The organism is Micromonospora noduli (assembly GCF_003264365.1).
GTDB classification, from domain to species: Bacteria; Actinomycetota; Actinomycetes; order Mycobacteriales; family Micromonosporaceae; genus Micromonospora; species Micromonospora noduli.
In genome coordinates this window covers 1-57,671 of sequence record NZ_PYAK01000017.1, presented here as the reverse complement: position 1 = coordinate 57,671, position 57,671 = coordinate 1, and the positions used below count along the sequence as shown (strand labels likewise).

Genomic DNA, 57,671 nt, shown 5'->3' with positions numbered 1-57,671 from the left:
CCCTCGGGCTGCGGTTCGAGCTGCACCGGCCCGACCCGCTGCCCGTCCGGGCCGGTGGCGGTGAGGACCAACCGCACCACCTGCTCCAGCCGGCGGCCATCGGCGTAGGTGGCCTGGATGGTGACGCCCTGAGCCCCGTCGCCGGCCACAGTGAGCTTGAGCTTGTCGGCCTGCGCCGCTGGGGCGGCCTGAGCGGCCTGCGCCGCCGGGGCGGCGGCGGACAGGGTCAGGGCCAGTCCGACGAACACGGCGGCCAGCACCTTGCGGATACCCGTCACGGACATCTCCTCCCTACCGATGAGGGAGGCCCCTCCCCGACGCCGCAGCGCCGGAGAGGGGCCTCGTCGGATCAGAGCTGGCGACCGGGTGCCAGCCGGGTGGCATCGCCACCGAGCCGCCCGGTGCCCTTGACCGAGTCGCCGCCGTTCGCCTTGACCCCGGCCTTGCTGGCCGCGCCGCCGAGCCGAACGATCATGGCGTCGGCGTCCCGGATCAGGACGTCCCGGACCTCCGCCTCGGGCACCAGCGTGGCGTCGCTGGCGAGCGTCCGGAACGCGGTCAGCTGCCGGACGGCAGCCTTGTCGTCGCCGGCCGCCTCGGACGCGCGAACAGCGTCGAGCTTGTTCGACAGCTGCTTGTGCGCCTTGGTCGAGAGCCGCCCCGTCGCCTTGAACCGGTCCAGCAGACTCTGCATGTCCCGGAACGAGGTGGTGACGAAGAACCGGACCGTCGAGGTGGTCTTGTTGCCCGCCTTGTCGGTCGCGGTAACGGTCAGCTCGTGCAGGCCGAGCGACAGGTCGTACATGGCCTGCAGAGTGCCACTGGTGTACGCCTGGCCGTCGAGCTGACCGACCACGCTCGCGATGCCCGAGGTCGGGTCAACGGCCTGCCAGGCCACCCGGACGTCCTGGCTGTCGCCGTAGAGCTGGCCGTCGGCCAGCCCGGACACCAGCAGCGTCGGCTTGGTGCCGTCGATGCGCAGCACCGCCGACTTCAGCGTCTCGACGTTGCCCGCCTTGTCCGCCGAGCGGAACAGCAGCTCGTGCTGCCCGTCACCGGTCACCTCGATCGGCGTCGAGTACGGCGCCCACGCACCACCGTCCAGCGACCACTCCACCGTCTTGACGCCGGAACCGGCATCGGTAGCGGCCAGCACGACCGGGATGGTCCCGTTGTGCCAACCGGCGTCGTTCGCCGGAGCGAACGTCGCCGAGGTCACCGGCGCGGTGGTGTCGATCTTGACCGAGACGGTCTTGGTCGCCTCCACGTTGCCGGCCTTGTCCGTCGAGCGGAACCGGAGCTCGTGCTCGCCGTCCCCGCTGACCGCCACCGGAGCGGTGTACGCCGTCCAGGTGGTGGCACCGTCCAGCTGGTACTCCGTACCGGCGAGCCCGCTACCGCCGGCCTCGTCGGCACCGGTGAGCGTGATCGTCACCGGCCCGGTGTGCCACCCGTCGGTCGGGGTGCCGGAAACCGCCGCGGTGGTCACCGGCGCCGTCTCGTCGGCCACCTTCGTGCTGAGCCGGAAGTAGTCGAACGAGGCGGTCTTCGACGCCGTCTGGTTGGCGCCGAGGGTGAACAGCCCGACCTTCGGGGTTGCCCCGACCGCGCTGTTGGTCAGCGCCGTCAACGCGGTCCAGGTCGTCCCGTCGGCCGAGTACGACGCGGTGAACGTGTCGCCCGTGCGGGCCAGCCGCAGGTGCCACACCGCCGAGGTCAGGTTGCCCGCCTCGGGCTGCGGGTTCTGGACCACCCCGGCGATCTCGCTGCGGAACTCGATCCGCCGCGTCACCGCCTGGCCGGCCTGGTTGTCCGCGATGAAGTCGAGCTTCAGGTAGTTGTCGTCGTCCGCCTGCACGAGCAGACCGGCCTGCTGGTACTGCTCGTTCAGCAGGCTGCCGTCGACCTTCGTCTCCAGGGTCCAGTCGCCGGACGGCGCGGTCTGGAGGATGAAGTTCTTCGGCCCGGTGTTGTCGGTGCCGTAAATGTCACCGTTGGGCACGTCGATCCGCAGCGCGCCATCGGTGACCCGGTAACCGCTCGGGTCCTCCCGCGTCACGGCGTCCCACCGGCACTTGTCCAACGTGCTGCCGGTGAACTCGTCCGACGGGTCGACCGGGCCGGCCGGAGCGTCCGGCGTGACCTGGAACGAGTCGAACGCGGCGTCGACAACCGGCGCCTCGGTGCCTCCGTTGAGCGCGAAGACCCCGATCCGCGGGTTGGTGATGCCGGCGAGCGCGGCCGAACGGCCGACCGGGGTGAAGGTCTGCCCGTCGCCCGAGGCGGACGCGGTCAGGTTCGTCCCGTCGCTGGTGATCCGCAGGTACACGGTGTCACCCGCCGGTGCGGCGGCGCTGTCGGCGGCCTCGTTGCGAGGAGTGGCCGCCGTCTCCCGGATGAACTCCACCCGCCGGCTGCCGTTGTACAGCAGGTCCAGCTTGGCGTAGTTGTCGTCGTCGCCGTACACCAGGACGCCGGCCTGCTGGTAGTTGGCCGTCACCGGCAGGGTGACCTTGGTGGTCATCTCCCACGCGCCGGTCGGGGCCGCCTGGAGCACCAGGTTGGTGGCGTCGTTGCGAGCGCCGTAGAGGTCACCCACGCCAGTGGGCAGCCGCAGCGCGCCGCCACTGAGCGAGTAGAGCTGGTTCTCCCGGACGATGCTGGTCCAGCGCTCCTTGTCGAGGCTGTTGCCGTTGAAGTCGTCCGAACGCGCCCCGAAGCAGGACGTGTCCGGCGCGTCGACCCGCACCGGCACCGTGGCGTACGACTTGGCGCCCTTGCTGTCGGTCACCGTGAGGGTGGCCGTGAAGGTGCCCGGGCTGGTGTAGGTGTGGCTGGCGTCCAGTGTGGTCGCCGAGCCCCCGTCACCGAAGTCCCAGGCGTACGTCAACGGGGTGTCGCCCTCGGCGTCGGTGGCCGTGCCGTCGAAGGCGACGGTGACCGGTGCGGTGCCGGTGGCCGGGGTGGCAGTGGCGCTGACCACCGGCGGCCCGTTCTCGGTGACACCGCGGCCGACGAAGTCCATCCAGTTGACGTTGAACAGCGAACCCGTTCCGCCGTTCGGATCGCGGGCCACGAAGTACAGCGAGCCGCTCGCGGCGCCGGTGACCGGTGCGCTCACGTCCGTGTACGTCTGCCACGCGCCGGTCGACGGTACGACGGCCGTGGCGACCACCGGTCCGTCAACCGCACCCGCGCGAACCTCGATCCGACCGCCGGCGGCGGCGGAGGCTGCCCGGAAGCGGATCTCGGTGATGTTGGTCAGGTCCGCCGGAGCGACCGACCACCAGTCACCGTCCTCGATGAACGCGATGCTCTGGCCGCCACCGGCGGTGTCGGCGCCGGCCTCCCGCTGCACGCCGGGGTCGCCACCGCCGGTGCTCACCGGGGCACGCCCGGTGGCGGTGAAGTACTCGGCCTGCTTCTGCTTCGGCTGGAGAACCTCGATCTGCCGACCGGTCAGGGCACCGGCACCGCCGGCACCACCCTCGTCGGTGTAGGTCGCCTCGAAGACCGCGAAGACGTTCGCCTCGGCGCCGTGCCCGGAGGCGAGCGACGTCTGGACGGTGCCGGTGCAGCCGGTGTGCTGCTCCAGCGGGTGGGCGTGCTCGTCGTGACCGAGCAGCACCTGAAGCTGCACCCGGTCACAGTCGATCTGCCCGTCCTCGGGGTCGGTCACCTTGATCGAGTAGCGGACCTGGTCACCCCAGTTGAAGAAGCCGCCGTCCGGTGGGAACTCGATGGAGACCGTCGGCGCGGTGTTGCCCACGGTGACCGGCACGTTGGCCACCGCGGTCCGGCCCTTGGGGTTGGTGACGGTGAGCTGGGCGGTGTAGTTGCCCGCCGTGGCGTACGTGTGAGTCGGGTTGGCCTCGGTCGAGGTCTGCCCGTCGCCGAACGTCCAGGCGTAGGTGAGCGTGCCACCGTCCGGGTCCCGGGAGCCGGCGCTGGAGAAGGTCACCGTCAACGGCGCCGGACCCGAGGTCGGGTTGGCGGACGCCGCGGCGATCGGGGCGCGGTCACCGGCGGTGTAGTCGATCCGGTAGACGCCCGAGTTGTCGTTGTTGCCGCCGAAGCCGCTGCCCCACTCGATCAGGTACAGCGCCCCGTCCGGGCCGAACTCGAAGTCCATCGGCCGGACCATGCTCATGCCGGTGAGCAGCTGGTTGATGTCCACCAACGACTTGCCGTCGGGGGTCAGCTGCATGGTGTACATCTTGTTCTGGTTCCACTCGCCGAGCAGAGCCTTGCCGTCGTAGTACGCCGGCCACTTGCGGTTCGAGTTCAGGTCGGCGTCGTAGCGGTAGACCGGGCCGCCCATCGGGGCGCCGCCGCCGCCGATCTCCGGGTAACGCGCGTCACCGGCGTACCCGTAGTCGACGGTCGCCGGGACCACCGGCGGGAGGTTGGTCAGGCCCGTGTTGTTGGGCGAGTTGTTCACCGGCGCCGCGCAGTCGAACTTCGGACCGCTCGGGCCGGACGGGAACGTGTAGTCGTTGTACGCCTCATTCGTGCCCGTGCAGTACGGCCAGCCGTAGTTGCCCGGGGTGACGACGTTCCACTCGACCAGACCGCGGGGGCCCCGGTTCGGGTTGTCCGCGTTGGCGTCCGGTCCGTAGTCCGCGACGTACAGCGTGTTGGTCTTCGGGTCGGTGCCGATCCGGAACGGGTTGCGGAAGCCCATCGCGTAGATCTCGGGACGGGTCTTCTCGGTGCCCGCCGCGAAGAGGTTGCCCGCCGGAACGGTGTACGTCCCGTCGTCCTCCGGGTGGATCCGGATCACCTTGCCGCGCAGGTCGTTGGTGTTGGCGGAGGTGCGCTGCGCGTCGTAGTCCTGGCGACCCGACCGCTCGTCGAGCGGCGAGTACGAGTTCGACTCGAACGGGTTGGTGTTGTCACCGGTGGCCAGGTAGAGGTTGCCGTCGCCGTCGAAGGCCATGCTGCCGCCGGCGTGGCAGCAGGTGTTGCGCTGGGTGTCGACCCGTAGCACCTGCTTCTCGCTGGCCAGGTCGATGGTGTCGCCGGTCACCGTGAACCGGGACAGCAGGTTGCGGGTGACCCCGTCGTTCGGGGCGTAGTACAGGTACACCCACTTGTTGGTGGCGAAGTCCGGGTCGAGCCGGATGCCGATGAGGCCGTCCTCGTTACCGGTGAAGACGTCCAGGTCAACGGCGGTGACGGTGTTGCCGGTGTCCGGCTTCACGATCTGCACGCGACCGTCGCGCTCGATGTAGAAGACCCGCCCGTCGGGGGCGACGTCCAGCTCCATCGGGTTGCTGGTGTTGCTGTCCAGCGTGACCTTCTCGAAGTTCGAGGTCTTCGAGGCGCCGCAGTCGGCGTTCTCGACGCCGGCTGCGGTGCGGATGCCGCCGAGCAGGTGGGAGAGGAACTCGGGCTCGGCGTACGACTCCCGGGTGTGCCCGCCACCGGTGTACCAGGAGCGGCCACCGTCGTAGTCCTGACACCACGCGATCGGGTGGTCCGCACCCATCGCGCCGGCACCGGCGGTGTAGCTCTTCTCGTCCAGGCTGGCCAGCACGTGCACGTCCGGCCGGGGGTTGGTCTGGTAGTTGTACCACTCGTCGAACCGGGACCACCGGTCCGGCAACCCGGCCGTGGACGGGTGGGCGTGGTCCTCCACCTTGACTGTGGCCTGCTGGTTCTGCGGGTGGTTGGCGAAGTACGCGCCGACCAGGTCGCCGTACCAGGCCCAGCTGTACTCGGTGTCCGACGCGGCGTGGATGCCGACGTAGCCGCCACCGGCCTTCACGTACCGCTCGAACGCGGCCTGCTGGTCGGCGTTGAGCACGTCACCGGTGGTGGAGAGCCAGATCACGGCCTTGTACTTCGCCAGGTTGGCGTCGTTGAATGCGGCGCCGTCCTCGGAGTTGTCCACAGTGAATCCGTTGTCGACGCCGAGTTGCTGGATGGCGGCGATGCCGGTGGGGATGGAGTCGTGCCGGAAGCCGGCGGTCTTGGAGAAGACGAGGACGGAGAAGGGATCGGCCGCGGCCTTTGGCGCCTTCGGCGCCACCTGGCTGACCGGGGCTGCGGCTTTCGCATCCCGTGGGGGAACCTGGGCGGCCGCCTGCGCGGGCGCGCCGAACAGGGTGGTCGAGGCCATGGCCAGGGAGATCAGGGTTGCGGTGATGGGTAAGCGGGCACGACGAGAACGGGACACGCCGCCTCCTGTGTCGTAGTGACAGAGCTCGCGGGAGTCGGCTCGCCGAAGGCCGTCCCTGATGGAGCCGGTGGTCACACCGTGCCAGGGTGCCCCCACCGACATTTTGTCGAATCGCTGAACAAATTAATTCGGCTCGCTCGATGTCGGGCAAGATGCGGACGGGTAACGGTTCTGCAACGGGGGGCGACATTCCGAACAGGACCGTATGAAGTGCCCCATTGGATCTCGCTCGTTTTGGCGCGGCCCGCCCGGCCGGCCACCGCCGACCCCGTGCCTTGGCAGGCCGGCGGATCTGTCGTACGGTGACACGCAAGTAACCCACGGGAGCCCGGTGTACCGGGCTGAGAGGGGGGCTGACAGCCCCCGACCGTCGAACCTGATCCGGGTAATGCCGGCGCAGGGAGGAGCGTTGCCGTGCCGTCCCTGGGGCGATTGCATCTCATCACCGACACCCGAGAAGGTCGCGACCCACTCGCCGTGGTTCGCGCCGCCCTCACAGTGGCCCACGCCGACCTGGTGGTGCAGGTCCGGGTCGAGGATTCCGCCACCGACCGCGAGGCGTACGACCTGACCCGGCGGGTGCTCGCGCTCTGCGCGTCGTACCGGGCGACCTGCCTGGTCAACGACCGGTTGCACGTGGCGCTCGCGGTGGGCGCCGCCGGTGGGCACGTCGGTGCCGACGACCTGCCGGTCGCCGCCGCCCGTCGGGTGCTCGGCCCCACCGGTGTGCTGGGCGCCACCGCTCGCGCCCCGGGCCCGGCGCGCGAGGCCGTCGCGGCGGGCGCCAGCTACCTGGGCGTCGGGCCGTGTCACACCACCAGCACAAAGACCGGCCTGCCGGACCCCATCGGGCCCGCCGGGGTCCGCGCCGTCGTCGACGCCGTCGACGTTCCGGTCATCGCGATCGGCGGAGTGACCGCCGCCCGGGTGCCGGCGCTGCGGGCCGCCGGGGCGTACGGGGTGGCGGTGGTCGGTGCCGTCTCCGCCGCAGCCGACCCGGCACGGGCTACCGCCGAGCTGATCGAGGCCCTGACGTGCTGACCGGCCGGTCCCCGTCACCGCCGTCGAGCGACCGGGTCCGGCCGGACGTGGCAGTGGTGGGGGCGGGGCCGATCGGGCTGGCGATCGCCTGGCGCTGCGCCGCGCGTGGGCTGCGGGTGGTTGTGCACGATCCGGCGCCCGGCTCGGGGGCGTCGGCGGTGGCCGCCGGCATGCTCTCCCCGGTCGCCGAGGCGTACTTCGGTGAGCGGCAGCTGACCGGGTTGCTGCTGGCGTCCGCCGCCCGCTGGCCGGCGTTCGCCGCCGAGTTGACCGAGACGACCGGAGTCGAGATCGGCTACCGGACCGAGGGCACCCTGATGGTCGGGCTCACCGGCGACGACCTGGCCGAGGCGCGCCGGCTGTGGGCGTACCAGCAGGGGTTGGGCCTGCCCGTGACGCCGCTGCGCCCCAGCGAGCTGCGCGACAGCGAACCGGCGCTCGCCCCACGGGTGCGCGGTGGCGCGCTCGCGCCCACCGATCACCAGGTCGACCCCCGGCTGCTGGTGCCGGCGCTGCGCGCGGCCGCGCAGCGGGCCGGCGCGGTGCTCGTGCCGCAGCCGGTCCGGTTCCTGTCCGATGTGGATGCACCGGTCATTGTGGTCGCCGCCGGCTGCGGGGCCGCCGCGCTCACCGGCCTGCCCGTGCGGCCGGTGAAGGGCCAGATCCTCCGGCTCCGCGCGCCCGACGGCGTCGCGCCGGGCTTCCGGCACGTGATCCGGGGGTACGCCGACGGCGAGCACGTCTACCTGGTGCCCCGCGCCGACGGTGAGGTCGTGCTCGGCGCGACGGTCGAGGAGCGCTCGGACACCACTGTCACCGCCGGTGCTGTGCAACGGCTGCTGCGCGCCGGGGTCGACCTACTGCCCGAGCTGGCCGAGTACGACCTGGTCGAGGCGGTCGCCGGGCTGCGCCCGGGCACCCCGGACAACGCGCCGATCCTCGGGCCGCTGCCCGACCGACCGGACGTCCTGGCCGCCACCGGGCACCACCGGCACGGCATCGTGCTCACCCCGATCACCGCCGACCTGATCGCCGACCTGGTGCTCGGCGGCGTACCCGACCCGCTGCTCGCGCCCTTCCGGGCCGACCGCTTCGGCGGTGCCGCCGCGGCGGCCGCGTCGGGCGGACCTGAACCGACGACGGAGGGGGACCTGTGGAGTTGACGGTGAACGGGGCCGGGCGCAGCGTCGCCGCCGGCGCGTCCGTGGCGGACCTGGTCCGCGACATCGTGGCGCAGCCACGTGGGGTGGCGGTCGCGGTCAACGGCGAGGTGGTGCCCCGGACCGGCTGGCCGGCGCGGGCACTGCGCGACGGTGACCGGGTCGAGGTGCTCACCGCGGCGCAGGGCGGGTGAGCGCCGTGCCCTTCGAGCTGGGTGGGCAGACCTTCACCTCACGGCTGATCCTCGGCACCGGCGGTGCCGCGAACCTGCACGTCCTGGAGCAGGCGATCCGGGCTTCCGGCACCGAGCTGGTCACAGTGGCGTTGCGCCGGGTGGGCACGGCGCCGGGCTCCACGGGCGGGCTGCTGGAGCTGCTGGACCGGTGCGGCGTCCGCCTGCTGCCGAACACCGCCGGCTGTCACACCGCCACCGAGGCGGTGAAGGTGGCCCGGATGGCCCGGGACGCGTTCGACACCGACTGGGTCAAGCTGGAGGTGATCGGCGACGAGCGGACGCTGCTGCCCGACGGGGTGGAGCTGCTCCGCGCCGCCGAGGAGTTGGTCTCCGACGGCTTCACAGTGCTGCCGTACACCAGCGACGACCCCGTGCTCGCCCGCCGCCTCGCCGACGTGGGCTGCGCCGCGGTGATGCCGGCCGGATCCCCGATCGGTTCGGGGCTCGGCATCGGCAACCCGCACCACATTCGACTCATCCGGCAGGGTGTGGACGTGCCGGTGATCCTCGACGCCGGCATCGGCACCGCGTCCGACGCGGCGCTAGCCATGGAGCTGGGCTGTGACGGGGTACTGCTGGCGAGCGCTGTCACCCGGGCGGCCGACCCGGTGGCGATGGCCACCGCGATGCGGTACGCAGTCGAGGCGGGCCGACTGGCAGCCCAGGCCGGCCGGATCGAGCGCCGCTTCCACGCGCTCGCCTCCACCCCCGACGAGGGGAGACCCGAGCTGTGACCCCGCCGTCCGGGGTTGTCGTGTTGACCGACCGGCTCGTCGCGCGCAGCGGGCTCGACCGGGTGGTGGCGGGTGCCGTGGCCGGGGGAGTGCGCTGGGTGGTGCTGCGGGAGAAGGACCTGCCGCGCGCCGAACGCGTCGCCCTCGCCGCCGACCTGCGCGCGATCCTCGCCGACGTCGGCGGAACCCTCATCGTGGCCGGCCCCGACCCACTGGGCGGTGACGCCGTGCACCTGCCCGCCGCCGGCCCGTACCCGCCGCCGGCCCACGACCTGGTCGGCCGTTCCTGCCACCACCAGCCCGAGCTGGACCGCCTGACCACCGAGCACTACGCGACCATCTCCCCGGTCTGGCCCACAAAGACAAAACCGGGCTACGGCCCGCCCCTGGGACCGGACGGCCTGCGAAAGCTGGTCGAGGCCACCCCCGTGCCGCTGGTGGCCCTAGGTGGAGTCGAGACACCAGAACAGGTAACCGCCTGCGTCAAGGCGGGAGCCGTCGGGGTGGCGGTGCTCGGCGCACTCATGCGAGCCGAAGACCCCACCGAAGCAGCGGCGACTCTGACCAGCGCTTTCCACGAGGCGCTCACTCCTGTGCTGACCCAAACCCGGCGCGGGGTCACCCAGGTCTCCCCTGTGCTGACCCAAACCCGGCGCGGGGTCATCCAGGTCTCCACGTCAGGGCTGCGGCCGACCGTGCCCACGCAGGGATCAAGCCTGACCGCCCGGAGTGGGCACGGTCGGCCGCAGCCCCCAACCGCAACCAGGGAAGAACCATGACCCCGCGAACACTGCTCACCATCGCCGGCTCGGACTCCGGCGGCGGCGCAGGCATCCAGGCCGACCTCAAGGTCTTCGCCGCGCTGGGCGCGTACGGCACCAGCGTCCTCACGGCGGTCACCGCGCAGAACACCCGGGGTGTCGACGCGGTGCTGCCGCTGCCCCCGCGCACTGTCACCGAGCAGTTGGACAGCGTGCTCACCGATTTCACCGTCTGTGCGGTGAAGACGGGGATGCTCGGCACCCCGGCGATAGCGGACGTGGTGGCCGAGGCTGCCCGGGACGGCCGGCTGCCTCACCTCGTCGTCGACCCGGTGCTCGTCGCCACGAGCGGTCACCGGCTGGGCGTGGTGGGCGCTGTGGAGCGGCTGCTGCCGTACGCCACTGTGGCGACCCCGAACTGCGCGGAGGCCGCGGCGATAACCGGACGCCCGGTCGACGACGTGGCCGCGATGGTCGTGGCCGCCGAGGCCCTGGTGGCCGGCGGCCCGGAGTACGTGGTGGTCACCGGTGGTGACCTGGACGAGGGCGAGGCGGTCGACGTGCTGCACGGCGGCGGCGTCACCACAGTGTTGCGCGCACCCCGGGTGACCACCCGGCACACCCACGGCACCGGGTGCTCGTTCTCGGCGGCGATCGCGGTGCGGCTCGGTCTGGGCGATCCGGTGCCGGCCGCCGTGGGGGCCGCCAAGGAGTACGTGCTCCGTGCGCTGACCGGCGCGCGGGGCTGGGAGCTGGGCGCGGGACGCGGGCCGCTGAACCACTTCGGCTGGTCCGCTTGATCACCAGGGAGGCTGTCATGCACGCACGAGGCAAGGTGTACGTCGAGGGTTCGCGGCCGGATGTCCGGGTGCCGTTCGCGGAGGTGGGGCTGACCGGGGACCTGCCGCCGGTGCGGCTCTACGACACGTCCGGCCCTGGTTCGGACCCGGAGGTGGGGCTGCCGCCGCTGCGCGGGCCGTGGATCGCCGAGCGGGGTGACGTGGCCCCGGTGCGGGGTGCGGGCACGCCACTGGCCGGGGTGGACGGTCGTCGGCCCACCCAGCTCGCGTACGCGCGGGCCGGGGTGGTGACGCCGGAGATGGAGTTCGTGGCGATCCGGGAGAACGTCGAACCGGAACTCGTGCGGACCGAGATCGCCGCCGGTCGGGCGGTGCTCCCGCTCAACGTCAACCACCCGGAGTGCGAGCCGGCGATCATCGGCAAGGCGTTCCTGGTCAAGGTGAACGCCAACATCGGCACCTCGGCGGTCAGCTCGTCGGTCGCGGAGGAGGTGGAGAAGCTGACCTGGGCCACCCGCTGGGGCGCGGACACCGTGATGGACCTGTCCACGGGTAAGCGGATCCACGAGACCCGTGAGGCGATCGTGCGCAACTCGCCGGTGCCGATCGGGACGGTGCCGATCTACCAGGCGCTGGAGAAGGTCGGCGGCGACCCGGTGAAGTTGAGCTGGGAGGTGTTCCGGGAGACCGTGATCGAGCAGGCCGAGCAGGGCGTGGACTACATGACTGTGCACGCCGGTGTGCTCCTGCCGTACGTGCCGCTGGCCGTGGACCGGGTGACCGGGATCGTGTCCCGCGGCGGTTCGATCATGGCGGCGTGGTGCCTGGCGCACCACGAGGAGAACTTCCTCTACACCAACTTCGAGGAGTTGTGCGCGCTGCTCGCGCGCTACGACGTGACGTTCTCCCTCGGCGACGGGCTGCGTCCTGGGTCGATCGCCGACGCCAACGACGAGGCGCAGTTCGCCGAGCTGCGCACCCTCGGTGAGCTGACGAAGATCGCCTGGGCGTACGACGTCCAGGTGATGATCGAGGGGCCCGGTCACGTACCGATGCACAAGATCAAGGAGAACGTGGACCTTCAGCAGGAGTGGTGCCACGAGGCGCCCTTCTACACGCTCGGTCCGCTGACCACCGACATCGCGCCCGCGTACGACCACATCACCTCGGCGATCGGCGCCGCGATGATCGGCATGTTCGGCACCGCGATGCTCTGCTACGTCACGCCGAAGGAGCACCTCGGCCTGCCGGACCGGGACGACGTGAAGGCGGGCGTGATCGCGTACAAGATCGCGGCACACGCGGCGGACCTGGCCAAGGGTCACCCCGGCGCGCAGGCCTGGGACGACGCCCTGTCGAAGGCGCGGTTCGAGTTCCGCTGGGAGGATCAGTTCAACCTCTCGCTGGACCCGGAGACGGCGCGCTCGTATCACGACGCGACCCTGCCCGCGGAGCCGGCGAAGACCGCGCACTTCTGCTCGATGTGCGGCCCGAAGTTCTGCTCCATGAAGATCACCCAGGAGCTCAAGGAGTACGCGGCGCGCGGCATGAAGGACAAGTCGGAGGAGTTCGTCTCCGGCGGGAGTCGGGTCTACCTACCGCTCGCCTGACCCACCTGCGGGGTGATCGACTCGGGTTCATTGATGTCGGGGTGTCCGGCCGCGTGGGATAGCCCGGTATCAGTGAACCCGAGTCGATCAAGCGACCGGTCGGTACGTTCGGTGCGCTGTGTGGTGTGGGTCAGTCGCGGTGGTGTCGACCGGTGGAGCGCAACGACCGGCGGCCGTTCTCCTGTTCGGGCTCGTTGTCCGACACCGGCTTGCTCAGACCGGCGACCCAGTCGACGAATTCCTCATCCTGGGACGCCAGCGGCTCCGCTTCATCCGACGTCGTCGGGCTCTCCTCGTCGGCGCGGGACCGGTTACGGCGGAACAGCCCGCCGAGCCGGCCTCGCCGGGAGGGCTGCTCTGCCACCTTCGGCTGCGTCGGTTTTGCCGACGTGGTGTCGGTAGGCGCCACATCGCCGGTGGTGGTGCCGGTGGTGGTGCTGTCGGTGGTGGCGCTGGTTGCGGCGGCACCGGAGGGCGTGCCCAGCGTGCCCGGGAATTCCGGCCGGCCCGGGTGCTCCGCCGGAGCGGTCGTCTCGCCGGCTTCGGGTGGCGCTGTGCGTGCCGTCGAACTGTCCTGCGATCCCGCCGACCCGCGACGCCGAGAGGTGTCGAACGCGTTCCAGGTGCCGGCCCGGCTCAGGTCCGGCAACGGTGCCCGATGCCGCGGCCTGGGCGTCGGCCCGGTCGGCTCGTCGGGCCTGCTCGACCCCTCCGATGCCGTTGCCTCCGGCTCGGAGGCCTGCGGTGGCACCGTCCAGGTCGAGGTGACCGGCCAGGCCGACGGCGCGGGCGTCCACCGGTCCGTGTCCGGGTCACTGGCGGCGGTGACCCCAAACAACCCGGCGGTGGGAACGTCCTCGGCGGCGGGCTGCGCGCTGTCGGTGCCACGAGCCCCGGCGATTACGGAATCGCTGGTCGTGTCGGCAGGTGCTGCCTTGCTGCCCGTGCCGGCCGTCGGGACGCGCGGGGTGGCTTCCGCGCCAACCTGGCCGGCCGCGGTGGTCGGCGCCGCCGCCGCTGCTCGCGTCGCGCCGGTTGCGGCGGTCGGGGCTGGTGTTTCCCCCGTCCCGGTGGTCGGTGCTGGTGTCGCCCCGGTCCCGGTGGTCGGGCTCTGGGCGTCGTCGGTTGCCGTGGTCGAGGAGTCCGGGTTGACGGGCACCTGCGTCGCGCCGGTTCCGGCGGTCGTCGAGGCGGCGGGTGCTCGCTTCGAGCCGGTGGCGGGGGTGGCAGGTGCTCGCTTCGCGCCGGTAGCCGTGGTCCGGGCTGCTGCCGTGTCGGAGGCGGCAGCCGAGGCGACCTCGGCGGTCGAACTCGACCGCTCACCCAGGCTGCCCCGGCTGGGCGCCGGAGTGTCGGTGGCCGCGTCGGGGGCGATGCTGTCGGCGGACCTGCCCGGCCGGGTGCCCTTCGTGGCGCGGCCGGTGGTCGTCTCGCGAGTGGTCGTCTCGCGATTGGTCGGCTCGTTGGTGGTCGTCTCGCTGGTGGTTGCCGAACCGGCACGGGACGTGTCGTCAGCCGCGTCGGAGGCGGTGGCGTCCGAGTTGGCTTTCGACTTGCGGCCGCGTCGCGGCTTGATCGTCAGCGGCGCCTCGGGCGTGTCGTGGTCGGCCGTGCCCGCGCTGCTCGCCCCCGTGCTCGTGCCTGACCCCGTGCCCGTCGAGGCCGTGGCGGCGGGACTGGGAGCGTCCGTGCCAGTCGGTGCTGTGCTGGTCGCCTCGGTGGCGCTGCCCGTACTGGTCGGGGTCGTACTGGTCGCGGCTGCGCTGGTCCGGGCCGTGCCGGTCGCGGGGATGGGCGCGTCCGAGGTGGTCGGAGCGCTGGTCGCGGCCGCGCTGGTCGTGTCGGAACCGGGTGCACCCGTGCCGCCCGGGATGGCGGCGGACTTGCGGGCGGTGCGTCCACCGGTCGGCCTGCCGCTGGTCGCCGTGCTGCTGCTCGTGTCCGTCGCGGTGCTGCCGGTGGGCTCGTCGTCGACCGCTCGGCCGCCCGTCGGGGTCGCGGCGTCGGCGCGTCCGGCCGTGGTGGCGGTCGCGGTGGCGTCGGTGACGTTGCTGACGTCGGTGCTGGCCGAGGGCTCGGTCGTGGCCAGGACGTCATCGTGGCGCGGGGGCGTCTGCCCTGCGGCGGTGAACTCACCGGTCGGCGCGGTCACCCAGGCCGCGGGCTGAGTCGGAGCGGCGGGAGTCGGGGCGGGAGCCGCAGTGGCGGGAGCCGGACCGTGCTGTCCGCTCGCTGTGGTCTCCGGCCAGTCCCAGTGGGCCGGGACGGTGCGTACGGCATCGGGGTCGCCCGTCGCCCACGGACCCGCAACGACACCGACGGGCTTCGTGCCGGTGGCCAGCTCGGCGTTGGTCGTCTCCGTGTCGGTGCGCTCGGCGCTGTCCTGGTCGTTCGCCGCGCTGTCCCGGTCCTTCGCAGCGCCGGGCAGCGCCGGGCCGGCGGGCAGCGGGCGCAGGATGGCGGTGGGCTCGATCACCTGCGGATCGGCGGTACGGGTGCCCGTCGGCCAGCGCAGCAGCGCGGCGGCGGCCGCGCCGAGCGCTCCGGCGAGGATCGCGATCAACGAGCCGTAGTAGGGGGCGGCCTGGTAGCGGTCCACCGCGTCGCCCGGACCGGCGGTCAGGTAGGCGAACGCCACCAGCACCGGACCGGCCACCCCGGTGGCGGCGCTGACCAGTGGAGCCTGACCCCGCCAGCGAGCCAGCCCGGCGGTCGCCGCGCCGGCCAGCAGCGCAACGATGGGCAGCAGGAGCAGCGCCAGCCGCTGTGCGGCGGCGTTGTCGAGCCAGCTCGGCTCCAGTACGCCGAGCCGGACGGTCGGCAGTGGGCCGGCAGTGCCGAGCGACGGTAGGACGGAGATCAGCGCCAGCAGCCAGACCGCGCCGGCCACGGCCGACACGTTCCATCCCAGCTCGGGCCGGAACAGGACGGCGATCGCCGCGCCCGCCCCGATCACCGCACCGACCATGGCGCAGATGCCCACCGCCCAGACCGGGTCGACGGAGATCAGCTCCGCGGCGCGGGCGGGCTGCATGCAGAGCGGGGCGATGACGGTGGCGCCGAGCGCCGCCGCGCCGGCGACCGCCAACTGCCGGCCGGTGCTGACCGCCGGGGCGTCGCGGCGAGCGAGGCGTCCGGTCAGGACAGCGCCGGCGACGGCTGCGTTCGCGGCGAACCAGCCCACCCAGACGAGCTGGGCCGGCCACTGGTTGACGGTCGTACCGGTGAATGCGCCGGTCAGCCGGACGATGCCGAAACCGTACGCGACGCCGAGCTGGCCGGCTCCGGCCAGCACGCTCACCCCGAGCGCCGTGAGCAGCAGTCTGCCCCAGGTCCGAAAGGCCATGTCCGGCACGTTACGCACCTGGTACACCCGATCGCCACCGGCGCGCCGCGAGGCACGCCGGTGGCCATCGGCGTGCCTACTTGAGTTCGACCAGCCGGGCCAGGTAAGTCGTATCCCCGACATTGGTCAGCATGTGCACCGCGCCCGGGTCCCGGTAGACCACTCCGCCGGTGGGCTCGTCGGCGTCGATCCGGGTGCCGTCGATGGTCTGTACGACGTTCTTGGCGCCCTCGATCGCCACCACCAGGTAGGGGTGGTCGTGCCGGTGCAGCGGTTGCCGCTCGCCCGGCTCGAGGCGGATGTGCCAGACCCGGACCCGGTCGTTCTCGTACACGATCTCCTGACCCACCGGTCCGAGTTCGGTTCCGTCGATCACGTCGGTCATCGTGCTCCGTCCAGTTGGGGCAGCACCTCGGCGGCGATCAGCTCGAGGTGGTCGAGATCATCGAAGTCGATCAGGCGCAGGTGGACCCGGGTGGTGCCGATCGCGGCGAACTCACCGAGCCGCTGCGCGAGCTGCGCGGGGGAGCCGACCACCGGGTCCTCCGGTGGCAGAGCGCTCTTCTCGTGCAGGGGCGCGGCCCGACGCTGGGCCTCCGCGTCGGTCCGGCCGATGGCGACGACGATCCCGGCGGACAGCACCAACGGGGCGCGCCCGGACTCCGTCCGTCCGGTGCGCTCACACGTCTCGCGCACCCGGTCGTACGCCTCGGCGGTGGCGGCCACGGACTTGAACGGCATGTTGAACTCGTCGGCGTACCGGGCGGCCAGTTCGGGTGTGCGCTTGGGGCCACGCCCGCCCACGATGATCGGCGGCCCGGGCACCTGCACCGGCTTGGGCAGGGCGGGGGCGTCCACCAGCCGGTAGTGGTCGCCGGTGAAGCTGTACGTCTCGCCGGGCGGGGTTGCCCACAACCCGGTGATCACCTCAAGCTGTTCGGCCAGCCGGTCGAAGCGCTCGCCGACCGACGGGAACGGGATTCCGTACGAGGTGTGCTCGCGCTCGTACCAGCCGGCGCCGATGCCGAGGTCGACCCGGCCACCGCTCATCTGGTCGACCTGGGCGACCATCACCGCGAGGGGGCCGGGCAGGCGGAACGTGGCCGACGTCACCAGGGTGCCGAGTCGGATCCGCTCGGTTTCCCGGGCCAGCGCGGCGAGGGTCAGCCAGGCGTCAGTGGGGCCGGGCAGGCCCGGGTCGGCACCCATCGACTGGTAGTGGTCGGCGCGGAGGAAACCCTCGTAGCCGCAGGCCTCGACGAGCCGGGCGAACCGGAGCTGGGTGTCGTAGCTGGCGCCACGGTTCGGCTCGGTGAAGACCGACACCCGCATGGTCAGTGTCCTTCCGCGCCGGCGGTGGCCGGCTGTTCGCGTTCCATGAGCAGTTCGTGCAGGTCGGCGCTGACCTGGGCGACGTCGGCCAGGTGAGCGTTGCGGCCCAGGGTCCGGGGCCGGGGGATGGTCACGTCGACGACCTTGCGGATCCGGCCGGGGCGGGGGCTCAGCACGACCACCCGGTCGGCGAGCAGCACCGCCTCGTCGATCGAGTGGGTGACGAAGACGATGGTCGGCTTGTTCTCCATGTGCACCCGCTGAAGTTCACCGGAGAGTTCCTCGCGGGTGAGCGCGTCCAGCGCGGAGAACGGCTCGTCCATCAGCATCACCCGGGGCTCACCGATCAACGACCGGCACAGCGACACCCGCTGCTGCATGCCGCCGGAGAGCTCGTGGGGCAGCCGCTTCTCGAAGCCGGCCAACCCGGCCACGTCGAGCAGTTGCCGGGCCCGCTCCCGGTGCTTGGCGCGGCTCCAGCCGAAGATCTCCACGGGCAGCAGGACGTTGTCCAGCACGGTGCGCCAGGGCAGCAGCGCCGGCTTCTGGAACAGCATGGCGATGTCCTGGCGGGGGCGGGTGATCGGCGTACCGGCGACGGTGATTTCACCGGCGCTCAGTGGGAGCAGCCCGGCGATCAGCCGCAGCAGTGTGGACTTGCCGCAGCCGGAGCGGCCGAGCACGGCGACGAACTCCCCCTCGGCGACGTCGAGGTCGATGCCGCGCAGCGCCTCCACCCGGCCGGATCGGCCCTCGAAGGTACGGGACACCCCGGACAGTCGGATCATCTCCGGCGCACCTCCGCTGAGTGGACGGTCAGGAATCCGACAAAGGCTAGCCGCCCTGTCGAGGTATGGCACCGGCTGGGGTGGTCGTCAGGTTGTATCCGTTCCGCAACCCGATACGCCTGGCGTCGCAACTGTGGGTTTCTCGTACGCTGTGCCCGCGAAGAGTCCCCCCACGACGGCGGCGCCCGGCTTCCACCCCTCCCGCCGGCCCGTCACGACAACCCCCTCCGGTGGCCTGCCGGCCCCGGTCGGAAAGGACATGGTGCACTGATGAGAAGGCTGACCCGTACGGTCGCTACGGCCGCGCTGGCCACCGCCCTCGCCCTTGTCTCCGCCTGCAGCAGCGGGTCGGATTCGGCCGACGATGCCAAGGGCGGCGACGGCAAGACGCTGGAAAAGGTGACCTACCTCACCTCGTTCGGTAACTTCGGCCGTGACTCCTACGCCTGGGTGGCGAAGGACAAGGGCTTCTTCAAGGAAGCCGGCTTCGACGTCGAGATCAAGGCGGGTCAGGGCACCGGTGGCGTGATCCAGACCATCGTCGGCGGCCAGGCCGACTTCGGCCCGATCGACCTCACCGGCGGTCTGCTCCAGCTCGGCAACGGCCAGGCGAAGGACTTCACCGCGGTGGCCGCGATCCAGCAGCGCACCATGGCGGGCATCGCCACCGTCGAGGGCAAGAACATCAGCTCGCCGAAGGACCTGGAGGGCAAGAAGCTCGCCGACACCCCCGGGTCGGTGGTCCGCAACCTCTTCCCGACGTACGCCCGGCTCGCCGGTGTGGACGCGACCAAGGTGACCTGGGTCAACGGTGAGGCGCAGAACCTGATCGGCACGCTGGCCTCCGGCTCGGTGGACGGCATCGGTCAGTTCGTCGTCGGTCAGCCGACCATCGAGGCGGTGGCCAAGAAGAAGGCCGTCATGCTGCCGTACAGCAACGTGATGCAGGACCTCTACGGCAACGTGCTGATCACCTCCTCGAAGATCGCCAAGGAGAAGCCCGAGATGGTGAAGAAGTTCACCGCGGCGCTGCTCAAGGGCCTGGAGTACAGCCTGGCGAACTCCAAGGAGGCCGCCGACATCCTGAAGAAGAACGTCGACGCCACCAACCCGGTCTCCGCCGCCGCCGAGCTGGAGCTGATGGCCGCGTACGTCCGTTCCGGCAACACCGGCACCGCGATCGGCACCCTGGACAGCGGTCGGGTCGCCAAGAGCATCGCCATCCTGCAGGGCGCCGGCGCGCTGAAGCAGAACATCACCCCCGAGCAGATCATCGACTTCAGCCTCGCGCCGAAGGCCTGATCGTCCGGTCGTCATCAGGGGGTACGTCCCGCCGATCCCGGTGGGGCGTACCCCCGTCGCTCGTCGGCCCCCGGCGGGCCGTGGGATTTCGAGGAGGACAGAGATGACCGACGTCCGGTCAGCGGACCCGGCGGTGGCGGAGCCCCCGCCCCCGGGTGCCGGCCCCGAAGCGGGACGCACGGGTCGAGGTGCCGGTCTCCGGGCCGGGGCTGGCGCGGCGCTGCCCGCGGTCGGCATCCTGGTCGCGCTGGCGGCGTGGTGGCTGATCGCCCGGCTGGAACTGGTCCACCCTTTCGCCCTGCCGCCGCCCGGCGACGTGCTCAGCGCGTTCGTCGACAAGCCCGCTCGGATGCTGGAGCACACCTGGGACACCACGCTGGAGATCCTGATCGGGTTCGCCCTCTCGGTGGTCGCCGGTGTGCTGATCGGGCTCTCCCTGGCCAGCTCCCGCACTGTGGAGCGGATGTTCACGCCGCTGCTGGTCGCGGTGAACGCGGTACCGAAGATCACGCTGGGCCCGCTGCTGGTGGTGGCGCTCGGCTGGGGCCAGAAGCCGATCCTGACCATGGTGTTCCTGCTCTGCTTCTTCCCGATCGTGCTCTCCACCGCGACCGGGTTGACCACCACGCCGGCCGACCTGGCCGAACTGGTGCGGTCCTGGAACGCCTCCCGCTGGCAGGCGTTCCGCAAGGTGCGCTTCCCGGCCGCGCTGCCGCAGATCTTCGTCGGGCTCAAGGTGGCCATGCCACTGGCCGCGATCGGCGCGGTGATCGGTGAGTTCCAGGCCGGCGAGAGCGGCCTCGGCTACGTCATCACGCAGTACGCCGGCATCGGCGACGCCGCCACCGCCTGGGCGGCGATCATGCTGGTGGCACTGGTGAGCATCCTGCTCTACTCGGCGCTCCTGCTGATCGAGCGGTTCGCCCTCCCCTGGGTACGAGAAACCACCAGCAGCCGCTAACCCAACGAAGAGATCACAGAGCAGCACCGAAGACACAGATAAAGATCAACACCAAGAAACGCGCAGGGCCGGCCTCCCAGTGGGAGGCCGGCCCGTCTTGTCGACGCTGCTGGCGCGAAGGGTGTGGCCGACCGTGCCCGGCGGAGGGATCAAGCCTGACCGCCCGGAGCCGGGCACGGTCGGCCACACCCCCTGCCCGGCACACGGCGAAGAGCGCCGGGACGAAAGAACACAGCAGGCCCGAGCGTTTACCCCGCCAACCGCCAGCGACCATTGCGGGCGACCAGCGTGGTGAGCGCCTGCGGCATCAGGCCGCTGTGGTTGTCCGGCGTCATGCGGATCGGGCCGGAGAGGCCGTCCATCTGGGACGTCTCCAGCACGTCCCGGATGCCGTTGCGGTCCACCTTCCCGATCTCACCACCGGCGCGCAGTTCGGCGTCGGCGATCAGCTGGACGGCGTCCGCGGCGAACGACGAGGACCCGTTGTAGCCGCCGAAGCGGGCCGTGTAGTCCTGGAACCACTGCCGCCGCGCCGCCTTGGCCGGGGTGGTCGCGATCACGTCATCGATCACCATGGTCTGCGTGAAGATCAGCGTGGCCTTCTCGGTCGCCTTGGCCGCCGCGCCGAGGAAGAGGTCCCCGGCCGCTGCCGCGTCGAAGTAGATCGACCCACGGAAGATGGTCTGCTGGACGCTGGTCGCGGCCAGTGTCGCCTGCTCAGGCGGGGTCCAGAAGACCATCGCGTCGGGCTTGCCCGACGCGAGCTGCTGGACCTGCTGGCTGACGTCGGTGTCGGTGGTTTTGATCCGCTGCTGTCGGAGCGTGATCTTGGCCTTGTCCAGTTCGCTCTTGAGCGCGGTCGCGCCCTCCTGGCCGTAGTCGTCGTCGCTGACCAGCATCCCCACCTTACGGATGTTGTTGCGGCGCAGTTCGGTGGTCAGTGCGGCGGCGCTGTCCGCGGCGTTAGGGCCGAGCTTGAACACGTAGCGCCGTTCAGCGGCCGGCGCGGCGATCGCGCCGGAAGCGGCTAGCGCAATGGTGGGAATCCGCTTCTCGTTGATGGTCCCGACCGCTCCGACCGCGCATTCGTTGCAGCCGCCCATGATGATGGCGCTGACCTTCGAATCGCTGCTGAAGTCGACGATGTTGCGAAGTGACTCGGCCGAGTCGGAACGGTTGTCCTTCACCTTCAGGTCGATCTTCCGGCCGTTCAGTGCTCCGGACGCGTTCAACTGATCGACCTTGAGTTCGAGGGCGCGCTGGTATGTCCGGCCAACCGTGGCTGCGGCGCCGGAGAGTTCGAGATCGGCAGCGATCACGATCGGACTCGTGTCCTGCTCCGCCTCGCCAAACTGGCAGCCGGTGAGCGTGGTGGCCACTACGGCCGATGCGAGCGCCGCGATGGTCGCGGAGCGGATGGGGCTCAACTCAGTCCTCCAGGTGCGGGCGCGGGCGCTGCCCGGTCACCGCCGCTAATCCGTCCTCAGTGGAGGACGGGATCTCCTCTGCCGTACGGTGTGCGCGAAGCCTGCAAAACCTTGCCAATGGCCGGCGCTGTGGTCAAGCGCGGACCCCGGCGGCATTTTCGGGACGGCCATCCCACATGCTGGGGTAACGCAATGTTTGCAAAAGCTCACTTTGCATACACGCGTGACCACTCTGGAGTTACATGCCCTGTTCAGGGGCTTGCGGAAATGAAGGTATCAGTTGCCCGGATCACGGGATGCGCTCCGTCCGACCGTTTCCTACCTCACTGCGGCTTCCCAAACACGATCATCTCTGATGAAATCGCGGCCGTGCCGCGCGTGGTCCCCTCCGCTTACGGCATGGCTCGGCGGCTCAGGCGGGGAAGAAACGACGGAGGCGATGTCGTGAGCACCGGACCGACGACCCTGCCCGCGCTCGGCGACAGCGGTCGGCCTGCGCGCCGACGGATGCCGAGACTGCGTGACGCCCGGATCCGGTCCAAGTTGGCGTTGATTCTGGTCGTCCCGGTGGCGGCGGTGATCGCGCTGGCCACGGTCCGCCTGATCTCCGTCGGCGAAGGCGCGTTCGACGCCACGCGGGCCCGGTCACTGACGGCCCTCTCCGTCGACGTCAGCGCTCTCACCCAGGACCTCCAGGCCGAACGGATGGCCGCGGCCGCCTACCTCGCCGCTCCACAGCAGCCGGCCGACGCGTACAACCTGCGGGTCCGCCAGACGCAGCAGCGGGTGGACGAGTACCGCGCCGAGCGGGGCCGGATCGGCGACGTGCCGACCGCCCTGCGGGACCGGCTGGCCGCCATCGACGACCACCTGGCCACCCTGGACGGCACCCGTCAGGAGGTGCTGGACCGCCGGCAGATGGCGGTCGCCGAGGCGGTGCTCCGCTACGGGGTCATCCTTACCGACCTGGTCTCGTACGGTGACGGCCTGGCCCAGCTGCCCGGCGACGAGAGCCTGGCGGACAGCCGCCGCGCGGTCGCCGCCTTCGCCCGCGCCAAGGCCTCCGTCGCGGAGGAAGAGGCCGTCGCCTTCACCGCGCTGACGGCCGGCCAGCTCGACTCGGAGCAGTTCTCCTCCTTCGTGGCAACGTTGACCGGTCAGCAGGAGGCCCTGGTCGCCTTCTCGCTGGCCGCCGACCCGGTGCAGCGCGCCCTGGTCGACAGCACCGTTTCCGGCGACGCGGTCGGCCTGGCCGACCGGGTGGCCACCGACATCACCCGCTCGGTCGGGCAGCGCCCGCTGGTCACCGCACAGGACGCCACCGCGGCGATCGGCGCCGTGAACGACCTGATGCGCTGGGCCGAGATCCAACTGCAGGACCGACTGTTCCAGCAGGCCGACCAGGCCCGCTCGGACGTCATCCGGCAGGCCGTGGTCGAGTCGATCCTGGTGCTGCTGACCCTGATCATCGCCGTGTCGCTGGCCGTGGTGCTGGCCCGCTCGCTCAACCACTCGCTGCGCCGACTGCGCGAGGGCGCCCTCTCCGTGGCCAACCACGACCTGCCCGATGCCGTGCAGCGGCTGCAGAACATGGGCAGCGTTGGTGACGGCGGGGTGGACGAGATCGTCCGCCAGGTCCGGGACCCCATCCAGCTCAACACCCGCGACGAGGTCGGTCAGGTGGCGCTGGCCTTCAACGTCGTACACCGGGAGGCGGTGCGGGTCGCCGCCGAGCAGGCGGCACTGCGCACGAGCGTCTCGGCCATGTTCCTCAACCTGGCGCGCCGTAGTCAGACACTGGTCGACCGGATGATCGGCGAGCTGGACGCGATCGAGCGTGGCGAGGAGGACCCGAAGCGGCTCGCGCAGCTCTTCGAACTGGACCACCTGGCCACCCGAATGCGCCGCAACGACGAGAACCTGCTCGTCCTGGCCGGCGCCGACTCCGCCGCACCGCGTCACGACAACGCGCTGGTGGTGGACGTGCTGCGCGCCGCCCAGTCCGAGGTGGAGCTCTACAACCGCATCGAGTTCGGCACGGTCGACACCGACATCTCGGTGGCCGCGCACGCTGTCAACGACGTGGTACGTCTCGTCGCCGAGCTGCTCGACAACGCCACCCGATTCTCGCCGCCGAACACCACCGTGGTCGCCGACGGTCGCCGGATCCGCGACTACGTGCTGATCCAGATCGAGGACCGCGGGCTCGGCCTCACCGACGACCAGCTCGACTCGCTCAACCGGCGTCTGGCCGCCCCGCCGAGTGTGGACGTCGCCGCGTTCCGACTGATGGGTCTGGCCGTTGTGAGCCGGCTCGCCTCCCGCTACGGCATCCGGGTGGAGTTGCGCCGCAACGTCGAGGGCGGCACCGTCGCCCAGGTGACGTTGCCCGCCGCCACCGTGGTGCTGCCCAGCAACCGGGGCCGCGAGCAGGTGCTCACCCGGCCGCGTCAGCCGATGGCAGTGGAGCAGGCGCCACTCACCCCGGCCGGCCACGCCGAGCAGTTCGCCGGTGCCGCGACGACGGCGGCGACGTTGCCTGACCAGTGGCGGACCAGCCCGCCGGCACCCGCCCAGTGGCATTCGCCGCTGGACTCGCGGGACACCACCCCGGCCGTACAGGCGGGTGGCTACACCGGTCCGCGCTCGGCCATGCCACCGGCACCCGCCGCCCCCGCGCCCGCCGCCCCGCTCCCGCCGGCCCGACCGGCCTACAGCAACGGCGCGGGCGCTTCGCTGGGCAGCCCGACAGTGGCCTACCCGACCGTCGACCCGCTGCCTCGGCGTGGCTCCACCCCGGACGCCCCGGACACCGCGGATGGGCGTGCAGCCCAGGGCCTCCCGGTCGGGCCGGTCGCCGGGCCGGGCGCGGTGGCACCGCCGGCCGCTCCGTCGGTGCCCGCCGCACCGGTCAGCACCCGGCCCGACTTCCCGGCCGAGGCTCCGATCTTCCGGGAGATGGAGGCGGTCTGGTTCCGGTCGCACGGCGACGACGCCACCGCGATCTTCACCCGGCCCAACTTCGACGAGCCGCCCGCGCCCGCCACGACCGCTGCGGCCGACACCGGCCTGCGCACCGGCAACGGCGGCCAGCCGAGCACCGGGTCGGCGGCGGCCGCGTCGCCGGCCCGCCCGAAACTGCCGACCCGTACCCCGGGCAGCTCCGGCACCGACGGGACGGCCACCCCGGGCGCCGACGGCCTCGGCGCCACCATGGACGGGTTCGGGGCACGGCCGTCGGCGCCGCCGACGTACGCCCCGCCTCCGGCCGCCCGGCCGGCTCCGGCCGCACCCGCCCCCGACCCGGGGGCCTGGCGTACGGCGGCGGACGAGGGCTGGTCCCGGGCCAGCCGGGCTGCCGAGCCGGCTCCCGCCGGGACCACCCGCTCCGGGTTGCCCAAGCGGGTGCCGCAGCAACAGCTCGTGCCGGGTGGCATCGAACCGAAGAGCGGCCGGGACCGCAGCCGGCGGACACCGGATGAAGTACGTGGTCTGCTGTCGGCCTACCACCGCGGTGTGCAGCGCGGTCGGACGGCCGGAACGGACCTGAACAGCACCTCGACCAAGGAGAGCCGATGAACAGGCCAGCTGCCATGCAGGACATGGGTTGGCTGCTCACCAACTTCGCCGACAGCGTGGCGGGCATCGCCCACGTGGTGGCGGTGTCCGCTGACGGGCTGCTGCTCGCGTCCTCCCGGGATCTGCCGGGGGACCGGGCGGACCAGCTCGCCGCGATCACCTCCGGGGTGGTGAGCCTGACCGAGGGCGCGGCCCGCATGTTCAGCGCGGGCGGGGTGTTGCAGACAGTCATCGAGATGGACAGCGGGTATCTCTTCCTGATGTCGATCAGCGACGGCTCCTCGATGGCCGTGCTGGCCGCGCGGAGCTGCGACGTGGGCCAGGTGGGCTACGAGATGGCACTGCTGGTCGAGCGGGTGGGCGCCGCGCTGGTGCCGCTGCCGCGCGACGCGGTGCGTTCTTAGCACCGGAAGGCGGCGCTCATTCCGAGCGCCGGACCAGGGACGAGAGGCGGCACAGTCCGGCTCCGCAGGGGACGAGGAGGTGATCGGGAATGGACCAACGACGCGCTGACCCGCGTGGCGCGCTGGTGCGTCCGTACGCGGTCACCCGTGGTCGTACCGAGCCCCGGCAGGACATCGCCCTCGAGGCAGTCCTCACCGCCTCTCCCACCCAGGTCGCCGAGTCCCGGTTCGCCGGGCACGACAAGCACCGCATCGCCACGGTCTGTGAGGGCCGAGCACAGTCGCTGGCGGAGATCGCCGCGTATACCCGGATGCCGCTGGGCGTCGCCCGGGTGTTGGTCGCCGACATGGTGGCCGAGAGCCTGCTGACGTTACACACTGCTGCTCCCGCCGAGGGGTTCGAGGAGCGGATGGAACTGCTTGGAAGGGTGCTAAGTGGACTTCGCAGGCTATGACCCCGCAGGGGGGCGGCCGGGCCGGGGAATCGTATCCGCGAAGATCGTCGTCGCGGGCGGCTTCGGCGTCGGTAAGACGACACTGGTCGGGGCGATCTCCGAGATCACACCGCTGACCACCGAGGCGTTGATGACCGCGGCGGGTGTCGGCATCGACGATCCGTCCAAGGTGCCGGGCAAGGAGACCACCACGGTCGCCATGGACTTCGGCCGGATCACCATGGCCCAGGACCTGATCCTGTACCTCTTCGGTACACCGGGTCAGACCCGGTTCTGGTTCATGTGGGACGAGATCATCCGGGGGGCGGTGGGTGCCGCCGTGCTGGTGGACACCCGCCGGATCACCGACGCCTTCGCCCCACTGGACTACTTCGAGAACCGCAACCTGCCGTACGTGGTGGCGCTGAACAAGTTCGACGGCGCACCGCAGTACGAGGCCGAGGAGGTCCGCGAGGCGCTGGCCATCTCGCCGCAGGTGCCGCTGGTGATGACCGACGCCCGGCAGCGGGACTCGGTCAAGCAGGTGCTGGTGACTGTGGTCGAGCACGCCATGCTCCGGCTCCAGTCCGAGCACGGGCGGGGCTTCCCGACGCCGGTCGGCTGAACCGCCGCGTCACGGCCGGCTCGCGACGGCCGGCCGTGACGCGTTCAGTCGACCCGGAGCCGGTAGCCGCGCTTCACCACTGTCTGCACCACGCGGGGTGCGCGCAAGCCGGCCCGTAGCCGGGCGACGGCCATCTCCACGGCGTGCTCGTCCGCGCCCCGGGGCAGCGTCCGCAGCAACGCCGTGCGGGACAACACCCGACCCGGGGACTGGGCCAGCGCCCGCAGCACCGCCATCGGCGCGGGCGCGAGTGGCCGTAGCTCGCCGTCGATCACCGCGGCGTGCCCGCGCAACGTGAGCAGATGCCCGCCGGCCTTGAACGTCACGGTCCGGCGAGGCAGCTCGTCGACGATGGTCCGCACCAGCGCGCCCAACCGGGCCCGACCGGGCGCGCTCACCGGCACCCCGCGCCGCAGCAGCGGCTCGGCGGTCACCGCCCCGACGCAGCTGGCCAGGACGTCGCTGCGCAACGCGGACAGCACCGCGTCGGTGCGGTCACCGGCGGCCCGCAGCAACGCTTCGACCGCCGGCGCCGAGGTGAACGTCACCGCGTCCACCAGCCGACCGGCGATCAGGTCGATCAGCCGGTGCAGCGGTGCCGGATCGGTCGGCGGCGCCCAGCGGTAGACCGGCACCTCGATGACAGTGGCGCCCGCCGCCTCCAGCGCGAGCGTGCACTCCGGCTGCCGCTCGCCGTGCAGCTGCATGGCGATGACCTGCCCGGCCACGCCGCGCCGGCGCAGGTGGTCCACCACCTCGTCGCAGCTTTCCGAGGCGGGCGACCACTGGTCGTGCAGCCCGGCAGCCCGGATCGCGCCGCGTGCCTTCGGGCCGCGCGCCACCACGTACGAGCTGGCCAGCACGGAGCGCAGCGGCTCGGCCAGCCCCCAGCCCTCGGCCGCCTCCAACCAGCCGCGCATGCCGATGCCGGTGTTGGCCATCAGGATGTCCGGCGGCTGGTCGAGGCAGGCGCGGGTCGCCTCGCGCAGCTCGGTGTCGTCGGACAGCGGCACGATCCGCAGCGCCGGAGCGAGCACCACCCGGGCGCCCCGTCGTTCGAGCAGCGCGGCCAACTCGTCGCGCCGCCGGTCGGCGGTCACCCCGATGGTGAAGCCCGCCAGTTCTTCCCGCATCAACCCTCCTGTCGCAGCCGCACCTCGACCAGCCCGTTGCGGCAACGTGCGTCGTGTCGGGCCACGGCCACCCCGGGCAGGTCGAGACAGTGCCCGCTGCGCAGGTCGTACACCTGCTTGTGCAGCGGTGAGGCGACCGTCGGCACTCCGCCACGGCTGCCGACGATGCCCCGGGACAGCACGTACGCCCCGGAGACCGGATCGCGGTTGTCGATCGCGAACAGCTCGTCGGCGGTCCGGAAGAGGGCGATCTGCACCCCGTCGACCAGGGCGGCGACGCCCCGGTCCGGTTCCAACCGGTCGAGCAGGCAGACGGTGGTCCAGGTCAGCGTGAGGGTCTGGGTCATCGCCGTACCTCCGGTAGGCCGAGGGTGACCGGTTGCCGACGTTGATTGTTGGTCGGCTCGGATCCGGTCGGGGACTGGTCGCGTACGGGCACCGGCTGGCCGCGTTCCCGGGTGAAGGTGATCGACGGGTCCGGTACGTCGGGGGCGTTGACGAAGGAGGTGTAGCGGCGCAGCCGATCCGGGTCGTCCAGGACGTCGCGCCACTCGTCGGAGTACGACGACACGTGCCGGGCCATCGCCGCGTCGAGGTCCTCGCAGAGCCCGAGTGAGTCGTCCACGATCACCGAGCGCAGGTGGTCCAGGCCGCCGTCCATCGCCTCGATCCAGCCGGCGGTGCGTTGCAGCCGGTCGGCGGTGCGGATGTAATAGATAAGAAATCTATCGATTAGTCGAATCAGTGCTTCTGTCGACAAATCAGTGGCGAACAGGTCGGCGTGCCGGGGCCGGAAACCACCGTTGCCGCCGACGTAGAGATTCCAACCGGTCTCGGTGGCGATGATGCCGAAGTCCTTGCTGCGCGCCTCCGCGCACTCCCGGGCGCAACCGGAGACCGCCGACTTCAGCTTGTGCGGCGCACGCAGCCCGCGGTAGCGCAGCTCCAGCGCGACGGCCAGCCCCACCGAGTCCTGCACCCCGTACCGGCACCAGGTCTCGCCCACGCACGACTTCACGGTGCGCAGCGCCTTGCCGTACGCGTGCCCGGACTCGAAGCCGGCGTCGACCAGCCGCCGCCAGATCTGCGGCAGCTGCTCCACCCGCGCCCCGAACAGGTCGATCCGCTGCCCACCGGTGATCTTCGTGTAGAGCTGGAAGTCCCGGGCGACCTCGCCGATCACGATCAGCTTCTCCGGGGTGATCTCGCCGCCCGGGATCCGGGGCACCACCGAGTAGCTGCCGTCGCGTTGCAGGTTGGCCAGGAAGTGGTCGTTGGTGTCCTGCAACGACGCCTGCTCGCCGTCGAGCACGTGCCCGCCGCCCAGCGACGCGAGGATGGACGCCACCACCGGCTTGCAGATGTCGCAGCCGCGGCCCCGACCGTGCTCGGCGACCAGCCGGGAGAAGGTGCGGATGCCGCGGACGCGAACGATCTCGAACAGCTCCCGCCGGCTGACGTCGAAGTGCTCGCAGAGCGCGCTGGACTGTGCCACCCCGGCCGCGTCCAGGAGCTGCTTCAGCATCGGCACGCAGGAGCCGCAGCTGGTGCCGGCCCGGGTGCACGCCTTCAACGCCGGCACGTCCGCGCAACCATCGGCGATGGCGGCGTCCACGTCGCCCCGGGTCACCGCGTTGCAGGAGCAGACCTGCGCGGCGGCGGGCAGCGCCCCGGCGTCCGCGCCGCCGCCGTCCGGGGCGAGCAACGCCAGCGGCGCGGCCGGCAGCGGGCCGCCCACACTGGCCCGCAGCGTCGGGTACGCGCTGGCGTCACCCACCAGCACCCCGCCGAGCAGGGTGTGCGCGTCGTCGGAGAGGACCAGCTTCGCGTAGACCCGGGTGGCCGGGTCGGTGAACGTGACGTCCAGGCAGCCCTCGGTGGTGCCGTGGGCGTCGCCGAACGACGCCACGTCGACGCCGAGCAGCTTGAGTTTGGTGGCGGTGTCCGCGCCCGGGAAGGTCGCCGCGCCGCCGACCAGTCGATCGGCCACCACCTCGGCCGTCGCGTACCCCGGCGCGACCAGCCCGTGGCAGGTGCCGTCGACCGCCGCGCACTCTCCGACAGCCCAGATCCGCTCGTCGGCCGTACGACAGGTCGCGTCGACAAGCACCCCGCCGCGCGGGCCCAGCGGCAGACCGGCGTCCCGGGCCAACTGGTCCCGGGGCCGGATGCCGGCGGCCACCACGACCAGCTCGGCGTCGAGGGCGGTGCCGTCGGACAGTTCCAGGGCCGCGACGCCGCCGTCCGGGCCCTGAAGGATCGCGGTGGTCGCCACCCCCAGATGGGTCCGTACGCCCAACTCGTCGACGTAGCGGCGGAGCATCGCGCCGCCGGCCTGGTCCACCTGCACCGGCATCAGCCGGGGCGCGAACTCCACCACGTCGGTGCTCAGGCCGAGCAGTCGCAGGGCGTTGGCGGCCTCAAGCCCGAGCAGCCCGCCACCGATCACCGCGCCGACTCGCCGGCCTCGCGCGTACGCCCGGATCGCCGCCAGGTCGTCCAGGGTCCGGTAGACGAAGACCCCGGGCAGCTCCGTGCCGGCCACCGGCGGCACGAACGCGTACGACCCGGTGGCGAGCACCAGCGCGTCGTAGCGGTATTCGCCGACTGCGGTGGTCACCACCTGTCGGTCCCGGTCGACGGCGGTTGCCGGCTCGCCGAGTCGCAGCCGCACCCCGTCGAGCGGGGTGTGCAGGTTGAGTTCGCTCTCACTGACCCCGTCGAAGTACGCCGAGAGTCGCACCCGGTCGTACGCCGGGCGCCCCTCCTCGGCCAGCACTGTCACCCGCCAGGTGCCCTCTGGGTCACGGGCGTGCAGCGCGTCCACGAAACGCTGCCCGACCATGCCGTTGCCGATGACGACCAGTTCGCCGCCGCTCATCGCGTCACCTCCACCGATTCCGCCTGGCTCAGCCAGTCGACGATGCCGCTCACCGCGTCCCGGCATCCGCCGCATCCGGTGCCGGCCCGGGTCGCGGCCACCACCGCATCGACCGTCCGGGCGCCGGAGCGCCAGCTTCTGACCAGTGCGCCCTTGCTCACCGTGTTGCACTGACAGACCGTGGCCGCGTCCGGCATCAGCGCCGGTGAGGCGGCCGGGGTCGCGCCGATCGCACCGAGTGCCCGGCCGAGCAGCAGCGCCCGTCGGTCACTCGGCACCGGCTGACCACGGTCGAAGAGTTGGATCACAGTGCCGACCGCCGGGTTGTCGCCGAGCAGGATCGCGCCGATCAGCCGCTCGTCGCGGATCCGCAAACGGGCGTAGGTGCCCCGGGTCGGGTCGGCGAAGGTCAACTCCTCGTCCGGCCCGCCACTGGACGCGTCACCCATCGACGCAAGGTCGATCCCGGCGGCCTTCAGCCGGGTCACCACCGGCCGGGGCCGGTAACGGGCCAGCGGGTCCGTCCCGGTCAGCACGTCCGCGAGCACCTGGGCCTGGGCCCAGGCGGGCGCGACCAGCCCGGTGAGCACGCCGTCGTGCTCGGCGCAGTCGCCGATCGCCGAGATGGACCGGTCGCTGGTGCGCAGCCGGTCGTCCACCACCACGCCGCGCCGTACGGTCAGGCCGGCGGCCTGCGCGAGGGCGGTGTCCGGGCGTACGCCGCAGGAGAGCACCAGCAGGTCGGCGTGGAGCGACCTGCCGTCGGCCAGGTCGAGGCGGACACCGCTGGCGTCCGCGGCCACGCCGGTCGCCGACACCCCCAGTTGGACGCTGACGCCGAAACCGGCGAGCGTGCCCGCGAGCACCGCGCCGGCCGTCGGGTCCAGCTGCCGTTCCATCAGGTGCTCTCGCGGGTGCACCACTGTGGTGGCCAGCCCCCGGGCGGCCAGCCCTCGAGCGGCCTCCAGACCGAGCAGCCCGCCGCCGAGCACCAGAGCGCTGCGGGCGCCGTCCGCGGCGGCGAGGATCCGCCGGCAGTCGTCCAGGGTCCGGAAGGGGACCACCCGCTCCGGCAGGTTCGCCGGGTCGAGGCCGGGCAGCGTCGGCACCACCGCCCGGGCACCGGTGGCGAGCACCAGGTGGTCGTATCCGATTCGTTCGCCGTCGTCGGTGCGGACCTCCCGGGCGGACCGGTCGACGGCGATCACCGGTACGCCGCTGCGCAGGTCGACGCCGTGCCCGGCGGCTTCGGTCAGCTCCACGTCCGGCTCGTCGATCCGGCCGGCCAGCAGGGTGGAGAGCAAAATCCGGTTGTACGCGCGGTGCGGCTCGGCCCCGAGCACTGTGACCTTCCGGTCTCCCTCCCGGGCGTGCAGCTCCCCGGCGAGGCGCGCGCCAGCCATCCCGTTGCCGACGATGACCACCCGGGCGGTCATGCCTTCTCCACCCGGACCGCGCAGATCTTGAATTCGGGCATCCCCGAGATCGGGTCCACCGCGTCGTTGGTCACCGAGTTGGCGCGTCCCGCCCCCGCGTAGTGGAACGGGGCGAACACGGTGTCGGGTCGGATCCCGGCGCTGAGCCGGGCCGGCGCGCGGAACTCACCTCGGCGGGAGGTGACCCGCACCGGGTCGCCGTCGTCGATGCCCAGCCGGGTGGCCAGATCGGGGTGCAGTTCGACGAACGCCTCCGGGGCGGCGCGGCGTAGCGCGGCCACCCGTCGGGTCTGGGTGCCCGACTGGTACTGCGCCAGCACCCGACCGGTGGTGAAGTGCAGCGGGTACGTGACGCAGACCTCTTCGGCGGCGGGCCGATGGTCGACGGGGTGGAAGCGGGCCCGGCCGTCCGGGGTGGCGAACCGGTCGGCGAAGAGTCGGGGCGTGTCCGGCCCGTCCTCGGTCGGGCAGGGCCAGTAGACCCCGTCGTCGGCGTCGATCCGGTCCCAGCTGATGCCGGCGTAGTCGGCGGCCCCACCGGCGGAGGCGCGGCGCAGCTCGGCGAAGACGACAGCCGGGTCGGCCGGGAACCGAGCCGCCGCGACGGCGGCCGGTCGGACGCTGGCCGGGTTGGCGTCGGCCGGGTCGACGTCCGCCTCGGCCAGCCGTGCCGCCAGGTCGGAGATGATGGCGAGGTCGGTCCGGACGCCCGGCGGGGGTGGCCGTAGCGCGCGCCGACGCAGCACCCGACCTTCCAGGTTGGTCATGGTGCCGTCCTCCTCGGCCCACTGCGCGGTGGGCAGCACCACGTCCGCCAGCGCGGCCGTCTCGGAGAGCAGGAGGTCCGCGACGACCAGCAGGTCGAGGTTGCGCAGCCGGCCCTCGATCCGGGCCGCCCGGGGTGCGGAGACCACCGGGTTCGACCCGAACACCAGCAACGCGCGCGGGCCACCCGGGGTGCCGAGCGAGTCGAGCAGTTGGTAGGCGGGCACTCCCGGGCCGGGCAGTTCGTCGGCCGGCACGCCCCACACCCCGGCCACGTGCTCGCGGGCCGCCGGGTCGTCGATCCGCCGGTAGCCGGGCAGCTGGTCGGCCTTCTGCCCGTGCTCCCGCCCGCCCTGGCCGTTGCCCTGGCCGGTGAGGCAGCCGTACCCGGAACCGTCGCGGCCGGGCAGACCGAGGGCGAGGGCGAGATTGACGTACGCGGTGACGGTGTCCACCCCCTTGGCGTGCTGCTCGGCGCCGCGCGCGGTCAGGATGATCACGCGACCGCCGGTGCCCAGCGCTCGGGCGGTCGCCTCCAGGTCGGCCACGGGCACCCCGGAGAGCTGTTCCGCGCGGGCCGGCCACCAGGCGGCGACGCCTCGGCGGACCGCGTCGAAACCGGTGGTGCGGTCGGCCACGTAGGCCCGGTCGACCCAACCCTCGGTGAGGGCGATGTGCAGCAGCGCGTTGGCCACCGCCAGGTCGGTGCCGGGAAGCGGCTGCAGGTGCAGGTCGGCCTGGCGGGCGGTGGCGGTGACCCGGGGGTCGATGACGATCAGTTTTCCGCCGTCGCGGCGCTGCTCGGTGAGCCAGCGCACCAGCGGCGGCATGGTCTCCGCGGGGTTCGCTCCGACCAGCAGCAGGGTGTCGGCCCGGCCCAGGTCGGCGAGGGGGAACGGCAGCCCGCGGTCGATGCCGAAGGCGCGCATCCCGGCGGCTGCCGCCGAGGACATACAGAACCGTCCGTTGTAGTCGATGTTCCGGGTGCGCAGCCCGATCCGGGCGAACTTCCCCAACGCGTACGCCTTCTCGTTGGTCAGGCCACCGCCGCCGAAGACGGCGACCGCGTCCCGGCCGGCGTCGTCCTGGACGGCGCGGATGCCGGCGACCACCCGGTCGAGCGCGGTGTCCCAGCTCGCCGGGTGCAGTTCGCCGGTGGCCGCGTCGCGCACCAGCGGAGTGGTCAGCCGATCCGGGTGGTCGAGCAGTTCGGCGGCGGTCCAACCCTTCTGGCAGAGCCCGCCCCGGTTGGTGGGGAACTCGCGCGGGTGGACCGTCACCCCGGCGTCGTCCGCGCGCAGCGTCATCCCGCACTGCAGTGCGCAGTACGGGCAGTGCGTCGCCACTTCCCGGGGCGTCAGCCCCGGCGGAGTCGCCGACCGTGCACCGTCTGTCATGTCGGGAAAGCGTGCCGCCGGGCGGTTTCCGGTCCGGGTCCCTTCTGTTTCGGTCCTGTCAAGTGGGGCTCACACCGCACCGGGGCAGCGAGCGTGTTGGAGGGTGCGAGTCGGAGCCTGTGGAGCTGAATCGCTGACGACATCGGCGGTTGATTCGTTTGCGACATCAGCTCCAAAGCGGCAGCGCACTTCAACTCGCGGGGGCGGTCAGCGCAAGTCGGCGCGGTGTGGTCGGCGGGTCGGCAGCCAGCCGAGGAACCGGGCGTGGAGTGCCCGCGGGTCAGGGCGAACGCCCAGGGAGTACAGGTCGTCAACGGCGTCTTGCATGTTCGCTGCCAGATAGAACGCCAGAGCGATCGAATGGCCGTAAAACTCGATCGCGAGGTGCAAGACGTCACCCGTGCGCGGCTCCCGCCTCAGTGCTCGTCCGTCGAGATCTTGGACAGTTTCCGTTCTGACGTAACGGAAACTGTCCAAGATCTCGGCAGGTGAAGGGCGCAAGCGCGGCCGGATGGACCACACCGACCGTTCGCGACGGTCCCGGCTCCCCGGCGGCGGAGCGCGGTGACTTCACGGGCGATGGCAGGTGCGGGTCTGACACCGTTGGAGCTGAATCGCTGACGACATCAGCGCCGCTGTCCGGCTTATAATGTGGGAAATCTGTCTCAAAGAATGGGAGCCCCCGATGAGCGTGACGGACGTCTTCGACGCGGTGGCCGGCACGTACGACGAGGCGCGCAGGCGGTTGATCCCGTGCTTCGACGCCTTTTACGGCACCGCCGTCCAGGTGGCCGCGCCGCCGTTGCGGGCCGCGCTCGCCGCCGGTCGTACCCCGGAGGTGTTGGATCTGGGCGCCGGCACCGGCCTGCTCTCCCTGCTGCTGTCCGCTGCGGTGCCCGGAGTCCGGCTGACCCTGGTGGACGGAGCGCCGGCGATGCTCGCCCGCGCCACCGACCAGTTGGACGCGCGGTCCGTGCCACACCGAACGGTCCACGCCGACCTGGCCGACGATCTGCCGCCGGGCCGGTACGACGCGGTGGTCAGCGCGCTGGCGATCCACCACCTGGACGACGCCGGCAAGCGTGCGCTCTACCGACGGGCCGCCGCCGCGTTGGCACCGGGCGGGGTGTTCGTCAACGCCGAGCAGGTTGCCGGCCCGACCCCGGAGCTGGACCGGCGCTACGACGAGGTGTGGCTGAAGCGGATCACCGAGCTGGGTGCGTCCCCCGACGAGATCGCGGCTTCCCGGGAGCGGATGCGCCACGACCGCCCGGCCACGGTGGCCGACCAGTGCCGGTGGCTCGCCGAGGCGGGCCTGGTCGACGTCGACTGCTACTTCAAGGAGTGGCGCTTCGCGGTGTTCGGTGGCCGGGCCGGGTAAGCCCGACGGAATGTGCGTTTCGCCGCCCGGGGGCGAGCCGGTGAGCGCAGGGATGACTGTTGGTCACACCGGTGGGTAATCTGCTCGGCATGACTGCCAAGGTGACTCTCTCGTTCACGGACGAGACGATCGAGGAGGCGCGGCGGTTCGCCAAGCGCGAGGGGCTGTCGCTCTCCGCGTGGATGGACCAGGCCGCCCGGGAAAAGGCGCTGCGCGAGGTTTTCACCGCGCACGCCGCCGCCGTGGGCCGCGCCAGCCTGGATCTGGAGTCCGCCGCGCTCGCCGACGCCCGCGAGGTGGGCATGGTCAACGACCTGTTCTCCGGCGGACGGCCGCGTGCTGCGTAGGGGTGAGATCTGGCGCATCGAGGGCGCCCGGGAACGCCTCGGCCTCGTGATCAGCTCGGACGTCTACAACTCCACCGACGTGCCCATCGTGATCGTGGTCGAGGTGGTCGAGGAGTCGCTCCTGCGGGACTCGCCGCTCGCCGTGTCGATGGGCCGGTACGTGGTGATGCCCGACCGGATCTCCTCGCCCATGAAGAAGTGGTTCACCGCGTGCGTGGACGTCGCCGACACCGACACCATGCTCCGGGTGGGGCGCGCGCTGCGGATCCTCCAGCAGCTCTGACCGTAAGGCGGCTCTGAGCGCCCCGGTGGCGTGCTCACCATCGCCGCCGGGCCGTGGTGCGGTCCCCGTTTCCGGCCCGACCCGCGACGGGCACTGCCAGGTAACCGGGTGTTCCTAGCGTTTCCCCTCGTCACATCGACGAGGAGGAGCCGCCGTGAGCACGCTCACCAGCACCGTAGTCACTGCCGAGCCGCCTGCCGTCACCGGTCGCCGGCGACAGCTGCACGACTGGCGCCCCGAGGACCCGGACTTCTGGGAGGCCACCGGCGCGCCGATCGCCCGACGCAACCTCTGGGTCTCGATCTTCGCGGAGCACGTCGGCTTCTCGGTATGGAGTCTCTGGTCGGTCACCGTGCTCTTCCTCGGCCCCGCGTACGGCATCGATCCGGCCGGGAAGTTCCTGCTCACCGCCGTGCCGGCCGCCCTGGGCGCGGTGCTGCGGCTGCCGTACACGCTGGCGGTGGCCCGCTTCGGCGGACGACGCTGGACGATCATCAGCGCACTGCTGTTGCTGGTGCCCGCGGTTCCGATGACGGTGCTGCTGGAGCCCGGGGTGTCCTACACCACCCTGATGGTGCTCGCCTGCCTCACCGGGGTCGGCGGCGGCAACTTCGCCTCCTCGATGGCGAACATCAACCTGTTCTACCCACAGCGGCTCAAGGGACGGGCGCTCGGGCTCAACGCCGGTGGCGGCAACCTGGGAGTACCCGCCGTGCAGCTGGTCGGCCTGGCGGTCCTCGCCACCGCGGGCGCCGCGTACCCCCGGTTGGTGCCGGCGGTCTACCTGCCGCTGATCGTGCTGGCCGCGCTGGCGGCGGCCCGCTGGTTGGACACCGTGCCCGGGGCGCGCAACGAGCCGGGCGCGTTGCGGGAGGCGGCCCGCGATCCGCACACCTGGGTGATGTCGCTGCTCTACATCGGCACCTTCGGCTCGTTCATCGGCTTCGGTTTCGCCTTCGGTCAGGTGCTCCAGCTCCAGTTCGCCGAGCGGTTCCCCACCCCGGTCGACGCCGCCTGGCTGACCTTCCTGGGCCCGCTGGTCGGCTCGCTGATCCGACCGCTGGGCGGGCACCTCGCCGACCGGTTGGGCGGGGCGCGGGTGACCTTCTGGAACTTCGTGGCGATGGCGGCCGGCGCGAGCACCGTGCTGTACGCGGCGCGGGAGCGTTCGTTCGGGCTCTACCTCGCCGGGTTTCTCGCCCTCTTCGTCTTCTCCGGCGTCGGCAACGGATCCACCTACAAGATGATCCCGGCGATCTTCCGGGCCCGGTCGGCGGACGCGGTGGCCACCGGTCAGCGTGATCCGGAGGCCGCCGCGCGGTGGGCGCGGCGGATGACCGGCGCGTTGATCGGCATCGCGGGCGCGATCGGCGCCTTCGGCGGGGTGCTGGTCAACATCGCGTTCCGCCAGTCGTTCCTCAGCTCGGGCAACGCCGACGCCGCCTACCTGGCCTTCATCGGCTGGTACGCGTTGTGCTTCGCGGTCACCTGGGTGATGTACCGCCGTCCGAGGGCCGGTCGACTCGCCAACGTGTGAGCTGAGCCACCCTCGGCGCGTCGCCGCGCGGGACCGCACCCCCGTTTTGACCTGCGGACGGGGCGCCGGGTATCGTTGCCTGCTGTTGTACGACATCCAGAGGCGTGCCCCATCAGGTACGCTTGGTCGTTCGTGCGCGCTGGTCCGGCCTGCTAGATCTGGTCACCTCGGCGCGCGACCCCAGACCGACGACGAGACAAGGTAGACCTGTGCGTACGTACAGCCCGAAGCCGGGTGAGATCGAGCGTCAGTGGCACGTCATCGACGCCTCTGATGTCGTGCTGGGCCGCCTGGCCACCCACGCCGCCACGTTGCTGCGTGGTAAGCACAAGCCGACTTTCGCGCCGCACGTCGACACGGGCGACTTTGTCGTCATCGTGAACGCGGGCAAGGTTGCGTTGACCGGCAACAAGCGCCAGACCAAGGTCGCTTACCGCCACTCCGGTTACCCGGGTGGTCTGAAGCAGATCGGCTACGACGAGCTGCTGACCAAGCGTCCCGAGCGGGCCATCGAGCTGGCCGTGAAGGGGATGCTCCCGCACAACAAGCTCGGCCGTCAGCTGATCAAGAAGCTGAAGGTCTACGCCGGTGCCGAGCACCCGCACCTCGCGCAGCAGCCGGTGCCGTTCGAGATCAAGCAGATCGCGCAGTGAGCGCGGGCGAAGGAAGCAGCATGACCGACATCATCGAGACCGAGGTCGCCCCGGAAGCCCCGGAGGCCCCCGAGGCCGCCGAGGCGCCGGCGCCCGTTGCCCGCGCGCCTCGTGGTGACCGGCCGATCCAGACTGTGGGCCGCCGCAAGGAGGCCATCGTCCGGGTTCGCCTCGTCCCGGGCACCGGCAAGATCACCTGCAACGGCCAGGACCTCGAGGCGTACTTCCCGAGCAAGGTGCACCAGCAGCTCATCAAGGACCCGCTGGTCACCGCCGAGAAGCCCGAGCAGTTCGACGTCATCGCCAACCTGCGTGGCGGCGGCACCACCGGCCAGGCCGGTGCGCTCCGGCTGGGCATCGCCCGTGCGCTGATCATCAACGAGCCGGACGACCGCCCGGCCCTGAAGAAGGCCGGCTTCCTCACCCGTGACGCCCGGGTCAAGGAGAGCAAGAAGTACGGCCTCAAGAAGGCCCGTAAGGCTCCCCAGTACTCGAAGCGCTGATCTTTTCCAGCGCGTTGTACTTCTGACGGACGGCCGGTCCGCCTACCCCTCCTCGGGGGAGGCGGGTCGGCCGTTCCGCTTTCTCCTCACTGGCAGTGCTCTCTCGGAGGTTGGCGGGTATGGGTCGGTTGTTCGGCACGGACGGCGTACGCGGGCGGGCGAACGCGGATCTCACCCCGGAATTGGCGCTGGCACTCGCGGTGGCCGCCGCACACACACTCGCCGAGACGGACCGCAGTCATCCGCCGCTCGCCGTCGTCGGCCGCGACACCCGCGCCAGCGGCGAGATGCTGGAGGCCGCAGTGGTCGCCGGGCTGACCAGTGCCGGCGCCAACGTGGTGCGGGTCGGCGTGCTGCCCACCCCGGCGGTGGCGTTCCTCACCGCAGAGGCCAAGGCCGACCTGGGTGTGATGCTTTCCGCATCGCACAACCCGATGCCGGACAACGGCATCAAGCTCTTCGCCGCCGGCGGCCACAAGTTGCCCGACGAGATCGAGATGCAGATCGAGGCGGCCGTCGAGACGAACGCCACCACCGCCTGGGACCGGCCGATCGGTGCCGGCGTCGGTCGGGTGCACGACCTGCTCGACGGTGCCGACCACTACGTCCAGCACCTGGTGGGCACCGTTCCGCATCGGCTCGACGGGATCAAGGTCGTGGTCGACTGCGCCAACGGCGCCGCCGCCGAGGTCGCCCCCGTCGCCTACCGGGAGGCCGGCGCGGAGGTCATCGCCATCCACGCGGAGCCCGACGGGCTGAACATCAACGACGACTGTGGTTCCAACCACATCGAGGCGCTGCGCGCCGCAGTGGTCGAGCACGGCGCCCACCTGGGCATCGCCCACGACGGCGACGCCGACCGCTGCCTGGCGGTCACCGCCGACGGCGACGAGGTGGACGGCGACCAGGTCATGGCGATCCTCGCGCTCGCCATGCGGGACGCCGGCACGCTCACCCAGGACACCCTGGTCGCCACCGTGATGAGCAACCTCGGCCTCCGCCTGGCCATGTCCGCGCAGGGCATCCGCCTGATCGAGACGAAGGTCGGCGACCGGTACGTGCTGGAGGAGCTGCGCGCGTCCGGGCTGGCGCTCGGCGGTGAGCAGAGCGGCCACATCGTGATGCCCGCGCACGCCACCACCGGCGACGGTGTGCTCACCGGCCTGCACCTGATGGCTCGGATGGCGGCCACCGGCCAATCCCTCGCCGAGTTGGCCTCGGTGGTCACGAAGCTGCCCCAGGTGCTGATCAACGTGCCGGTCGGCGACCGGACCATCGGCGCTGCCGCACCCGCCGTACGCGCCGAGGTCGAACGGGCCGAGGCGGAGCTGGGCGAGACCGGTCGGGTGCTGCTGCGCCCGTCGGGCACCGAACCGCTGGTTCGGGTGATGGTCGAGGCGGCCACCGAGGCGACCGCCCGTGAGGTCGCCGAGCGGATCGCCGAGCTGGTCCGCACCGCGAGCCCGGTCGCCTGAGACCACCTCGGGGCGGCGTCACAACCGCAGTCGGGCTGCCCGCTCGTACGTGTCGGCGGGGTCCTCGCCGTCGGTGAGGTCGAGGTCCTCGGTGACACGTCCGTCGGTCAGTCTGACCAGTCGGTCGCAGCGGGCAGCGATGGCCTGTTCGTGGGTGGCGAGCAGGATGGTCATGCCGTGCCGTTCACGGAGGTCGAGCAGCAGGTCGAGGATCTGCCCGCCGGTGGTGGAGTCGAGGTTGCCGGTGGGTTCGTCGGCCAGCAGCAGGCCCGGTGCCCCCATCAGGGCGCGGGCGATGGCGACTCGTTGCTGCTGGCCACCGGAGAGCTGCGCGGGCAGGGCGCGCTCCCGCCCGGCCAGGCCGACCGCGTCGAGCAACTCGCGGGCTCGGGTCGCGTGATCGGCCCGACCCCGGCGGGGGAGGACCGGCGCGATCACGTTGTCCAGCACGGTGAGTGCGGGCAGCAGGTGGTAGCGCTGGAACACGAACCCGACCCGTTGCCGGTAGCGGGCCAGTGCGGCCCGACGCAGGTCGCTGACCGCCACGTCGTCGACGGTCACGGTGCCCTCGTCGGACTGCTCGATCGCGCCGATGAGATGCAGCAGCGTGGACTTGCCCGACCCGCTCGGCCCGGTCAACGCCACCACCGAGCCGGCCGCGACGGTCAGGGACACGTCGTCGACAGCGGTCAGCTGGTCCGCGCCGGTGCCGAATCGCCGTGTCAGGTGGTCGACCGAGATCGCGCTGCCGCTCTGCTCGCTCATGACTGCTACTCCTCTGCCAGAAGTCGGGCGGGTCGTAGGCGCGGCAACAGGGCGGCGGGCACCAGCGCGGCGACGGCGCTGACCAGCGCGCCCGCCAGCGCGACCAGCGCGGCCACCAGGAGCAGCGCGCCGGGTAGGGCGCCGATCAGCCAACCCGCGCTGGCCAGGCCGACCGCCGCGCCGGTCGTCGAACCGGCGAGCCCCAGCGTCAGCCCCTCGTAGCCGACCAGCCGGCCGAGTTCGGCGTCGGTCCAGCCGATCGCCCGCAGGGTGGCCAACTCAGCGGCCCGGTCGCGGATGTTCAGGTAGAGCACGTCCGCCACCGCGGCGGCACCGAGCAGCACGGTGGCCGCAGCGGCCACGGTGTCCGCGCCGCGCACGCTCAGCGAGACCACGTCGCCGAGCAGACTGCCGACGATCGCGCCCCGGAACGCCCACGCGGCGGCGGTGACCAGCGTCAGCGCGGCCACTCCGATGGCCAGCGCGCCGGCGCCGAGGAACGTGCGCCCGGGGGTGCGGGCCAGATTCACCAGCGCCAACCCGAAGAGGGTGCGTGGCCGGCGTACCCAGCCGGCGGGAGCGACGATCGGGCGGAGGGCGGCGGCCGGGTGGGTGCGCGCGGCCCGCAGCGCCGGCACCAGGCCCGCGGCCACCGCGAGCAGCAGGGCGATGGGTACGGCCAGGGCGGACCGCCGCCAGTCGACGTCGATGCCGAGCGCGATCCCGAGCGGCACCGCGAGGGTCAGCGAGAGCAGACCGGCGATGAGCCCGAGCACTGCGACCTCGCCCAGGATCAGCGCCGCGATGCGGCGGACCGGCCAGCCGAGACAGGAGAGCACCGCCAGTTCTGAGCGCCGGTCCCGGACGGCGGCGCTGACCGCGTTGCCGAGGAAGAGGACGCAGACCACCAGCACCAGCACGAAGAGCACCAGGCTCTTACGGTCCACCGCCTGGGTGATGATCGAGGCCACGCCGAGTGCCGACCAGTTCTCGGTCAGTCGCAGCATCGGCCGGCCGAACGAGCCGGCGGGCAGCTCCACGGTCTGCGGCGCCCCCGACGAGCCGAGGGTGATGTCGACGTCCAGCCCGGTGCGTGCCGCGATCTGCTCGGCGACCAGTCGGACCCGCTCGGCCGACCGCTCGCTGTAGCCGTCCACGTCGGCCACCCGTACCCGGATCGCGCTGATCGGGGCCTTGGCCTGTGGCCCGCCGCCACCCTCCAGGATTTTCGGCACGCTGCCGAGGTTGGTGAGGAGCAGCGGCGGCGCCGAGAGGTAGCCGGCGGGGTTGCCGCTGGGCGCCAGCGGTTGACCGCCCAGCGCTGCCCGGCTGCGGTCGTCGGCACCCTCTGCCGTCGGCGCCTGGTAGGTCTCCAGCGGCAGTTGGCCGAGGTCACTGAACCCGGCCAGCCGGCCCGGATCGAAGACACCGACGGCCCGCCAGAAACGATTGGCGGTGTTCGCGCCCATGGGTAGCGGCAGCGCCCGGATCGATCGGGACCCGGTGTCGTCGGCGAGCCAGGGTCGGGGCAGCGGGTTGAACGCCTCCATCTTGCCGTACACCTCGGGGTCGCCGGGCGGTTGCTGGCGGGCCCGCAGGCTGCCGTCGGGTAGCTGGTCGTACTGCACCTCGGCCGACTGCACGACCGTCTGAAGTTGGCCGTGGCAGCATCCGGCCAGGGAAAGCTCCTCGGTGAGCATCGCCTGGTGCCCGGCGGTGAGGTCGTACCGACCGGACCCGGCGGGAGTCCCCCCGGGGCGGCTCAACGTCTTCTCCAGGTCGATCGCCTCCACCCCTGCGGGGCTGATCGCGAGCCGGGTGAACCTGGCCGCCAGCGACTCGTCGATGAAGGGTCGGTTGGTGACGAGGACCGGGACCTCGTGGTTGTCCGCTGAACCCCGGGGGTTGACGGCGACCTTGTCGTCAGTGCGGACGGCCCGACCGGTGACTACGGCATCGTCGAGTCCGACGAGTTGTTCCTCGGCCGCCGGGTCCACCGCCGCCAGGAGGAACGGCACGGTCAGGTCGTACGCCATCACCAGCCGGTCGGTGGGTGTGGCGGACCCGTCCCGGTCGGTCGCGAGGATGTAGGAGTCGGCTTGGAACCGGCCGTCGGGCAGCAGTTGGACGGCGTGCAGGGACCAGTCCTCGCGCTCGGAGTAGGTGCCCGGGTTGCCCAGCAGCGCGTATCCCGGATCGCAGATGGGCAGGCTGCGCCCGTCCGGCTGTACCTCGCGGGGGGTCGGCCCGCAGGTGTCCGACCAGGAGTAGGACCGCCCATCGGAGTACGGCACGGCGTCGCTGTCGGTTTCCCAGTCGATCCGGGGGTAGATCAACGGCTTCTTGGTCACGTAGACGTACCGGGGTTTGCCCGATGCGCTGGAGAGGCCGCGTTCGGCGTGGAAGGTCGGATCGACCCGAATGACCTGCTGGTCCAGCGAGCGGTCGACGGCGTCGGTGAGGTCGAGCGGCGTCGGTAGCAGGGTGGTGGAATAGCCGAGCATCGCGATCGGGGCCGCCACCTCGACGCCGGGGACTGTGGTCACCTGCTCGTACTGCTGGGAGGTGATGCCGCCGAAGAGCCCGGAGAGATAGTTGGGGCGGACCAGCCCGCGCTCGGCTTCCAGTGGCGTGCGCGTCCCCTTCGGACGGACCAGGATCTCGTAGGCGACCTGGGTGTTGCGCTCGACAGTGCCGGTGACGTCCAGACGAGAGGTGGTGGTGGCGCCGGTCAGGACCACGAAGCCGGTGGTGGCCACCAGCACGCCGACCAGCAGCGCCACCGACCGCCCCGCACGGCCGCGCAGCTGTCTCCAGATGAAGCCGAGCATCGCGCCTCCCCGTGTGCTGGCTCCCACTCTGCGCGATACATTGTGACAATGCAAGACCCGTACCGGAGGTGACATGGCGATCCAGCACGCTGTCCTCGCCCTGCTCGCTGGTGGCCCGAGCCACGGCTACCAGCTCAAGGGCGCGTTTGAGGCCGCCGTCGGCCCGCAGTGGGGGCCGCTGAACATCGGCCACCTCTACCAGATCCTCGACCGGCTCTCCCGGGACGACCTGGTGGTCGCCGAACGGCAGCCGCAGCCGATCAAGCCGGATCGGGTGGTCTACGAGATCACCCCGGCCGGCCGCGCGGAGTTGGCGCGGTGGCTGGCCGAGCCGAGCCCGCGCAGCGGCGGATTCCGGGACGACTTCTTCCTCAAGGTCACCGCCGCCGCCCGGTCAGGCTCTGCGGCCACGGTCCGCGCGGTATTGAGCAACCAGCGGGGGCACCTGTTGCGCGAGCTGCGCAATCTGGACGGCCTGCGGCGGGCGGCCGAGGACCCGGTGGTCGGGTTGCTGCTCACCGCGGCCAGCCGGCACGTGACAGCGGACCTGTCGTTCGTGGACGACGCCGAGGCGGTGCTGCTCGGTGACGAGGGCCAACTGCTCACCCGACTCGCGGCGTCGACGGCGGATCAGTCAGCGACCGGTCCGGGGGTGACCGGCTCCGGGCGGGTCAGCGACTCCGGCCCAGAGCGTGCAGCCGGGTGACCGCCTCGGTCAGCACCTCCGGGCGCTTGCAGAAGGCGAACCGGACCAGCCGCCTGCCCGCGTCGGTGTCGTCGTAGAAAACCTGGGTGGGCACCGCCACCACACCACAGCGCTCCGGCAGCGAGCGGCAGAACTCGACCCCGTCGCGACCGCCGAGGGCCGTGATGTCGGCGGTGACGAAGTACGTCCCCTCGGAGTCGAGCACCTCGAACCCGGCGTCGGTGAGACCACCCACGAGCTGGTCACGCCGCTGCTGAAGACCGTCCCGGAAACCGATGTAGTAGTCATCCGGCAGGGCCAGCGCCACGGCCACCGCCGGTTGCAGCGGCGCGGCGTTGACATAGGTGAGGAACTGCTTGACCCGGAGCACCGCCGAGACCAGCGCCGCCGGGCCGCTCGCCCAGCCGACCTTCCACCCCGTGCAGGAGAACGTCTTGCCGGCCGACGAGATGCGCAGCGTCCGCTCCCGCATCCCGGGCAGGCTGGCCAGCGGCACGTGCGGGCTCGCCGCGTCGGTGAAGACCAGGTGCTCGTACACCTCGTCGGTGACCGCGTACGCGCCGAACTCCTGGCACAACTCGGCGACCTGCGCCAACTCGGCCGGGGTGAAGACCTTGCCGGTCGGATTGTGCGGCGAGTTCAGCAGCACCAGCCGGGTGCGCGGGCCGAACGCCGCACGCAGCGCCGCCGGGTCGAAGGCGTACCGGCCGTCGGCCGTGGGGCGCAGCGTCACCGGCCGGCGGACCGCGCCAGCCAGCGCGATCGAGGCGGCGTACGAGTCGTAGTACGGCTCGAAGCAGACCACCTCGTCACCCGGCTCGCAGAGCGCGAGGATGCTCGCCGCGACCGCCTCCGTCGCGCCCGCCGTGATCACGATCTCGCTGTCCGGGTCGTACGCCAGGTCGTAGAACCGCCGCTGATGCGCCGCGACGGCCGCGCGCAGGGCGGGGATCCCCGGGCCCGGCGGGTACTGGTTCTGCCCGCCGCGCAGCGCCTCGGCGGCGGCGGCCAGCATCTCCGGCGGGCCGTCGGTGTCGGGAAAGCCCTGGCCGAGGTTGACCGCGCCGGTGCGTACGGCGAGGGCGGACATCTCGGCGAAGATCGTCGTGCCGAACGGCCGCATCCGGGCCACCAGCGGGTCGACATCGGTGCTCGTCGTCACCTGCGCCAGCCTACGGCCATACCCGGCTCGGACCCCAGCCTCACTCTGGCCCGCAACTGGTCGACCAGTACCCCCGGGTCTTGTTGACGACCGGCTTGCCGGCTCCGGTGACCGTGACGGTGCAGTCGAGTGGTCTCTCGCCCTCATCGTCGGCCCATCTGGCCTCCACCATCACCCTGGTCTTGCCGTTGGTGCGGATGGTGGTCCGCCAGGGCAGCTTCTGACCGTCGACGTGGATGAGGTCACTCTCGGCGTCGAAGTACGCGAGGTCGACGACACCCGACCCGCTGAGCTCGTAGACCACAGTGACGGGTGCGGGTCCTGAGGTCGGTCGGGTGATCGGCTTCTTGCTGGGGGTGGGAGACGCGGTGGGCGGCTGCGGTGCGGTGGGTCGCTCCGGGATGATCGGCCCAGTGGTGGGCTCCGTCCAGCCGTCGTCGTCGGGGACTACCCACGGCTCCTCAGCGATCGGGTCCGAGTTGGTCGGGTCGAGCCACAGGCCACCCACGCAGAGGCAGCCACACACGAGCAGGACGAGTACCACGACGGCCGCGACGACGATCCCGACGATCCGCCCGCTGCTCGTGGCCGGCTTGCCGGGGACTGGCGGGTACCCGGGGTAGGCGTACGGCGGCGGATAGCCGGGTGGCGGCCAGCCGGTGCCGGGCGGCGGATAGCCGGGCGGCGGCCAGCCAGCGGCCGGCGGCTGCTGGTAGGGCATCGGCCACCCCGCTGGCGGTGGCGATCCGGCCGACGGCGGGCCGGAGGCGTCGGGCGACCGCGGGGGCGTCTGCGGGTCGGGCGTCCACGGCGTCGGGGACGGTTGTGGCGTCCACTGGGTGGCGGGCGGAGACGGCGCCCACGGCGCGGCCGGCGGGGGCGGTGACCAGGGGGCCTGCGGCGCCCACGGCTGGCCCGGAGCCAGCGGGTCGGAGGCCGGAAACGGAGCCGAGGACGGCGGCGCCGTCGGATCCGGCGGGGGTGTGGGGGAGGTCGGGTCCGGAGCGGATGAGGGGTTCGGGTCGGGCGACGGCGCGTCGGACATGGCTGCTCCGGGCAGGAGTGGGTATGGGACGAACGGGCCGTGGACGGGAGCGCCAAACCCGCCGAGAGACTGTCGCACCCGAAGGCGCGTCGCAACCCCGCCCTCCACAGCGGGCGCGAACGAGCTGTGACGCTCGTCCCGTTGTGGCCGCGCAGGCCCTGATCGCTCAGATTCCGTGATTGATAACCCGACTTTCGAGCAACCAACATGAGTGAAACTGGGTTAGGCTGCGGGCCATGTGTGGAATCGTGGGATACGCGGGCGCGCGCCCCGCACTCGGCATCGTCCTCGACGGGCTGCGGCGGCTGGAATACCGTGGCTACGACTCGGCAGGCGTCGCGATCGTCTGCGCCGATCAGCTGCTGACCGAGAAGAAGGCCGGCAAGCTGGCCAACCTGGAAAAGGTGCTGTCCGAGCGGGCCGCCGACGACCCGACCTCCTGCGCGGCCAGCCCGATCGGCATCGGTGACGGCACCACCGGCATCGGGCACACCCGGTGGGCCACCCACGGCGGACCGACCGACCGCAACGCCCACCCACACGTCGCCCCCGACGGGCGGGTCGCGGTGATCCACAACGGCATCATCGAGAACTTCGCCAAGCTCCGCGCCGAGCTGGAGGCCGACGGCGTCCAGTTCACCAGCGACACCGACACCGAGTGCGCCGCACACCTGCTCGCCGCCGCACTGGCCGACCTGCGCGCCGCCGGCCAGCCGGACAGCCCGCAACTGCTCGCCGCCGGCATGCGCGTGGTCTGCCAGCGACTGGAGGGCGCGTTCACCCTGCTCGCGGTGGACGCCGCCGTGCCCGGTGCGGTCGTCGGCGCCCGGCGCAACTCGCCGCTGGTGGTCGGCCGGGGCGACGGGGAGAACTACCTGGCCAGCGACGTGGCCGCGTTCATCGAGCACACCCGGGAAGCGGTCGAGCTGGGCCAGGACCAGATCGTGCTGATCACCGGTGACAGCATCGAGATCACCGACTTCGAGGGCCAGCCCGCCGCCGGCAAGGACTTCCACATCGACTGGGACTCCTCGGCCGCGGAGAAGGGCGGCTACGACTGGTTCATGCTCAAGGAGATCGAGGAGCAGCCGCAGGCCATCGCCGACACGCTGCTGGGCCGGCTCACCGAGAGCGGTGAGATCGCCCTCGACGAGGTCCGCCTCAGCGACCAGGATCTGCGCGACGTCGACAAGATCTTCATCGTGGCCTGCGGCACGGCGTACCACGCCGGCATGGTCGCCAAGTACGCCATCGAGCACTGGACCCGGATCCCGTGCGAGGTGGAGCTGGCCAGCGAGTTCCGCTACCGCGACCCGGTGCTCGACCGGTCCACGCTGATCGTGGTCATCTCGCAGTCCGGCGAGACGATGGACACCCTGATGGCGCTGCGCCACGCCAAGGAGCAGAAGGCCCGGGTGCTGGCGATCTGCAACACCAACGGCTCGACCATCCCCCGGGAGTCCGACGCCGTGCTCTACACCCACGGCGGGCCGGAGATCGCCGTCGCCTCCACCAAGGCGTTCCTCACCCAGGTCGTCGCCTGCTACCTGATCGGCCTGCACCTGGCCCAGGTGCGCGGGATCAAGTTCGCCGACGAGGTGGGCGCGGTGGTCGCGCAGTTGCAGGAGATTCCCGGCAAGCTGCGTGAACTGCTCGACCGGATCGAGCCCGTCCGCGAGCTGGCCCGGGACCTGAAGTCCGAGCCGACAGTGCTGTTCATCGGCCGACACGTCGGCTACCCGGTGGCCCTGGAGGGCGCGCTGAAGCTCAAGGAGCTGGCGTACATGCACGCCGAGGGCTTCGCCGCCGGTGAGCTGAAGCACGGCCCGATCGCCCTGATCGACAAGGGCACCCCGGTGATCTGCGTGGTGCCCTCGCCGGTGGGTCGGGGCATGCTGCACGACAAGGTCGTCTCCAACATCCAGGAGGTCCGGGCGCGGGGCGCGCGGACCATCGTGATCGCGGAGGAGGGCGACGAGGCGGTCGTCCGGTACGCCGACCACCTGATCTACGTGCCGCGTACGCCCACCCTGCTGGCCCCGCTCGTCACCACGGTGCCGTTGCAGGTGCTCGCCGCCGAGATCGCCGCCGCCCGGGGGCACGACGTGGACCAGCCCCGCAACCTGGCCAAGTCGGTCACCGTCGAGTAAGCCTCAGCGGCCCAGCACGACCCGGGCCATCCCGTCCAGCGCGGGATTGCCCGGGTCCCAGTAACCGGTGTGCCCGCCTCGCCCACTGCCGAAGACCCGACCGCCGAACCCGGGATCCGACGGGTCGTGCCCGAACCACAGTTCGTGCCCGGTCTGGCCCGGCCAGCCCAGCACGGCGGCCAGCGGAGCCGTACGCAGCAGGGCCCGTCGGCCCAGCTCCTCCGGCGACCGGGCCGCCCGGATCACGTCGTCGGGGGCGCTGCTCGCCCAGACCTCCCCGGGTGGCACGCCCAGCTCGGTGGCGTGCGACGCGCCGACACCGGGGGAGCCGACGAAGACCAGCGCGTCGGCGGCCAGGCCGTGCTCCCGGGCGGCCACCCCCACCACCAGCGACCCGTAGCTGTGCCCGAGCACCGTCTGCCGGGCCGGCGGCCCGTCGTGGCTGACGCGCAGCCCCTCCTGGAAGCGGTGCAACGCCGGGCCGGCGTCCCGGGCCTGACCCGCCGAGGCTGCCTCGGTCAGCAGATCCGGAGCGTCGTAGTCCAACCAGAGCACCGCCGCGCTGCGCTCATCCGGGGCGAGCGCGGCGCACCGCTCCAGCACCCGGGCCGCCCTGCCCAGCTCGCCGGAGGCGTCGTCCAGGCCGGCGGTCATGCCCGGCACGTAGGTCAGCACCCGGTCGGCGTGGTCCGGGTCGCCGAGCGCCACCACCGCCCGGCCCTCACCCGCCGAATCCAACCCGAGCAGGTACGCCCGCGGCGCCTCGCCGGCCGTCAGCCGCCCGACCAGCGCGTCCAGACCGGCCAGCCGTCCGGCCACCCCGCGCAACCGGATCAACGCGAGCGGCCCGGACGGCACCCGGGACAGCAGCCGTTGCCGCTCGGCCAGCAGTTCCGTACGCCAGGCGTCGAGCCGTAACCGGTTGGCCTGGTCGCGGGCGGCCACCGGCAGCCCGTCCAACCGGCCGACCACTGCCGGCTCGCGCGCGATCAGCCACCGTCGCTGTGCCGGGGTCAACCCGGACCACCAGGCGCTGACCAGCGTGGGCGCGGCACCGAGGGCCGGTCGGCCCGGCGGGGGCGGGGACGCCCAACCGGTGCCGGCGGCCCTGGCCAGGTCATCCAACCGGTCGGCGGCGGTCCGGTCCGCGGCGGCTGCCCCGTCGAGCGCGGCCCGCAGGGCCGCGGCCACTCCGGCCGCGGCGACCCCGGCCCGCTCGGTGGGCCGAAACCGGGCGGGATCGACCCGCACCCCACCCGAGCGGTCCACCAGCAGGCCGGCCGCCTCGGCCTGGGCGACCGCCTGGGACAGCCGCGCCTTCGCCACCGCCAGCCCACCGGCCAACTCGGCCAGCACCTGGTCGACCTCGATCAGCGCGGGTGCGATCGAGGTCAGCTCGTCACGCAGACCGCTGAGTCGAGTGCCCGCCGCCGTGGCTGCCGCACCCGACCAACCGCCCCGCAACCGCCCGGTGGCCGTGCGAAGCTCGCCGAGGTGCCGATCGAGTGGCCCGGCCAACCCCGCCCACGCCGCCCCGGCGGCCCGCCACCCGCCGGGATCGACAGCCCACAGCTGTCGGTAACCGACGCTGCTCACCGGGGTAGGGAGGCGAACCGGCCGGCGGCCTGGTCGTCCACCGTCTCGTACGCCTCGGCCGCCGCCCGGACCCCGCCGGAGGTCGCCGCGACCCGGGCACCCAGCCGGCAGAACCAGGCGTGCCCCGCCGCCTCCAACCCGGCCAGCGCCGCGCCGGCTCGCCACTCGGGCGCCGCCACCACCAGCCCGGGCAACCCCGCGAGGCCCAACGCCAACCGGCGTGCCTCGTCGTCGAGCAGGACGGCGACCGCCCGCAACTCCTCCGGCTGGACGGCGAACGGCTCGTCGGTCATGACCACACCCCCGTGGACGATCGGCATCGACGCGCTGACGCTAGGCACGTACCGGAGGTCGCGCGGTGCCCTGTGGACAGCCGACGTCGAGGCGTACCGCGGGGTGTCCACAGGCGTTGCCCAGCGCGAGCCCGACGGCTAATCTGCGGCCTCGACCGCCGGTAGGGTGGTGTGGTGATCGTCGCTGTCGGCATCGACGTCGTCCTGGTCGACCGGTTCGCCCGGGCCCTGGCACGGACGCCGCTGCTCGCCGACCGGCTCTTCACCGAGGCCGAGCGGCACACCCGCTCCGGCAGCCCGCGCTCGCCCGAGTCGCTCGCCGCCCGGTTCGCCGCCAAGGAGGCGGTGGCCAAGGCGCTCGGCGCCCCGGCCGGGCTCAACTGGCACGACTGCGAGATCGTGCCCGACCCGGATGGCCGCCCCTGGCTGGCCGTCTCGGGCACGGTCGCGGCGGTGGCCGACGCACGCGGGGTCAACCACTGGCACCTCTCGTTGTCGCACGACGGCGGGATCGCGTCGGCGATGGTGGTCGCGGAACGATGACGTCGGCCGGGAGGGCCGGTCAGGTCCGCCCGCGAACGGAATGGGACACGGTGGCATGAGAGCGGTGTGGCGGGTGGCCGACGTACGGGCGGCCGAGGCGGGGTTGATGGGCACGCTGCCGGAGGGGACGCTGATGCAGCGGGCCGCCGCCGGCCTGGCCCGCCGCGCTGCGTTCCTGCTCGCCGAGCGGGGCGGAGTCTACGGAGGCCGGGTGCTGCTGCTGGTCGGCTCCGGTGACAACGGCGGCGACGCGCTGTACGCGGGGGAGCGGTTGGCCCGCCGAGGTGTCCAGGTGTCCGCCCTGCTGCTCACCCCCGGGCGGGCGCACGCCGCCGGTCTGGCCGCGCTGCGAGCCGCTGGCGGCCGGGTGGTGCCGAATCCGGCCGGCCCGGTCGACCTGGTCCTCGACGGCATCGTCGGCATCGGTGGCACCGGCGGGCTGCGGGCGAACGCGGACGAGGTGGTCCAGCGCCTCGGCGAGCTGCGCGGACGCGACGGGGAACGGGCCACCGTGCTGGCGGTCGACGTGCCCAGCGGGGTCGCGGTCGACACCGGCAATGTGCCGCTGTCCGCGTCCGGCCGGTCCACAGCGGTTCGCGCCGACGTGACGGTGGCCTTCGGCGCGCTGAAGCCCGCCCTGGTGGTCGGGCCGGCCGCCGCGATGGCCGGGCACGTCGAGCTGGTTGACATCGGGCTGCGGCCGTGGCTGCGCGGCACCCCGGCGCTGCGGGTCACTGAGTGGTCCGACCTGGTCGACTGGTGGCCCCAGCTGGGCCCGGCGTCGGAGAAGTACACCCGGGGCGTGGTGGGGGTGGCGACCGGCTCGGCGACCTACCCCGGTGCGGCGGTGCTCTCCGTGGGCGGCGCCCTGGCCGGGCCGACCGGCCTGGTCCGTTACGCCGGCAGCGCCCGCGCCGAGGTGCTGCACCAGCACCCGTCGGTGATCGCCAGCGGGCGGGTCGCCGACGCGGGCCGGGTGCAGGCCTGGGTCTGCGGCTCCGGGCTGGGCACCGGCGCCGACGCGGCGGCCGAGCTGCGCGCCGTACTGGCCGCCCCGGTGCCGGTGGTGCTCGACGCCGACGCCCTGACCCTGCTCGTGGACGGCTCGCTCGCCGACCGGCTGCGGGGTCGCGACGCGCCCATCGTGGTCACCCCGCACGACCGCGAGTTCACCCGTCTCTGCGGCGAGGAGCCGGGCGCCGACCGGGTCGGCGCCGCGCTGCGGCTGGCCGCCTGGATGAACGCGGTGGTGCTGCTCAAGGGCGATCGCACTGTGATCGGCACGCCGGACGGTCGGGCGTACGTCAACCCGACCGGCACCCCGGCGCTGGCCACCGGCGGCACCGGCGACGTGTTGGCCGGGCTGCTCGGCTCGCTGCTGGCGGCCGGGGTACCCGCCGATCGGGCCGCCGCCTCGGCCGCGTACCTGCACGGGCTCGCCGGGCGGGAGGCGGCCCGGGGTGGGCCGGTGACCGCGCCCGACGTGGCGACCGCGCTGCGCCCGGTGCTGGCCCGGCTGGGCTGAACGCTGCGGTTCCGGGTGCGGTGACCGGATCGCCGCGTCGGGACGTGCGTCGCCGCCCGCGGTGATCACGGCGGAAAGTAGGCTGGGTGCATGTGGCAGGCCGAGGTACGCGTCGATCTTGACGCCATCCGCGAGAACGTGAGCAGGCTCCGCTCCGGCACCACCGCCGAGTTGATGGCAGTGGTGAAGGCCGACGGGTACGGCCACGGCATGCTTCCAGCCGCCCGCGCGGCGCTCGACGCCGGCGCTGACTGGCTCGGTGTCTGCACCCTCGACGAGGCGCTCACCCTGCGGCGGGCCGGGGTGACAGTGCCGGTGCTGGCCTGGCTGCTCGCCCCCGGGTTGCCGCTGCACGAGGGGGTCACCGCCGGGGTGGACCTGGGCGCGGCCAGCCTGGCGCAACTGGACGAGATGATCGAGGCGAGTCGCCTCGCCGGGCGTCCCGCCCGCCTGCACCTCAAGATCGATACGGGGCTGTCCCGGGGCGGTGCGACAGTCGCCGACTGGCCCGCGCTGCTGGACGCCGCTGCGAAGGCGCAGGCCGACGGCCTGATCGAGGTGGTCGGCGTGTGGAGCCACTTCGTGTACGCGGACTCGCCCGGCCACCCCACCACCGACCGCCAACTGGCCGTCTTCCACGAAGGGCTGGCCATGGTCGAGCGGGCCGGGCTGCGACCGCGCTGGCGGCACCTCGCCAACTCGGCCGCCACCCTCACCCGCCCGGACACCCACTTTGACCTGGTCCGCCCCGGCCTGGCCATCTACGGGCTGTCCCCGGTGGCCGGCGAGACGTACGGGTTGCGGCCGGCGATGACCGCCCGCGCCCGGGTGATGCTCACCAAGCGGGTGCCGGCCGGCACCGGTATCTCCTACGGGCACGCCTACACCACCGAAGCCGACGCGAACCTGGCCGTGGTGCCGCTCGGGTACGCCGACGGGGTTCCCCGGCACGCGTCCAACACCGGCCCGGTGCAACTCGGCGGCGTACGCCGGACGATCTCCGGGCGGGTCTGCATGGACCAGTTCGTGCTCGACTGCGGCGACGACCCGGTGGCCGACGGCGACGTGGCGACGCTCTTCGGCAGCGGCGTCGACGGCGAACCGACAGCTGACGACTGGGCCGAGGCGGTCGGCACGATCAACTACGAGATCGTCACCCGGTTCGGCGGCACTCGGGTGCCCCGGGTCTACGACGGCGAGAAGCCATGAGTTACCGCATTCCGCGTCCGCGGACGGCCGCGGGCCGGGTCGCCGGGATCGTCGGCGCGGCGGTGGGGGTGGCCGCGGCGGGTCTGGCGGCCGGCGTCGCGACCGAACGGACCCTGGTCCGCCGGCTCAAGGCCGACCCGGCCGACCGCTACGCGCACGAGACGTTCGACCAGCAGCGGTACGACGAGGCGTTCCGCCTGGAGCTGCCGGACGGCACCGACATCCACGTCGAGGTGGTCGAGCCGACCCGGCCGGTGCCGGGGCGACCGACGGTGGTGCTGGTGCACGGCTTCTGCCTGGACATGGGGACGTTCCACTTTCAGCGCCAGATGCTCGCCGCCCGCGGTGACTACCGGATCGTGGCGTACGACCAGCCCGGTCACGGCCGGTCCGGCCGACTGGAGACCGGCGAGTACGACCTCGCGGTGCTCGGCCGGACGCTGCGCCAGGTGATCGACCGGACCGCCCCGGACGGGCCGCTGGTGCTTGTCGGCCACTCGATGGGCGGTATGACCATCATGGCGTTCGCCGAGCTGTTTCCGGAGCTGTTCGGTGACCGGGTGGTGGGCACCGTTCTGATGGCCACGTCGGGCGGGCTCATCGCGGAGACCAAGCTGGTCGCGCCCGCGCTGCTCGGCCGGGTCGGTGGCCCGGTGCTCTACATGGTCAGCAACGCCACCCGGTACGGCGGGCCGGTGATCGACAAGGCCCGCAAGTCGACGTCGAACGTGGCCTGGTTACTGACCCGCAAGTACGGCTTCGGTACCCGCAAGCCCAGCCCGTCGCTGGTGTCCTACGTGGAGACGATGAACTCCCGGACATCGGCTGACACGGTGACCCGCTACCTGCGGACCCTGGCCACCCACTCGCGCTTCCCGGCGCTGGCGGCGCTGGCGGCGACTCCGGTGCTGGTGGTGGTCGGCGACAAGGACATGATCACCCCGGTGACCCACTCCGAGGAGATCGTCCGCCGGTTGCCACACGCCGAGTTCGTGAAGATCAAGGACAGCGGTCACGTGGTGATGTTGGAGCACGCGGACGAGGTCAACGCCGCCCTGGCGCGGTTCCTGGAGTCATTGCAGAGCGTGGAGGAACGGTGAGTCACGTCGTCAAGCTGCCGACCGTCGAGGACACTCGGGACTTCGGCCGGCGGCTGGCCGGGCTGCTGCGCGCCGGCGACCTGGTGCTGTTGACCGGCCCGTTGGGCGCCGGCAAGACCGCACTCACCCAGGGCATCGGCGCCGGGCTCGGTGTCCTCGGGGACATCACCTCGCCGACCTTCGTGATCGCCCGGGTGCACCGCCCCGATCCGGCCCGGGGCGGCCGGGTGGCGCTGGTGCACGCCGACGCGTACCGGTTGGGTGACGCCACCGACCCGCGCGCCGAGATCGACGACCTGGACCTCGACGCGTCGGTGGACGACTCGGTGACCGTGGTGGAGTGGGGCGAGGGCCTGGTGGAGCAGTTGGTGGACGCGCACCTGCGGGTTCGCATCGATCGCCGCGACGACGACACCCGCATCGTCGAGCTGGACCCGATCGGCGGCGACTGGGCCCGGCGGCTCGCCGACCTGGGCTAGGTCGGTGGCTGTCGTACCCGGTGCCTAGAGTGCGGGGGACCGACCCGCGCTGTGAGAGGTTCCCGATGCCCGACGACGCTCCCGCCCTGGATCTGCTGGCTCTGCTGCCGGAGCAGTGGCGCACCGTGCTCACCCCGCACCTCGACCCGGCACGCACCGCCGCGCTGGGCGAGTTCGTCGCCCGGGAATACGCGACGCAGACGGTCTTCCCGCCGCTGGAGGATCTGTTCTCGGCATACCGGCTCTGCCCGCCCCAGGGCACCCGGGTGCTCATCCTCGGGCAGGATCCCTACCACCGGGCCGGGCAGGCACACGGGTTGAGCTTCAGCGTCCGCGACGGTGTGACGGTGCCGCCGTCGTTGCGGAATGTCTTCAAGGAGCTGGGCGAGGACGTGGGCGTCCCCAAGCCGCGCAGCGGCAACCTCGACGGGTGGGCCGCCCAGGGGGTGCTGCTGCTCAACGCCGTGCTGACCGTCCGGCAGGCCACCCCGGGCTCGCACGCCAACGCCGGCTGGGAAGAGTTCACCGACGCGACCATCCGGGCACTGGACGCGGCACCGGAGCGGGTGGTCTTCCTGCTCTGGGGTGGCTACGCCCGCAAGAAGGCCGCGCTGGTCACCAACCCCCAGCATGTGGTGCTGGAGGCCGGTCACCCCAGCCCGATGAACCCGCGCGGCTTCCTTGGTAGCCGCCCGTTCAGCGCCGCCAACAAGGCACTCGCCGACGCCGGCCTGCCCACCATCGACTGGGAGCGCACCGCCGGCTGAGCCGGCACTCGGGCCGGCAGGTGGCTCAGCTGTCGCTGGCCAACTGCCGGTTCCGGTAGCGGCGTAACAGTTCGGCGGCGTGCGGCTCGCTCAGCTCCAGCTCGACAAGCGGCACCACCTGGTAAGTCCGCCCGCCGTGGCGCACCTCGATCGTCTCGGGCAGCTCGTCGCACATCGTGGCTCTGATCTCCCCGTACCGGGTCGACCACCGGTGTTCGCCCGGTTCCTCGGGCTCCAACCACACCCCGCCGAACTCACCCCAGCGGGCGTTCCACCGCTGCCCGTAGTTCGTCTCCAGCCAGCGGGTGAACGGTTTGGAGTCCTGCCAGCGCAGGGCGATCTCCAGCGCGTCGACCGGCACCGGCGCGCCCTGCAACAGCGCCGCGGTGCTCCCGGTGATCGCCTGCGGAAAGTCGGTGAGCCGGTCCAGCAGCTCATCCAGGCCAAGCTCGTCGATTCGCTCGGCGATCGGCCGGCCGGCCAGGTCGTCGATCCGGGCGTCGAGGTGCGCGTCCAGCGGCTCGACCCCGATGACCAACTGCACGTCCATCGCGGCAAGCAACCGCTCCAGCATGGGGATGCTGGGCCCTCGGCCGCCGCCTTCGATCCGGGCGACCGTTGCCTGGCTGACTCCGGCCAACTCGGCCAGCTCGCATTGGCTCAACTCGCGCGACTGTCGTTGCTCACGGATGGCAGTGCCGAGGAGGCCGGCGAGACGAGTGGGTGGCATTCCGGGATGGTGGACCACGCCGGCCGTCGCCGAAACCGCTGAGGCGTATTCACGACTGGACGGCCGTCGCCCTGCTACACAGACCTGCGGCTGACGCGTCACCGGCGACCAGGGCCGTTCCCTGATGAGCGGTATACCTGTGAGTCATAAATATGACTCACAGGTATACCGCTCATTAGGGGATGGGGCCCGTCGCCCGCGCCGGCCTGGCCCCGCCCGCGCCGGCCTGGCCCCGCCCGCGCCGGCCTGGCCCCG

At 72.1% G+C, this 57,671-nt stretch carries 47 protein-coding genes and 1 riboswitch (1 of these 48 running past the window's edge); of the genes, 28 read left to right on the top strand and 19 right to left on the bottom strand.

What is annotated here, in order from left to right; translation table 11 throughout:
* Both GUI43_RS15615 and GUI43_RS15610 read right to left on the bottom strand, forming a co-directional pair.
* Positions 1-278, bottom strand: partial view of a hypothetical protein gene (locus GUI43_RS15615; protein ID WP_112699142.1) — the 5' portion only. It extends 268 nt beyond the left edge of the window; only the first 278 of its 546 coding nucleotides appear in the window; the start codon lies at positions 276-278; its stop codon lies off the left edge, out of view.
* 71 nt (positions 279-349) lie between these two features.
* On the bottom strand, positions 350-6,181 hold the full coding sequence (locus GUI43_RS15610; RefSeq protein ID WP_112699141.1) for a ThuA domain-containing protein: 5,832 nt from the start codon (positions 6,179-6,181) through the stop codon (positions 350-352).
* Positions 6,182-6,494: 313 nt separating this feature from the next.
* Positions 6,495-6,604: riboswitch (TPP riboswitch) on the top strand.
* On the opposite strand from GUI43_RS15610, the gene thiE reads away from it, so the two are divergent.
* The 7 genes from thiE to thiC all read left to right on the top strand — a co-directional run bounded on the left by thiE (position 6,599) and on the right by thiC (position 12,526).
* Positions 6,599-7,225: a thiamine phosphate synthase gene (thiE, locus tag GUI43_RS15605; protein ID WP_112699140.1), complete on the top strand. Its 627-nt coding sequence runs from the start codon at positions 6,599-6,601 to the stop codon at positions 7,223-7,225. (Overlaps the previous riboswitch by 6 nt.)
* On the top strand, positions 7,219-8,388 hold the full coding sequence (thiO, locus tag GUI43_RS15600) for a glycine oxidase ThiO (RefSeq protein WP_112699129.1): 1,170 nt from the start codon (positions 7,219-7,221) through the stop codon (positions 8,386-8,388). The genes thiE and thiO overlap by 7 nt, the downstream gene beginning before the upstream one ends.
* A complete protein-coding gene (thiS, locus tag GUI43_RS15595) occupies positions 8,379-8,579 on the top strand; it encodes a sulfur carrier protein ThiS (protein WP_112584840.1) in 201 nt (66 codons plus the stop codon). Before thiO ends, thiS begins: the two co-directional genes overlap by 10 nt.
* Positions 8,576-9,355, top strand: a complete 780-nt coding sequence (locus tag GUI43_RS15590; RefSeq protein ID WP_112699128.1) for a thiazole synthase — start codon at positions 8,576-8,578, stop codon at positions 9,353-9,355. Before thiS ends, GUI43_RS15590 begins: the two co-directional genes overlap by 4 nt.
* Positions 9,352-10,134, top strand: coding sequence for a thiamine phosphate synthase (locus GUI43_RS15585; RefSeq protein WP_112699127.1), 783 nt, complete (start codon positions 9,352-9,354; stop codon positions 10,132-10,134). The genes GUI43_RS15590 and GUI43_RS15585 overlap by 4 nt, the downstream gene beginning before the upstream one ends.
* Positions 10,131-10,916, top strand: coding sequence for a bifunctional hydroxymethylpyrimidine kinase/phosphomethylpyrimidine kinase (thiD, locus tag GUI43_RS15580; RefSeq protein ID WP_112699126.1), 786 nt, complete (start codon positions 10,131-10,133; stop codon positions 10,914-10,916). The genes GUI43_RS15585 and thiD overlap by 4 nt, the downstream gene beginning before the upstream one ends.
* A gap of 17 nt (positions 10,917-10,933) precedes the next feature.
* Positions 10,934-12,526 (top strand): phosphomethylpyrimidine synthase ThiC, encoded by a 1,593-nt coding sequence (thiC, locus tag GUI43_RS15575; RefSeq protein ID WP_112584848.1) that lies wholly within the window; start codon positions 10,934-10,936, stop codon positions 12,524-12,526.
* A gap of 130 nt (positions 12,527-12,656) precedes the next feature.
* Here the strand turns inward: thiC and GUI43_RS15570 are convergent, their stop codons facing one another.
* The 4 genes from GUI43_RS15570 to GUI43_RS15555 form a co-directional block, all read right to left on the bottom strand.
* The gene (locus tag GUI43_RS15570; protein WP_146765911.1) at positions 12,657-15,872 is read right to left on the bottom strand and encodes a hypothetical protein; all 3,216 of its coding nucleotides are present in this window, start codon (positions 15,870-15,872) and stop codon (positions 12,657-12,659) included.
* A gap of 76 nt (positions 15,873-15,948) precedes the next feature.
* Positions 15,949-16,257: a cupin domain-containing protein gene (locus GUI43_RS15565; RefSeq protein WP_007465195.1), complete on the bottom strand. Its 309-nt coding sequence runs from the start codon at positions 16,255-16,257 to the stop codon at positions 15,949-15,951.
* Entirely contained in the window at positions 16,254-17,204 is a 951-nt protein-coding gene (locus GUI43_RS15560) for an LLM class F420-dependent oxidoreductase (RefSeq protein WP_112584852.1), read from the bottom strand. Before GUI43_RS15560 ends, GUI43_RS15565 begins: the two co-directional genes overlap by 4 nt.
* A gap of 2 nt (positions 17,205-17,206) precedes the next feature.
* Positions 17,207-17,992, bottom strand: a complete 786-nt coding sequence (locus GUI43_RS15555; RefSeq protein WP_112601251.1) for an ABC transporter ATP-binding protein — start codon at positions 17,990-17,992, stop codon at positions 17,207-17,209.
* A gap of 270 nt (positions 17,993-18,262) precedes the next feature.
* Between GUI43_RS15555 and GUI43_RS15550 the strand changes: the two genes are divergently transcribed.
* Together GUI43_RS15550 and GUI43_RS15545 are read left to right on the top strand one after the other, a co-directional pair.
* The gene (locus tag GUI43_RS15550; protein ID WP_112584856.1) at positions 18,263-19,294 is read left to right on the top strand and encodes an ABC transporter substrate-binding protein; all 1,032 of its coding nucleotides are present in this window, start codon (positions 18,263-18,265) and stop codon (positions 19,292-19,294) included.
* A 103-nt stretch (positions 19,295-19,397) separates the two neighbouring features.
* Positions 19,398-20,255 carry an ABC transporter permease gene (locus tag GUI43_RS15545; protein ID WP_112584858.1) on the top strand — a complete coding sequence of 286 codons (858 nt, stop codon included), beginning with the start codon at positions 19,398-19,400 and terminating at the stop codon, positions 20,253-20,255.
* Positions 20,256-20,503: 248 nt separating this feature from the next.
* Here the strand turns inward: GUI43_RS15545 and GUI43_RS15540 are convergent, their stop codons facing one another.
* Positions 20,504-21,682 (bottom strand): ABC transporter substrate-binding protein, encoded by a 1,179-nt coding sequence (locus GUI43_RS15540; RefSeq protein WP_112584860.1) that lies wholly within the window; start codon positions 21,680-21,682, stop codon positions 20,504-20,506.
* Positions 21,683-22,126: 444 nt separating this feature from the next.
* Between GUI43_RS15540 and GUI43_RS15535 the strand changes: the two genes are divergently transcribed.
* From GUI43_RS15535 to GUI43_RS15520, 4 genes are all read left to right on the top strand, one after another.
* A complete protein-coding gene (locus GUI43_RS15535; RefSeq protein ID WP_112699124.1) occupies positions 22,127-25,261 on the top strand; it encodes a sensor histidine kinase in 3,135 nt (1,044 codons plus the stop codon).
* Positions 25,258-25,665, top strand: a complete 408-nt coding sequence (locus GUI43_RS15530; protein WP_007465177.1) for a roadblock/LC7 domain-containing protein — start codon at positions 25,258-25,260, stop codon at positions 25,663-25,665. Before GUI43_RS15535 ends, GUI43_RS15530 begins: the two co-directional genes overlap by 4 nt.
* Positions 25,666-25,754: 89 nt before the next feature.
* Positions 25,755-26,120, top strand: a complete 366-nt coding sequence (locus tag GUI43_RS15525; protein WP_007465174.1) for a DUF742 domain-containing protein — start codon at positions 25,755-25,757, stop codon at positions 26,118-26,120.
* A complete protein-coding gene (locus tag GUI43_RS15520) occupies positions 26,101-26,724 on the top strand; it encodes a GTP-binding protein (protein WP_030329978.1) in 624 nt (207 codons plus the stop codon). The genes GUI43_RS15525 and GUI43_RS15520 overlap by 20 nt, the downstream gene beginning before the upstream one ends.
* 44 nt (positions 26,725-26,768) lie before the next feature.
* Here the strand turns inward: GUI43_RS15520 and GUI43_RS15515 are convergent, their stop codons facing one another.
* From GUI43_RS15515 to GUI43_RS15495, 5 genes are read right to left on the bottom strand one after another with little or no spacing between them, the layout of a single operon-like run.
* Complete coding sequence (locus GUI43_RS15515; protein WP_112584864.1) at positions 26,769-27,857, bottom strand: uroporphyrinogen-III synthase; 1,089 nt, start codon at positions 27,855-27,857, stop codon at positions 26,769-26,771.
* Positions 27,857-28,204: a nitrite reductase small subunit NirD gene (gene nirD / locus GUI43_RS15510; protein WP_091402335.1), complete on the bottom strand. Its 348-nt coding sequence runs from the start codon at positions 28,202-28,204 to the stop codon at positions 27,857-27,859. Before nirD ends, GUI43_RS15515 begins: the two co-directional genes overlap by 1 nt.
* Positions 28,201-30,738 carry a nitrite reductase large subunit NirB gene (gene nirB / locus GUI43_RS15505; RefSeq protein WP_112699123.1) on the bottom strand — a complete coding sequence of 846 codons (2,538 nt, stop codon included), beginning with the start codon at positions 30,736-30,738 and terminating at the stop codon, positions 28,201-28,203. The genes nirD and nirB overlap by 4 nt, the downstream gene beginning before the upstream one ends.
* Entirely contained in the window at positions 30,735-32,174 is a 1,440-nt protein-coding gene (locus GUI43_RS15500) for an FAD-dependent oxidoreductase (protein ID WP_112699122.1), read from the bottom strand. The genes nirB and GUI43_RS15500 overlap by 4 nt, the downstream gene beginning before the upstream one ends.
* Entirely contained in the window at positions 32,171-34,336 is a 2,166-nt protein-coding gene (locus GUI43_RS15495) for a molybdopterin oxidoreductase family protein (protein WP_112699121.1), read from the bottom strand. The genes GUI43_RS15500 and GUI43_RS15495 overlap by 4 nt, the downstream gene beginning before the upstream one ends.
* 685 nt (positions 34,337-35,021) lie before the next feature.
* Here GUI43_RS15495 and GUI43_RS15485 point away from each other — a divergent pair.
* From GUI43_RS15485 to glmM, 7 genes are all read left to right on the top strand, one after another.
* Entirely contained in the window at positions 35,022-35,717 is a 696-nt protein-coding gene (locus GUI43_RS15485) for a class I SAM-dependent methyltransferase (RefSeq protein ID WP_112699120.1), read from the top strand.
* 89 nt (positions 35,718-35,806) lie between these two features.
* On the top strand, positions 35,807-36,064 hold the full coding sequence (locus GUI43_RS15480; protein WP_091403518.1) for a DUF6364 family protein: 258 nt from the start codon (positions 35,807-35,809) through the stop codon (positions 36,062-36,064).
* Positions 36,054-36,347 (top strand): hypothetical protein, encoded by a 294-nt coding sequence (locus GUI43_RS15475; protein ID WP_091402325.1) that lies wholly within the window; start codon positions 36,054-36,056, stop codon positions 36,345-36,347. Before GUI43_RS15480 ends, GUI43_RS15475 begins: the two co-directional genes overlap by 11 nt.
* Positions 36,348-36,501: 154 nt before the next feature.
* Positions 36,502-37,884: a nitrate/nitrite transporter gene (locus GUI43_RS15470; protein WP_112699119.1), complete on the top strand. Its 1,383-nt coding sequence runs from the start codon at positions 36,502-36,504 to the stop codon at positions 37,882-37,884.
* Between the two features lie 209 nt (positions 37,885-38,093).
* On the top strand, positions 38,094-38,537 hold the full coding sequence (gene rplM, locus GUI43_RS15465) for a 50S ribosomal protein L13 (RefSeq protein ID WP_053653864.1): 444 nt from the start codon (positions 38,094-38,096) through the stop codon (positions 38,535-38,537).
* A 20-nt stretch (positions 38,538-38,557) separates the two neighbouring features.
* On the top strand, positions 38,558-39,040 hold the full coding sequence (gene rpsI, locus GUI43_RS15460) for a 30S ribosomal protein S9 (RefSeq protein ID WP_112699118.1): 483 nt from the start codon (positions 38,558-38,560) through the stop codon (positions 39,038-39,040).
* Between the two features lie 119 nt (positions 39,041-39,159).
* On the top strand, positions 39,160-40,515 hold the full coding sequence (gene glmM / locus GUI43_RS15455) for a phosphoglucosamine mutase (RefSeq protein WP_112584878.1): 1,356 nt from the start codon (positions 39,160-39,162) through the stop codon (positions 40,513-40,515).
* A gap of 18 nt (positions 40,516-40,533) precedes the next feature.
* Here the strand turns inward: glmM and GUI43_RS15450 are convergent, their stop codons facing one another.
* Together GUI43_RS15450 and GUI43_RS15445 are read right to left on the bottom strand one after the other, a co-directional pair.
* On the bottom strand, positions 40,534-41,280 hold the full coding sequence (locus GUI43_RS15450; protein WP_112699117.1) for an ABC transporter ATP-binding protein: 747 nt from the start codon (positions 41,278-41,280) through the stop codon (positions 40,534-40,536).
* 5 nt (positions 41,281-41,285) lie between these two features.
* Positions 41,286-44,111 (bottom strand): FtsX-like permease family protein, encoded by a 2,826-nt coding sequence (locus tag GUI43_RS15445; RefSeq protein ID WP_170158735.1) that lies wholly within the window; start codon positions 44,109-44,111, stop codon positions 41,286-41,288.
* Between the two features lie 73 nt (positions 44,112-44,184).
* Between GUI43_RS15445 and GUI43_RS15440 the strand changes: the two genes are divergently transcribed.
* Complete coding sequence (locus GUI43_RS15440; RefSeq protein ID WP_112699115.1) at positions 44,185-44,817, top strand: PadR family transcriptional regulator; 633 nt, start codon at positions 44,185-44,187, stop codon at positions 44,815-44,817.
* Here GUI43_RS15440 and GUI43_RS15435 read toward each other — a convergent pair.
* Both GUI43_RS15435 and GUI43_RS15430 read right to left on the bottom strand, forming a co-directional pair.
* Positions 44,783-45,940, bottom strand: coding sequence for a pyridoxal phosphate-dependent aminotransferase (locus GUI43_RS15435; RefSeq protein ID WP_249037764.1), 1,158 nt, complete (start codon positions 45,938-45,940; stop codon positions 44,783-44,785). The two genes, GUI43_RS15440 and GUI43_RS15435, sit on opposite strands and share 35 nt — an antisense overlap.
* 79 nt (positions 45,941-46,019) lie before the next feature.
* Positions 46,020-46,700 carry an MmpS family transport accessory protein gene (locus GUI43_RS15430; protein ID WP_112584888.1) on the bottom strand — a complete coding sequence of 227 codons (681 nt, stop codon included), beginning with the start codon at positions 46,698-46,700 and terminating at the stop codon, positions 46,020-46,022.
* 560 nt (positions 46,701-47,260) lie between these two features.
* Here GUI43_RS15430 and glmS point away from each other — a divergent pair.
* Positions 47,261-49,174: a glutamine--fructose-6-phosphate transaminase (isomerizing) gene (glmS, locus tag GUI43_RS15425; RefSeq protein ID WP_091402308.1), complete on the top strand. Its 1,914-nt coding sequence runs from the start codon at positions 47,261-47,263 to the stop codon at positions 49,172-49,174.
* A gap of 3 nt (positions 49,175-49,177) precedes the next feature.
* On the opposite strand, the gene GUI43_RS15420 is transcribed toward glmS, so the two are convergent.
* Entirely contained in the window at positions 49,178-50,770 is a 1,593-nt protein-coding gene (locus GUI43_RS15420) for an alpha/beta hydrolase (protein ID WP_112699114.1), read from the bottom strand.
* Positions 50,767-51,063 carry a hypothetical protein gene (locus tag GUI43_RS15415; RefSeq protein ID WP_112699113.1) on the bottom strand — a complete coding sequence of 99 codons (297 nt, stop codon included), beginning with the start codon at positions 51,061-51,063 and terminating at the stop codon, positions 50,767-50,769. The genes GUI43_RS15420 and GUI43_RS15415 overlap by 4 nt, the downstream gene beginning before the upstream one ends.
* A 174-nt stretch (positions 51,064-51,237) precedes the next feature.
* On the opposite strand from GUI43_RS15415, the gene GUI43_RS15410 reads away from it, so the two are divergent.
* The 6 genes from GUI43_RS15410 to ung all read left to right on the top strand — a co-directional run bounded on the left by GUI43_RS15410 (position 51,238) and on the right by ung (position 56,686).
* Positions 51,238-51,606 (top strand): holo-ACP synthase, encoded by a 369-nt coding sequence (locus GUI43_RS15410; RefSeq protein WP_091403516.1) that lies wholly within the window; start codon positions 51,238-51,240, stop codon positions 51,604-51,606.
* A gap of 55 nt (positions 51,607-51,661) precedes the next feature.
* Positions 51,662-53,131, top strand: a complete 1,470-nt coding sequence (locus GUI43_RS15405) for an NAD(P)H-hydrate dehydratase (protein ID WP_112699112.1) — start codon at positions 51,662-51,664, stop codon at positions 53,129-53,131.
* Between the two features lie 90 nt (positions 53,132-53,221).
* A complete protein-coding gene (alr, locus tag GUI43_RS15400) occupies positions 53,222-54,340 on the top strand; it encodes an alanine racemase (RefSeq protein ID WP_112601040.1) in 1,119 nt (372 codons plus the stop codon).
* Positions 54,337-55,440, top strand: coding sequence for an alpha/beta fold hydrolase (locus tag GUI43_RS15395; RefSeq protein WP_112584896.1), 1,104 nt, complete (start codon positions 54,337-54,339; stop codon positions 55,438-55,440). The genes alr and GUI43_RS15395 overlap by 4 nt, the downstream gene beginning before the upstream one ends.
* Positions 55,437-55,919, top strand: coding sequence for a tRNA (adenosine(37)-N6)-threonylcarbamoyltransferase complex ATPase subunit type 1 TsaE (gene tsaE, locus GUI43_RS15390; protein ID WP_112584898.1), 483 nt, complete (start codon positions 55,437-55,439; stop codon positions 55,917-55,919). Before GUI43_RS15395 ends, tsaE begins: the two co-directional genes overlap by 4 nt.
* A 65-nt stretch (positions 55,920-55,984) precedes the next feature.
* Positions 55,985-56,686 (top strand): uracil-DNA glycosylase, encoded by a 702-nt coding sequence (ung, locus tag GUI43_RS15385; RefSeq protein WP_112584899.1) that lies wholly within the window; start codon positions 55,985-55,987, stop codon positions 56,684-56,686.
* Positions 56,687-56,711: 25 nt separating this feature from the next.
* On the opposite strand, the gene GUI43_RS15380 is transcribed toward ung, so the two are convergent.
* Entirely contained in the window at positions 56,712-57,416 is a 705-nt protein-coding gene (locus GUI43_RS15380; protein WP_249037761.1) for a helix-turn-helix domain-containing protein, read from the bottom strand.
* Between the last annotated feature and the right edge of the window lie 255 nt (positions 57,417-57,671).

Excerpts from the sequence above, each read along its gene's own strand:
- thiD (WP_112699126.1), top strand. The coding sequence starts at position 10,131 with ATGACCCCGCGAACACTGCTCACCATCGCCGGCTCGGACTCCGGCGGC.
- thiC (WP_112584848.1), top strand. The coding sequence starts at position 10,934 with ATGCACGCACGAGGCAAGGTGTACGTCGAGGGTTCGCGGCCGGATGTC.
- GUI43_RS15570 (WP_146765911.1), bottom strand. The coding sequence starts at position 15,872 with ATGGCCTTTCGGACCTGGGGCAGACTGCTGCTCACGGCGCTCGGGGTG.
- GUI43_RS15565 (WP_007465195.1), bottom strand. The coding sequence starts at position 16,257 with ATGACCGACGTGATCGACGGAACCGAACTCGGACCGGTGGGTCAGGAG.
- GUI43_RS15560 (WP_112584852.1), bottom strand. The coding sequence starts at position 17,204 with ATGCGGGTGTCGGTCTTCACCGAGCCGAACCGTGGCGCCAGCTACGAC.
- GUI43_RS15555 (WP_112601251.1), bottom strand. The coding sequence starts at position 17,992 with ATGATCCGACTGTCCGGGGTGTCCCGTACCTTCGAGGGCCGATCCGGC.
- GUI43_RS15550 (WP_112584856.1), top strand. The coding sequence starts at position 18,263 with ATGAGAAGGCTGACCCGTACGGTCGCTACGGCCGCGCTGGCCACCGCC.
- GUI43_RS15545 (WP_112584858.1), top strand. The coding sequence starts at position 19,398 with ATGACCGACGTCCGGTCAGCGGACCCGGCGGTGGCGGAGCCCCCGCCC.
- GUI43_RS15530 (WP_007465177.1), top strand. The coding sequence starts at position 25,258 with ATGAACAGGCCAGCTGCCATGCAGGACATGGGTTGGCTGCTCACCAAC.
- GUI43_RS15525 (WP_007465174.1), top strand. The coding sequence starts at position 25,755 with ATGGACCAACGACGCGCTGACCCGCGTGGCGCGCTGGTGCGTCCGTAC.
- GUI43_RS15515 (WP_112584864.1), bottom strand. The coding sequence starts at position 27,857 with ATGCGGGAAGAACTGGCGGGCTTCACCATCGGGGTGACCGCCGACCGG.
- nirD (WP_091402335.1), bottom strand. The coding sequence starts at position 28,204 with ATGACCCAGACCCTCACGCTGACCTGGACCACCGTCTGCCTGCTCGAC.
- nirB (WP_112699123.1), bottom strand. The coding sequence starts at position 30,738 with ATGAGCGGCGGCGAACTGGTCGTCATCGGCAACGGCATGGTCGGGCAG.
- GUI43_RS15500 (WP_112699122.1), bottom strand. The coding sequence starts at position 32,174 with ATGACCGCCCGGGTGGTCATCGTCGGCAACGGGATGGCTGGCGCGCGC.
- GUI43_RS15495 (WP_112699121.1), bottom strand. The coding sequence starts at position 34,336 with ATGACAGACGGTGCACGGTCGGCGACTCCGCCGGGGCTGACGCCCCGG.
- GUI43_RS15485 (WP_112699120.1), top strand. The coding sequence starts at position 35,022 with ATGAGCGTGACGGACGTCTTCGACGCGGTGGCCGGCACGTACGACGAG.
- GUI43_RS15480 (WP_091403518.1), top strand. The coding sequence starts at position 35,807 with ATGACTGCCAAGGTGACTCTCTCGTTCACGGACGAGACGATCGAGGAG.
- rpsI (WP_112699118.1), top strand. The coding sequence starts at position 38,558 with ATGACCGACATCATCGAGACCGAGGTCGCCCCGGAAGCCCCGGAGGCC.
- glmM (WP_112584878.1), top strand. The coding sequence starts at position 39,160 with ATGGGTCGGTTGTTCGGCACGGACGGCGTACGCGGGCGGGCGAACGCG.
- GUI43_RS15450 (WP_112699117.1), bottom strand. The coding sequence starts at position 41,280 with ATGAGCGAGCAGAGCGGCAGCGCGATCTCGGTCGACCACCTGACACGG.
- GUI43_RS15445 (WP_170158735.1), bottom strand. The coding sequence starts at position 44,111 with ATGCTCGGCTTCATCTGGAGACAGCTGCGCGGCCGTGCGGGGCGGTCG.
- GUI43_RS15440 (WP_112699115.1), top strand. The coding sequence starts at position 44,185 with ATGGCGATCCAGCACGCTGTCCTCGCCCTGCTCGCTGGTGGCCCGAGC.
- GUI43_RS15435 (WP_249037764.1), bottom strand. The coding sequence starts at position 45,940 with ATGCGGCCGTTCGGCACGACGATCTTCGCCGAGATGTCCGCCCTCGCC.
- GUI43_RS15430 (WP_112584888.1), bottom strand. The coding sequence starts at position 46,700 with ATGCCCTACCAGCAGCCGCCGGCCGCTGGCTGGCCGCCGCCCGGCTAT.
- glmS (WP_091402308.1), top strand. The coding sequence starts at position 47,261 with ATGTGTGGAATCGTGGGATACGCGGGCGCGCGCCCCGCACTCGGCATC.
- GUI43_RS15415 (WP_112699113.1), bottom strand. The coding sequence starts at position 51,063 with ATGACCGACGAGCCGTTCGCCGTCCAGCCGGAGGAGTTGCGGGCGGTC.
- GUI43_RS15405 (WP_112699112.1), top strand. The coding sequence starts at position 51,662 with ATGAGAGCGGTGTGGCGGGTGGCCGACGTACGGGCGGCCGAGGCGGGG.
- alr (WP_112601040.1), top strand. The coding sequence starts at position 53,222 with ATGTGGCAGGCCGAGGTACGCGTCGATCTTGACGCCATCCGCGAGAAC.
- GUI43_RS15395 (WP_112584896.1), top strand. The coding sequence starts at position 54,337 with ATGAGTTACCGCATTCCGCGTCCGCGGACGGCCGCGGGCCGGGTCGCC.
- ung (WP_112584899.1), top strand. The coding sequence starts at position 55,985 with ATGCCCGACGACGCTCCCGCCCTGGATCTGCTGGCTCTGCTGCCGGAG.
- GUI43_RS15380 (WP_249037761.1), bottom strand. The coding sequence starts at position 57,416 with ATGCCACCCACTCGTCTCGCCGGCCTCCTCGGCACTGCCATCCGTGAG.